General features: G+C 43.5%; 50 protein-coding genes, 3 pseudogenes and 1 other annotated feature (1 of these 54 running past the window's edge). Of the genes and pseudogenes, 39 read left to right on the forward strand and 14 right to left on the reverse strand.

Annotated elements, in window-relative coordinates:
• Positions 1-194: 194 nt before the first annotated feature.
• Positions 195-1,562, reverse strand: a complete 1,368-nt coding sequence (locus LJE09_RS07875) for a tRNA(Met) cytidine acetate ligase (protein ID WP_227311129.1) — start codon at positions 1,560-1,562, stop codon at positions 195-197.
• Between the two features lie 251 nt (positions 1,563-1,813).
• Between LJE09_RS07875 and pta the strand changes: the two genes are divergently transcribed.
• From pta to LJE09_RS07910, 7 genes are all read left to right on the forward strand, one after another.
• Positions 1,814-2,824, forward strand: a complete 1,011-nt coding sequence (pta, locus tag LJE09_RS07880; protein ID WP_019161337.1) for a phosphate acetyltransferase — start codon at positions 1,814-1,816, stop codon at positions 2,822-2,824.
• A gap of 231 nt (positions 2,825-3,055) precedes the next feature.
• Positions 3,056-4,246, forward strand: coding sequence for an acetate/propionate family kinase (locus LJE09_RS07885; RefSeq protein WP_227311130.1), 1,191 nt, complete (start codon positions 3,056-3,058; stop codon positions 4,244-4,246).
• 274 nt (positions 4,247-4,520) lie between these two features.
• Entirely contained in the window at positions 4,521-5,048 is a 528-nt protein-coding gene (locus LJE09_RS07890) for a YceD family protein (RefSeq protein ID WP_195284768.1), read from the forward strand.
• 4 nt (positions 5,049-5,052) lie between these two features.
• Positions 5,053-5,235, forward strand: a complete 183-nt coding sequence (gene rpmF / locus LJE09_RS07895; RefSeq protein WP_008704709.1) for a 50S ribosomal protein L32 — start codon at positions 5,053-5,055, stop codon at positions 5,233-5,235.
• Positions 5,236-5,383: 148 nt separating this feature from the next.
• On the forward strand, positions 5,384-6,736 hold the full coding sequence (locus LJE09_RS07900) for an MATE family efflux transporter (RefSeq protein WP_227311131.1): 1,353 nt from the start codon (positions 5,384-5,386) through the stop codon (positions 6,734-6,736).
• 152 nt (positions 6,737-6,888) lie between these two features.
• Positions 6,889-9,105, forward strand: a complete 2,217-nt coding sequence (locus LJE09_RS07905; protein WP_227311132.1) for a hypothetical protein — start codon at positions 6,889-6,891, stop codon at positions 9,103-9,105.
• Positions 9,106-9,157: 52 nt separating this feature from the next.
• Positions 9,158-11,062, forward strand: coding sequence for a sensor histidine kinase (locus LJE09_RS07910; protein WP_227311134.1), 1,905 nt, complete (start codon positions 9,158-9,160; stop codon positions 11,060-11,062).
• A 44-nt stretch (positions 11,063-11,106) separates the two neighbouring features.
• Here the strand turns inward: LJE09_RS07910 and LJE09_RS07915 are convergent, their stop codons facing one another.
• A complete protein-coding gene (locus LJE09_RS07915; protein WP_008704705.1) occupies positions 11,107-11,829 on the reverse strand; it encodes a LytR/AlgR family response regulator transcription factor in 723 nt (240 codons plus the stop codon).
• Positions 11,830-12,077: 248 nt separating this feature from the next.
• Between LJE09_RS07915 and LJE09_RS07920 the strand changes: the two genes are divergently transcribed.
• The 15 genes from LJE09_RS07920 to queA all read left to right on the forward strand — a co-directional run bounded on the left by LJE09_RS07920 (position 12,078) and on the right by queA (position 27,986).
• Entirely contained in the window at positions 12,078-12,890 is an 813-nt protein-coding gene (locus LJE09_RS07920; RefSeq protein WP_008704704.1) for a hypothetical protein, read from the forward strand.
• Positions 12,891-13,100: 210 nt separating this feature from the next.
• The gene (locus tag LJE09_RS07925; protein WP_227311136.1) at positions 13,101-14,918 is read left to right on the forward strand and encodes an ABC-F family ATP-binding cassette domain-containing protein; all 1,818 of its coding nucleotides are present in this window, start codon (positions 13,101-13,103) and stop codon (positions 14,916-14,918) included.
• 175 nt (positions 14,919-15,093) lie between these two features.
• Complete coding sequence (gene plsX / locus LJE09_RS07930; protein ID WP_118330281.1) at positions 15,094-16,131, forward strand: phosphate acyltransferase PlsX; 1,038 nt, start codon at positions 15,094-15,096, stop codon at positions 16,129-16,131.
• 37 nt (positions 16,132-16,168) lie between these two features.
• Complete coding sequence (acpP, locus tag LJE09_RS07935) at positions 16,169-16,396, forward strand: acyl carrier protein (protein WP_020993747.1); 228 nt, start codon at positions 16,169-16,171, stop codon at positions 16,394-16,396.
• Between the two features lie 125 nt (positions 16,397-16,521).
• Complete coding sequence (gene rnc, locus LJE09_RS07940) at positions 16,522-17,205, forward strand: ribonuclease III (RefSeq protein WP_008704699.1); 684 nt, start codon at positions 16,522-16,524, stop codon at positions 17,203-17,205.
• An 11-nt stretch (positions 17,206-17,216) separates the two neighbouring features.
• Positions 17,217-20,777, forward strand: a complete 3,561-nt coding sequence (gene smc, locus LJE09_RS07945; RefSeq protein ID WP_055057847.1) for a chromosome segregation protein SMC — start codon at positions 17,217-17,219, stop codon at positions 20,775-20,777.
• Positions 20,778-20,792: 15 nt separating this feature from the next.
• Positions 20,793-21,743, forward strand: coding sequence for a signal recognition particle-docking protein FtsY (ftsY, locus tag LJE09_RS07950; protein WP_055057848.1), 951 nt, complete (start codon positions 20,793-20,795; stop codon positions 21,741-21,743).
• Positions 21,744-21,823: 80 nt separating this feature from the next.
• Positions 21,824-23,035, forward strand: a complete 1,212-nt coding sequence (gene ilvA / locus LJE09_RS07955) for a threonine ammonia-lyase (protein ID WP_008704690.1) — start codon at positions 21,824-21,826, stop codon at positions 23,033-23,035.
• A gap of 185 nt (positions 23,036-23,220) precedes the next feature.
• Entirely contained in the window at positions 23,221-23,544 is a 324-nt protein-coding gene (gene ylxM / locus LJE09_RS07960) for a YlxM family DNA-binding protein (protein ID WP_008704687.1), read from the forward strand.
• A gap of 3 nt (positions 23,545-23,547) precedes the next feature.
• Positions 23,548-24,903, forward strand: coding sequence for a signal recognition particle protein (gene ffh / locus LJE09_RS07965; RefSeq protein WP_008704686.1), 1,356 nt, complete (start codon positions 23,548-23,550; stop codon positions 24,901-24,903).
• A 113-nt stretch (positions 24,904-25,016) separates the two neighbouring features.
• A complete protein-coding gene (gene rpsP / locus LJE09_RS07970) occupies positions 25,017-25,262 on the forward strand; it encodes a 30S ribosomal protein S16 (RefSeq protein ID WP_008704685.1) in 246 nt (81 codons plus the stop codon).
• A gap of 64 nt (positions 25,263-25,326) precedes the next feature.
• Positions 25,327-25,557, forward strand: a complete 231-nt coding sequence (locus LJE09_RS07975; RefSeq protein ID WP_008704683.1) for a KH domain-containing protein — start codon at positions 25,327-25,329, stop codon at positions 25,555-25,557.
• A 144-nt stretch (positions 25,558-25,701) separates the two neighbouring features.
• Positions 25,702-26,205 carry a ribosome maturation factor RimM gene (gene rimM, locus LJE09_RS07980; protein WP_008704681.1) on the forward strand — a complete coding sequence of 168 codons (504 nt, stop codon included), beginning with the start codon at positions 25,702-25,704 and terminating at the stop codon, positions 26,203-26,205.
• Positions 26,206-26,964 carry a tRNA (guanosine(37)-N1)-methyltransferase TrmD gene (trmD, locus tag LJE09_RS07985; RefSeq protein WP_008704678.1) on the forward strand — a complete coding sequence of 253 codons (759 nt, stop codon included), beginning with the start codon at positions 26,206-26,208 and terminating at the stop codon, positions 26,962-26,964.
• Positions 26,961-27,986 carry a tRNA preQ1(34) S-adenosylmethionine ribosyltransferase-isomerase QueA gene (gene queA / locus LJE09_RS07990; protein WP_118330284.1) on the forward strand — a complete coding sequence of 342 codons (1,026 nt, stop codon included), beginning with the start codon at positions 26,961-26,963 and terminating at the stop codon, positions 27,984-27,986. The genes trmD and queA overlap by 4 nt, the downstream gene beginning before the upstream one ends.
• Before the next feature lie 177 nt (positions 27,987-28,163).
• Here the strand turns inward: queA and LJE09_RS07995 are convergent, their stop codons facing one another.
• The gene (locus LJE09_RS07995; RefSeq protein ID WP_055059426.1) at positions 28,164-29,558 is read right to left on the reverse strand and encodes a CapA family protein; all 1,395 of its coding nucleotides are present in this window, start codon (positions 29,556-29,558) and stop codon (positions 28,164-28,166) included.
• Between the two features lie 234 nt (positions 29,559-29,792).
• A pseudogene (locus tag LJE09_RS18760) lies at positions 29,793-29,954 on the reverse strand (DUF6783 domain-containing protein).
• Between LJE09_RS18760 and LJE09_RS18765 the strand changes: the two are divergent.
• The 3 genes and pseudogenes from LJE09_RS18765 to LJE09_RS08005 all read left to right on the forward strand — a co-directional run.
• A pseudogene (locus LJE09_RS18765) lies at positions 29,892-30,023 on the forward strand (DUF6783 domain-containing protein); the annotation flags it as partial. The pseudogenes LJE09_RS18760 and LJE09_RS18765 overlap by 63 nt on opposite strands.
• Positions 30,024-30,080: 57 nt before the next feature.
• Positions 30,081-30,632 (forward strand): flavodoxin family protein, encoded by a 552-nt coding sequence (locus LJE09_RS08000; protein ID WP_022380902.1) that lies wholly within the window; start codon positions 30,081-30,083, stop codon positions 30,630-30,632.
• A 60-nt stretch (positions 30,633-30,692) separates the two neighbouring features.
• A complete protein-coding gene (locus LJE09_RS08005) occupies positions 30,693-31,070 on the forward strand; it encodes a hypothetical protein (RefSeq protein ID WP_020993787.1) in 378 nt (125 codons plus the stop codon).
• A 63-nt stretch (positions 31,071-31,133) separates the two neighbouring features.
• Here LJE09_RS08005 and LJE09_RS08010 read toward each other — a convergent pair whose 3' ends face one another.
• The 3 genes from LJE09_RS08010 to LJE09_RS08020 all read right to left on the reverse strand — a co-directional run bounded on the left by LJE09_RS08010 (position 31,134) and on the right by LJE09_RS08020 (position 35,052).
• The gene (locus LJE09_RS08010) at positions 31,134-32,123 is read right to left on the reverse strand and encodes a 2-hydroxyacid dehydrogenase (RefSeq protein ID WP_008704545.1); all 990 of its coding nucleotides are present in this window, start codon (positions 32,121-32,123) and stop codon (positions 31,134-31,136) included.
• Between the two features lie 454 nt (positions 32,124-32,577).
• Positions 32,578-33,852, reverse strand: coding sequence for a 3-phosphoshikimate 1-carboxyvinyltransferase (gene aroA, locus LJE09_RS08015; RefSeq protein WP_227311137.1), 1,275 nt, complete (start codon positions 33,850-33,852; stop codon positions 32,578-32,580).
• 108 nt (positions 33,853-33,960) lie between these two features.
• Positions 33,961-35,052 (reverse strand): prephenate dehydrogenase, encoded by a 1,092-nt coding sequence (locus tag LJE09_RS08020; RefSeq protein WP_008704542.1) that lies wholly within the window; start codon positions 35,050-35,052, stop codon positions 33,961-33,963.
• A gap of 439 nt (positions 35,053-35,491) precedes the next feature.
• Between LJE09_RS08020 and LJE09_RS08025 the strand changes: the two genes are divergently transcribed.
• Positions 35,492-37,582, forward strand: coding sequence for an elongation factor G (locus LJE09_RS08025; protein WP_025576899.1), 2,091 nt, complete (start codon positions 35,492-35,494; stop codon positions 37,580-37,582).
• Between the two features lie 110 nt (positions 37,583-37,692).
• On the opposite strand, the gene LJE09_RS19145 is transcribed toward LJE09_RS08025, so the two are convergent.
• Positions 37,693-37,770: a DUF6783 domain-containing protein gene (locus tag LJE09_RS19145; protein ID WP_368217164.1), complete on the reverse strand. Its 78-nt coding sequence runs from the start codon at positions 37,768-37,770 to the stop codon at positions 37,693-37,695.
• Between LJE09_RS19145 and LJE09_RS19150 the strand changes: the two are divergent.
• Positions 37,739-37,816: pseudogene (locus LJE09_RS19150) on the forward strand (DUF6783 domain-containing protein); the annotation flags it as partial. The gene LJE09_RS19145 and the pseudogene LJE09_RS19150 overlap by 32 nt on opposite strands.
• Positions 37,817-38,090: 274 nt before the next feature.
• Complete coding sequence (gene leuS / locus LJE09_RS08030) at positions 38,091-40,493, forward strand: leucine--tRNA ligase (protein WP_022381115.1); 2,403 nt, start codon at positions 38,091-38,093, stop codon at positions 40,491-40,493.
• A gap of 79 nt (positions 40,494-40,572) precedes the next feature.
• On the opposite strand, the gene LJE09_RS08035 is transcribed toward leuS, so the two are convergent.
• The 3 genes from LJE09_RS08035 to LJE09_RS08045 form a co-directional block, all read right to left on the reverse strand.
• On the reverse strand, positions 40,573-41,937 hold the full coding sequence (locus tag LJE09_RS08035; protein ID WP_227311139.1) for an MATE family efflux transporter: 1,365 nt from the start codon (positions 41,935-41,937) through the stop codon (positions 40,573-40,575).
• A 27-nt stretch (positions 41,938-41,964) separates the two neighbouring features.
• Positions 41,965-43,521 carry an ABC-F family ATP-binding cassette domain-containing protein gene (locus tag LJE09_RS08040; protein WP_008704538.1) on the reverse strand — a complete coding sequence of 519 codons (1,557 nt, stop codon included), beginning with the start codon at positions 43,519-43,521 and terminating at the stop codon, positions 41,965-41,967.
• 144 nt (positions 43,522-43,665) lie between these two features.
• The gene (locus tag LJE09_RS08045) at positions 43,666-45,411 is read right to left on the reverse strand and encodes an Rqc2 family fibronectin-binding protein (RefSeq protein ID WP_227194594.1); all 1,746 of its coding nucleotides are present in this window, start codon (positions 45,409-45,411) and stop codon (positions 43,666-43,668) included.
• 571 nt (positions 45,412-45,982) lie between these two features.
• On the opposite strand from LJE09_RS08045, the gene LJE09_RS08050 reads away from it, so the two are divergent.
• The 7 genes from LJE09_RS08050 to LJE09_RS08080 all read left to right on the forward strand — a co-directional run bounded on the left by LJE09_RS08050 (position 45,983) and on the right by LJE09_RS08080 (position 50,619).
• A complete protein-coding gene (locus tag LJE09_RS08050) occupies positions 45,983-46,864 on the forward strand; it encodes a YicC/YloC family endoribonuclease (RefSeq protein WP_008704536.1) in 882 nt (293 codons plus the stop codon).
• Positions 46,865-46,875: 11 nt separating this feature from the next.
• Positions 46,876-47,148: a DUF370 domain-containing protein gene (locus LJE09_RS08055; RefSeq protein ID WP_008704535.1), complete on the forward strand. Its 273-nt coding sequence runs from the start codon at positions 46,876-46,878 to the stop codon at positions 47,146-47,148.
• A complete protein-coding gene (gmk, locus tag LJE09_RS08060; protein ID WP_008704533.1) occupies positions 47,141-47,764 on the forward strand; it encodes a guanylate kinase in 624 nt (207 codons plus the stop codon). The genes LJE09_RS08055 and gmk overlap by 8 nt, the downstream gene beginning before the upstream one ends.
• Positions 47,765-47,806: 42 nt before the next feature.
• Complete coding sequence (gene rpoZ, locus LJE09_RS08065) at positions 47,807-48,154, forward strand: DNA-directed RNA polymerase subunit omega (protein ID WP_055053448.1); 348 nt, start codon at positions 47,807-47,809, stop codon at positions 48,152-48,154.
• An 88-nt stretch (positions 48,155-48,242) separates the two neighbouring features.
• The gene (gene rimO / locus LJE09_RS08070) at positions 48,243-49,580 is read left to right on the forward strand and encodes a 30S ribosomal protein S12 methylthiotransferase RimO (protein WP_008704530.1); all 1,338 of its coding nucleotides are present in this window, start codon (positions 48,243-48,245) and stop codon (positions 49,578-49,580) included.
• Positions 49,564-50,103: a CDP-diacylglycerol--glycerol-3-phosphate 3-phosphatidyltransferase gene (pgsA, locus tag LJE09_RS08075; protein WP_008704529.1), complete on the forward strand. Its 540-nt coding sequence runs from the start codon at positions 49,564-49,566 to the stop codon at positions 50,101-50,103. The genes rimO and pgsA overlap by 17 nt, the downstream gene beginning before the upstream one ends.
• Before the next feature lie 15 nt (positions 50,104-50,118).
• Positions 50,119-50,619, forward strand: coding sequence for a CinA family protein (locus LJE09_RS08080; protein ID WP_227311141.1), 501 nt, complete (start codon positions 50,119-50,121; stop codon positions 50,617-50,619).
• 155 nt (positions 50,620-50,774) lie between these two features.
• On the opposite strand, the gene LJE09_RS08085 is transcribed toward LJE09_RS08080, so the two are convergent.
• Positions 50,775-51,047 carry a hypothetical protein gene (locus tag LJE09_RS08085; RefSeq protein ID WP_008704527.1) on the reverse strand — a complete coding sequence of 91 codons (273 nt, stop codon included), beginning with the start codon at positions 51,045-51,047 and terminating at the stop codon, positions 50,775-50,777.
• Entirely contained in the window at positions 51,040-51,405 is a 366-nt protein-coding gene (locus tag LJE09_RS08090) for a hypothetical protein (protein WP_022381123.1), read from the reverse strand. Before LJE09_RS08090 ends, LJE09_RS08085 begins: the two co-directional genes overlap by 8 nt.
• Before the next feature lie 178 nt (positions 51,406-51,583).
• Here LJE09_RS08090 and LJE09_RS08095 point away from each other — a divergent pair, with 178 nt between their 5' ends.
• Positions 51,584-51,769, forward strand: a complete 186-nt coding sequence (locus LJE09_RS08095) for a hypothetical protein (RefSeq protein WP_118568681.1) — start codon at positions 51,584-51,586, stop codon at positions 51,767-51,769.
• Between the two features lie 74 nt (positions 51,770-51,843).
• Here the strand turns inward: LJE09_RS08095 and LJE09_RS08100 are convergent, their stop codons facing one another.
• Positions 51,844-52,164: a hypothetical protein gene (locus LJE09_RS08100; RefSeq protein WP_022381125.1), complete on the reverse strand. Its 321-nt coding sequence runs from the start codon at positions 52,162-52,164 to the stop codon at positions 51,844-51,846.
• Positions 52,165-52,438: 274 nt separating this feature from the next.
• On the opposite strand from LJE09_RS08100, the gene LJE09_RS08105 reads away from it, so the two are divergent.
• The 3 genes from LJE09_RS08105 to alaS form a co-directional block, all read left to right on the forward strand.
• On the forward strand, positions 52,439-53,812 hold the full coding sequence (locus tag LJE09_RS08105; RefSeq protein WP_226852804.1) for a cell wall hydrolase: 1,374 nt from the start codon (positions 52,439-52,441) through the stop codon (positions 53,810-53,812).
• 97 nt (positions 53,813-53,909) lie between these two features.
• Positions 53,910-54,201, forward strand: a binding site (T-box leader).
• A 47-nt stretch (positions 54,202-54,248) separates the two neighbouring features.
• Positions 54,249-55,478, forward strand: coding sequence for a tyrosine--tRNA ligase (tyrS, locus tag LJE09_RS08110; protein ID WP_227311142.1), 1,230 nt, complete (start codon positions 54,249-54,251; stop codon positions 55,476-55,478).
• 68 nt (positions 55,479-55,546) lie between these two features.
• On the forward strand, positions 55,547-57,671 hold the 5' portion of the coding sequence (gene alaS / locus LJE09_RS08115; RefSeq protein ID WP_227311143.1) for an alanine--tRNA ligase. 515 nt of this gene lie beyond the right edge of the window; the window shows 2,125 of its 2,640 coding nt (coding positions 1-2,125); its start codon is at positions 55,547-55,549; its stop codon lies beyond the right edge, outside the window.

Below are 57,671 nucleotides of genomic sequence, written 5' to 3' on the forward strand. Positions count from 1 at the left end.
CAATATTAATTTGGTTAAAATAAACAATTTAAAATGTTTTTCAGACACGCTCTAGGGCGCTAAGCACCATCTGAATCTTTGTTCTATTCTTTTTCAAACCTGAATTAGCTTTCATTTTTCTTTTCCTCCTTCCTTATTTTATATCCTTATCCTCACTGTTTTATTCTAACATAAGCGGATTTAAACAACAAGAATTATATGATAATAAGCTGTTTCTGGGACTGGTGGCAGAATTTTCTGCCGGTTTTCAGACACAGAAGTTTTTCATATAAATTGGAAGAAAAAACAGTTTCAGATAAAATCTGATTTCCTTCACTGTCCAAAAGATTTTGGGCGTCCGCAAGCTTGGTGATAAGAGGAATTCGGCTGTGCTGCTTGATCCGGCTTAGCAGTTCACTGCTTTCCCTGCGGAAACCAAGAACCCTGGCAAAGGGAATCTGAGTGGGTGCAGTGTGGATATTTAATATAATATGAAGCAATGCCCTCTGTATCCTTGTCTGAGTCAGTTCTCTGGTTTTTAAAACAGATACAGATTGGGAAAAGGACAACAGAAGATTCTGTTGATTTATGATCCGCCGGGCGAGATCCTCGGAAACATCCATATAGGAAGAAAGGCTTTCTACATTCTCCTTCATAAGGCAGTAGGAGAGGATAGAGTCCAGAGAATTTTCTGTGAGAAATTCACCGGAGTCCAGCGCCTTTTTGAAAACGTAAAAAGCATCTGGTGGAATCTGGGATGATAATATATTGGCAGTTTTGGTATCCGGATTCCTGACTGGATTATTTATGTCTGAGATTGCCTCTGAATGGCCACCTCCCGGATTCTGAATAAGACTGCGTATAGCAGTTGCAGATGCAAAGAAATCAGTAGATGACTGTAAATCAGGGGAGGAGCTTGCTGAATCTCCTTCAGGGACAGTGGTTTCATGATAGCCCATTCCCTCCCTGCGGATCGTGACAGGGCAGATCCGGCTGTTCAGACGGAGAAGTGCCTTGCAGTATTCGATCCCCAGAATATTATTCGGTGTATTCAGGATCTGTGTAACTTCATTTAACAGAGGAGTAAGTACCCCGTCAAAATCGTCACCACTGAAGTTGCGCGGATTTTTAAAATATTCTGTCAATGCCTGGCTTCTGGCAGCGGGAAAAGTCAGACCTTCGCTTAAAAAGCTTTTCAACAGTTTCTTATATTCTTCAGGTTCTTCTACAAGGATCTCAGCCAGTTCTTTCAGTGCACTGATTTCCCCTGACTCACTTCCAAAGCAGAGTATATCAACAATATCAAGGCTGTCTAACAGGGAAACGCCCCCCATTGCAAAGGCTTCTGCACCTGCTGTAGAGATGGATACCGGCATTTCAAGTACAAGGTCAGCGCCGCACCGCAGAGCCATTTCTGCACGTGTATGTTTGGAGATGAGAGCAGGGGTGCCGCGCTGCACATAATCTCCGCTCATGGCAACAATAACGTAGTCTGCTTTTAACCTTTCCTTTGTATACCTGATTTGATATTCATGTCCTTTGTGAAAAGGATTATATTCTGCAATAATTCCTGCTGTTTTCATAAATTTACACAGATGCTCCTTCCTGAAATTTTGTAGAGTTCTCTTTTTTAACCATATTGCATCTTAAAAAATACTTTTTTATGTCATATTCTACCATTCAGATGCTTGAAATACAAGGCTTCAGGAGGTATAATGAAGACAGCGCAGAAAACAGATTACTGTTCACTGTATATATTCGGTGAATGGTAATGACATCTGGTATACAGATATTGTGATATCAGAACTGCTATATGAAAGGAGCCATTTTAATCATGGGATTTATTGACACACTCAAAGAGAGAGCAAAAGCAAACGTAAAAACAATCGTACTTCCGGAGACAGAAGATAAGAGAACTCTGGCAGCTACAGAGAAAATTTTAAAAGAAGGAATTGCAAAGGTTATCCTTGTTGGTAACGAAGAAGCTGTTAAAAAGAGTGCAGCTGAAGACGGATATGATATTTCCGGCGCACAGATCGTAGATCCTGCTACATCAGAGAAAACACAGGGATATATTGACAAGTTAGTAGAATTAAGACAGAAAAAAGGCATGACACCGGATCAGGCTAAAGAGATTCTTCTTAACCAGTATCTGTACTATGGTGTAATGATGGTAAAAATGGGCGATGCAGACGGTATGGTATCCGGTGCATGTCACTCTACAGCTGATACATTAAGACCATGTCTTCAGATCCTGAAAACAAAACCAGGTACAAAACTTGTATCTGCATTCTTCTTAATGGTAGTTCCGAACTGCGAATATGGCGCAAACGGCGCATTTGTATTTGCTGATTCCGGTCTGAACCAGAACCCGACTTCAGAAGAGCTTGCAGCAATCGCAGCATCTTCTGCAGAATCCTTCGAACTTCTTGTTCAGGAGAAACCAATCGTTGCAATGCTTTCACACTCCACTAAAGGCAGTGCAAAACATGCTGACGTAGATAAAGTAGTAGAAGCTACAAAGATCGCAAAAGAGCAGAATCCGGAACTTGCACTTGACGGAGAATTCCAGCTTGATGCAGCTATCGTTCCAAGCGTAGGCGCTTCTAAAGCTCCTGGAAGCGAAGTTGCAGGTAAAGCTAACGTACTTGTATTCCCAGACCTTGATGCAGGTAACATCGGATACAAACTTGTACAGCGTCTTGCAAAAGCAGAAGCTTACGGACCTGTAACCCAGGGTATCGCTAAACCTGTAAATGACCTGTCCCGTGGATGCTCTGCAGACGATATCGTTGGTGTGGTAGCTATCACAGCAGTACAGTGCCAGGCTGACGACAATAAATAAGATTTCAGTCAGACCGTAAAACGGACTGAGAATTATTTCATTGACTACATAATGTTAAAGGCATCGGAGGAGATATTTCTGATTCTGATGCCTTTGATATCATTACTCATATTTCCCTGGAAATGATGAGAATAATATTATAATATGAAAGGAAAAGCTGACAGAAATATTCGAAGACTTGTGTCAGGATTATGGACAGTATTCGAAATTTGCTGCCGGCAGAATATGAAAATGAACGTATTAGTAATCAACTGTGGAAGTTCATCCCTGAAATATCAGCTGATCAACTCTGATTCAGAAGCAGTTCTTGCAAAAGGTCTCTGCGAGAGAATCGGTATCGATGGAAGATTAGTATATCAGAAAACAGGCTGTGACAAAGAGATCACAGAAGCTGCAATGCCTACACATAAAGAAGCAATCCAGATGGTTCTGGATGCCCTTACAAATGATAAAACAGGCGCTATCGGAAGCCTGAAAGAAGTAAACGCTGTTGGACATCGTGTTGTACATGGTGGTGAGAAATTTGCCAAATCTGTAGTGATCACAGATGAAGTAATCTCAGCAGTAGAAGAATGCAATGACCTTGCACCACTTCATAACCCTGCAAACCTGATCGGTATCCGTGTATGCTCCGAGCTTATGCCGGGTGTACCTCAGGTAGCAGTATTCGATACAGCTTTCCATCAGACAATGCCTGCAAAAGCATATCTCTATGGTCTTCCGATCGAATATTACAAGAACTACAAAGTAAGAAGATATGGTTTCCACGGAACATCCCACAGCTTTGTTTCCAAACGTGCTGTTGAATTCCTTGGTCTTGACAAAGATAACTCCAAAGTTATCGTCTGCCACCTTGGAAACGGTTCTTCCATCAGTGCTGTTGTAAACGGTGAGTGTGTTGATACAACAATGGGTCTTACTCCACTTGAAGGTGTTGTTATGGGAACACGTTCCGGTAACATTGATCCTGCTATCATGGAATTCATTGCTAAGAAAGAGAACCTTGACATCGCAGGTATGATGAATGTTCTCAATAAGAAATCCGGTCTTCTTGGATTATCCGGCGGATTATCCAGTGACTTCCGTGACCTGAACGATGCAGCTCAGAGCGGAAACGAAGATGCAGCTAATGCAATCGACGTTCTCTGCTATGGTATCGCTAAATTCATTGGCGGATATGTTGCAGCTATGAACGGTGTAGATGCCATCGTATTTACAGCAGGTATCGGCGAGAATGCTATTCCTGTACGTGAGAAAGTTGTAAGCTATCTTGGATACCTTGGAGTTACACTTGACAAAGAAGCTAACGGAGTTCGCGGAGAAGAGATCGTTATCTCTACACCGGATTCCAAAGTTAAAGTTGCTGTAATTCCTACAAACGAAGAACTTGCAATCTGCAGAGAGACAGTAGCTCTGGTTTAATTTTCACAGATAATAAAGTGTCTGTTTTGTGTCCAAACGAGAGAAATATAACTGGATAAAAGTTATATTTATATAGAAGGGAAGGGTGCATCTGTCAGGAGCACCCTTCTTTGTGCCCGTAAGGCATGTGGAAATTACCTGATAATAATGCCGCCGGATGATAAAATACTTCGTAAAGGAATATTACTTGACAAAATGTGAAATTTTTCTAATTTATCGTTGACAAAAGCAGAGGCGGTATGTATAATAAAACAAGTGTGGATAGGAGAAAAGTATGCAGATACATTTATCAGATATTTCATCCAGTGAAGGAATGCGTATTCAGAAGACTGTAGAGTTTGGAATGGATACGATCACCTTTCAGTCAGGAAGCTTTCCGGTACTTGCAAAAGAACCCATAGAGCTTACGATCACGAATACAGGTGACAGAAATCTTGAAATCAGAGGAACGGGTAAGATTACCGTAGGTATTCCCTGTGACAGATGTCTGGAAGAGGTTTCAACAGAGATTCCTTTGGAGATTGAGCGAAAACTTGATATGAAGCTTACGGATGAAGACCGTGTGAATGATCTGGACGAGAGTTCTTATCTCACAGGTATGGACCTGGATGTGGACCAGCTGGTCTATCTTGAGGTACTGATGAGCTGGCCTTTGAAGGTTTTATGTAGAGAAGACTGCAAAGGAATCTGTAGCCAGTGCGGGAAAAACCTCAATGACGGTCCCTGTGGATGCGTCGAGGAACCTAAGGATCCCCGTATGGCAGCTATCAGTGATATATTTAGTAAATTTAAGGAGGTGTAACATAATGTCCATCTGTCCGAAGAATAAATCTTCCAAAGCAAGACGCGATAAGAGAAGAGCAAACTGGAAAATGAGCGCTCCGAACCTTGTAAAATGCAGCAAATGTGGCGAACTGATGATGCCGCACAGAGTATGCAAAGCTTGCGGAAGCTACAACAAAAAGGAAATCATTAAAGTTGAAGACTAATTTTTAATGATTGCAAAGTATGGCAGGTTCTCACATTTTGTGGGATGCCTGCTTTTTTGTATGTTAAAATATAATGCCATGGAACCCATGGTGCTCAGACTGCGGTAAAATGCAGAAATATTTTTAAAATGTGGATGAGGGAAAAGAAATGGAGAAAAAGGAAAAGGTAAATCAGATTACAGAAGGGGTGATCTGGAAACAATTGCTGTTATTTTTCTTTCCTATTGTATTTGGAACGTTTTTTCAGCAGATTTATAACACTGCAGATACGATCGTTGTTGGCCGTTTTGTGGGAAAACAGGCACTTGCTGCAGTCGGAGGTTCTGCCAGTCAGATCGCCAATCTGATCGTAGGCTTTTTTGTAGGTCTTTCTTCGGGAGCAGCGGTTGTGATCTCGCAGTTTTATGGTGCAAAAGATAAGAAGAATCTGAGTAAGGCACTGCATACAGCATTTGCATTCTCCATTGCAGCGGGAATTGTTCTTACTGTAGTGGGGATTTTTCTGACCAGACCTGCATTGCTGCTTATGAAGACACCTGCAGATGTAGTAGAGGACTCTGCTGTGTATCTTCATATTTATTTTGGCGGAATGGTTTTTAACCTGGTTTATAATATGGGAGCAGCCATCCTGCGTGCAGTAGGAGACTCCAAAAGACCACTGTATGTTCTGATCATTACCTGTGTGCTGAACATTATTCTTGATCTGCTGTTTGTGGTTGCGTTTGGCATGGGTGTGACAGGAGTAGCTGTTGCTACAGTTACTTCTCAGGTGATCAGTGCACTGATCGTAACAGTAATGCTTCTGAAAACCAGAGAGATATATGTGCTGAAGATCAATCAGATCCGTTTGGACAGAAGAATGCTGTTTTCAGTTCTGAGAATCGGTATTCCGGCAGGTCTGGAATCTGTAATGTATAATATTTCCAATATTGTGATACAGGTATTTGTAAATAATCTGGGAACTGACACAGTGGCGGCATGGGGAACTCTTGGGAAAATCGATGCTATTTTCTGGATGGTGATCAATGCGTTCGCAATTTCCATTACTACCTTTGTGGGACAGAATTTCGGAGCCGGCAAATATCACCGTATGCGAAAGAGTGTGAGTGTCTGCATGGTCATGAGTATGGTCAGTTCTGCGGTGATGATCATTTTGATGTATTCATTTGCTCCCTGGATTTATCGTCTGTTTACCACAGACAGCGCAGTGATCGTCCATGGTGTTCATATGAGTCGTTTTTTACTGCCGTCCTATTTCATTTATGTGATCATAGGGATTCTGTCCGGGGCACTGAGGGGTACCGGGAAGGTTCTGGTGCCTATGCTCCTTACCTGCGGCGGTGTGTGTTCCCTGAGAATCCTGTGGCTTTTTACAGCCGGACAGATGTACCCGGGAATTAATACGATCATGCTCAGTTATCCGGTTTCATGGAGCATTACGGCAGTATTGTTTATTGTATATTATTTTATGAAATTTCCAGGAAAGAAAAAGGAGAATTAATCATTTTTCGGTACACCATTTTTCATGAAATAATGCAGTTTATCCTATGTCTGTTGCCGAAATTCACCAGATAAGGTAAGCTAAGAACAAAGGAAATTGAGAATAAAGATAACGGATCGAGTAGTAATGTAAAATGAAAGTATGAAAAAAGCATGAGAAAACAGAAAATAACAGTTCTGATTTTAATGATAACTCTGTGCCTGACTGGCATATGGGGAATGAAAAAAAATACCACAGTATGGGGCGCGGTGATCCGGGTAAATGATGTGATCGTACCGAAGGATATTCCTGCAGTAGCTGTAGAAATAAATAAAAGCAGCGAATTGATTACTGAGAAACTGTCTCGGGTTTTCTATACAGTTTATACAGACACAGATACACTGCATATTCCGGTGTTCTGGGATGTTTCGTCTGTAAATATGAAACTGGCAGGCGTTTACACAATGAAAGGTGTACTGAAGCTTCCGCCTGAGTATGCTTTTGATGAGAGTAAAAGTCTGCAGGTACAGACAACTGTTTCTGTGCAGTACCCGGACAAACCGGATATTAATATATATTACAGGCTGACTGCGGCAGGAATCTATATATTTCCCTGGTTGAAGCAGGAAAATTTTGACTCCATGGAAGCTTATCTGAAGAAAGAAAGCGGACAGTGGATCAACCTCACTGAGGAGGGCTTTGCTCTCTGTGAAGAGGAGGGGCTGTATGTATCTAACCAGAGTATGGTTGTGGGTAATACCTATTCCCTGCTGGTAACCTATGATAATGGAAAGAAGCAGACCAATACTCTGCGGTTTCAATACCAAAAAGACGGCAGTCTTAAAATTTACGGTTATCAGCACAATCTGCTTGGAAATACACAGAAGCCTGGAAAAATCATCTGTTCTTATGATACCGGAGATGAGAAATATCTCAGCAGATGTGCTGCCTATGCAGTAAAAACGGGGGGAAGCCTGAAGCAGATTGAGAAAGAATTGAAGGAGAATGTCAGACTGAGGGTCAGTACTGCTGAAACATTTGAAAATACAGCCGAGAATCCGGAACTGATTCTGGAATCTTCCTGGGATCTGAGCCGGGTGAATAGGGAAAAACAAGGCGTGTACAAGGTAACCGGATCATTTGTGATCCCAGAGGGATATGAAGTATCTGACAACCTGACGCTGCCAGAGGCATATGCATATCTTTCTGTACAGAAAAAAGGAGAACCACAGATTAATACCTACAGCATGCCGATGGTAGACCTGCTGGAATTTCCTATGCTGCTGGATGGATTTTCTGCAGAGGAACGCCGGAACATACAGGTTTACCTCTCTGAGAATGGGGGAAATTACCGGAAAATTGATGATGACCTGGTGGAAGTGACTTCTGATGGAATTCAGATTTATTACAGAGAGATATTAAAGAAAGGACAGAACTACCAGATCTGTGCTGTCTATGAGAAAGGGAGCACGGGAATTTATTCTTTTTCCTATAATGATGCGTTTATTGTCAATGAATACTGGCATGAGCGAAATTTTTCGGACAGAGAGGAAAAAGATCTTCCTGACATTGTGCAGAAAGCACCTGCTTCGTCAGAAGTAGTACAGGAAGAAAAGAAAGAGAATCTGAATACGGGAAGTGCCGGATATCATTATGGTGACTCTTACGGAACAGACAATAATACAGACGGACAGAATAGCAGCAGTAACAAAGCTTCTGATGCAAAATCTGCTGAAATATCGGATACAGAGAATTCCGTGACAGAGTTAAGCACCGACACCATTACTGCAGTCAGTGGAAAGAGAATGCTTCTTATGATCCAACAGAATGGAAGTGCAAGGTTTGAGAAACAGGGAATCTCTGTAACATTTTCTCCGGATACAGTGAACGGATGGAAGATCAATGCAGAGGATGAAATCCAGATAAGAATCGAGAAAACGTCAGAAACTGCATTTTCTCTGCGGATTTTTGTCAGAGGTGAGGAGGTAACAGAAGTTCCGGGAACAGTGGTGGAATTTCAGACATCTGTGTTTGACGGAATCCAGTTACCTGAAACAGTAAAAGCGGAGGATGTGCAGGGAAATCAATATGCAGTGAATTATCAGGAAAAACAAAATGTTCTCCGTATGGAGATCAACCAGACAGGGGATTATTTTTTGACAGATGGAAAGTCAGAAAGTATAGGAAATCAGACGGATGAAGAAAGCGTGGAAGCTGTTTCAGATGGAGAAGACACAGGATTTACAGAAGAAGAGTCGGTGTCGGAAGAGAAAACAGAACAGAAAGCAGAAGCTTCCACCAAACAGTTTCTGATGATAATACTTACATTACCGGCAGTATGTATCCTGGTGGCTGCCATTATTTTTGCAATTCGTAAAAAACGCAGATAAGCGACAGTGGAAAGGCAAACAAAGCACCTGAAAACAGAAGGAGGTGTCAGCAATGAAGAAGAACTGGAAATATTCATTACTACTTATAGTAGCTGTATTTGCATTGACTATGGGCATATTCTTTCTGTTTTACCGCTTTGATAACAAATATACGGCCAGGGGGGACCAGGCCATTCAGGGAATCCTCTATGTGCCTGATGATGATTCTGTGCATTATCTTGCCAGGGAATGGGAATATTATCCGGATGTATTGCTGACACCGCAGGAAATAAAGGAACAGAAGGAGGACTACTACAGCCGTTATGTTTCCATTGGCGAGTACGGTGGAATGGACCTGGGCGACAAAAATAAATCTCCTTTTGGAAGTGGTACCTATCGGATGACCTTGGTGCTTCCTGAAAAAGAAAAACAATATGCTATTGGCCTGACAGAGATTTTTTCTGCTTACAAGCTGTATATTAATGGGGAATTGATGGGGCAGATGGGAAATCCGGATCCGGACAATTACCAGGAGCAGATTCAGAACAGGGTATTTACCTTTGAGGGAAAAGGAACTGCAGAGATTGTGATCGCAGTGACAGACAAACATTCGGTGTCATCGGGAATTCAGTATGTGCCGGTTTTGGCTTCTCCTTTTAAAGTGAATATTATCCGCGGGTTGTCACTTATGATTGCTGTGGTATTTATGGCTTTTACATTTTTTGTCCTGATTTTTTCAGTGTATATGTATATGCGAACTAAAAAAGTGGAGTTTGGACTTTTTGCCCTGCTTTGTATCTGTGTGCTGGGATATGGTTCTTATCCGATCCTGCATTCCTTTGTTGCAGTAAAAGTACAGCCTTGTTATGGAATGGAGGCATTGTTCTATTATCTGATGTTTGCCGGTGTTATGCTGGTACAACAGAAGATCCTGGGAGGTGAGGAAAGGATTCCGGAAATTCTTGCAGGTGTGGCCACAGCAGCCGGAGTGATGGTTTTTGTGGCAGAAATGCTGTGCAGCAGAGCCCAGTCTGCAACAGGGCTGTATCTGATCTCTAAGCTTACAGAGATTTTGAAGTGGGCAGCAGCCGGTTATCTGCTTTTCAGAAGTGTAAAGGAGATAAAACAGAAGTACAGTAATGTACTTTTAGTGGGAATTGTTGTTTATGCAGCGTCTCTGGCAGCAGACCGGATATGGAGATTATATGAGCCGATCATTGGCGGGTGGTTTATGGAAATTGGTGCAGCAGTGCTTGTAGCCAGTGTGGGACTGACTCTGTGGATGGAGCTTGCCAATGCTTACAGATTTCAGCTTACCTATGGAGAATACAGCCGTCAGATGGAACAGAAACTGCAGATACAGAAACAGAATTATGAGGAACTTACAGAAAAGATGGATGAGATCAGCAGGATGCGCCATGATATGAGACACCATCTGCGCACCATCATGTCTTACACCCAGCAGGGAAAATATCAGGAGATGATGGAATATCTGCAGGAGTATGCATCCGTTATAACAGAAGAGGAAAAGCTAATCTGTTATTGCAGAAACATGGCCGTAGATGCAGTGATCCATTTTTATGCAGGAGAACTGAGGAAGAAAGGGATTCCTTTTGAATGTGATATGATGCTGCCGCAGAATATTGGCATTTCAGATACAGATCTGTGCAAAATATATGGAAATCTTCTGGAAAATGCCGTAGATGCAGTAAAAGATCTGCTGCCGGAAAATAAGCCTTATGTAAAGATGCTTACAAAGGTTAAGAACAGGAAGCTTCTGATAGAGATTTCAAATCCATATTCCAATGGAATCCAGCGAAGGGAAAAAGTTTTTTATTCAACAAAGCATGAAGGCTTTGGAATCGGAACAGCGTCTGTGGCAGAAGTGGTACAACGAATGGGCGGATATGTAGTTTTTAATACAGAAGAGGGTATTTTTAAAGTAAATATCTTTCTGCCGGTGAAAACAGTACAGTAAATAAATAGTTACTGCCCGGAGGGGAAGAGGCATATCGGAAATACTTATTTATCAGAGTCTGAAGAAAATAAGTATTCCAGATATGCTTTTTTTATCGCGTTGGAGCCACGCTTGCGTACAGTAACAAGCTCCTGATTGTCCATAACAAAGCCTTCATCTGTGGATTTCTCGATGTGATCCATATTTACGATACAGCCTCTGTAACAGGAGAGAAAACATTTCATTCCCTCCAGAAGCTCTTCGAATTTCTGGAAGGTTATGTAGGAGCGTATAATGCCTGCATCTGTGGTATGTACCTGAACTGCATTGCGGTAGGTATCCACGTACAGAATGCTCCTGACAGGGATCTTTACAGGGGTACGGTCGGAGATCAGCTCTATATATCTGGAATTCTGCGACTGCCTGAACTGGATTGTTGAGAGGATTCGGCAAAGCTTCTCCGGGTCAAAGGGCTTCAGCAGATAGTAGGATGCCTGTACATCATAGCTTTCCACAGCAAAGGAATCACTGCTTGAAATAAAAATCAGAGCAGCTGTATCCCTGGCTTCGCGGAGCTTTCTGGCTGCATCCATACCGGTCATACTGCCCATATAAATATCCATAATGATCAGGTCGTAAAATCCGGGTATGTATTTAGTAAAAAAAGCTTCTGCGCTGGAATACAAATGGATGTCTGCGGATGTATTCTGGGATTCATAATAAGAAGAAATGACAGATTTTACCTGACGCAGATCTTCCTTTGAATCGTCAAGGATTGCAATATTCAAAAGGAGTACCTCCTAAATTAACTTAAACATAATTTGTATTTTAGCGTATTTTCATGAGTTATTCAAGTACGGATTCCTTACTGAAAGCAAGTAATACCATAAGTATTTATTCATTTTTCCATATTTCATGAAAAATGTCATTTAATCCCATGTATCTTGAAAATAAGACTGAAATTTTTTATAGTAAGAACATAGAAATTCAGTTTAGAAATATGTACACACATTTTAAGAAAGGATGGTAAAAAAATATGAAAAACTGGAAAAAAATAATGGCAGGTCTTTGTGCTGCTGCAATGGTAAGCTCTATGGTTGTTCCGGTATGGGCAGCAGAGGAGACTACAGAAGAAGCAGCAGATGACGGAGATGTCGCGGATGTATCAGAGGCAATGTTAGGACTCTGGAAGGACAGCGCAGGAGATATCTACGGATTCTACAAAGATAATTCGTTTTTTGGTCAGTGGAAGGATGAAGAGCAGGATGTTCTTGGTGTATATGCCCTGAGTTCAGACGGAGAATATACAGCTCTGGTAATGCAGTTCGCAAATGACGACGGCACGTATGATGATGAAAATATGGTAACTTATCTGGTGCAGGCAAATGAGGAAGAGAATCTTCTGGAACTTTATGATCCGGACAGTCTGGACCTGACTGCAACCCTGGAGCCTTATGAGGCAGACGGTGATGAGTCGGATTACAATCAGACTTATCAGGATATGGGTGATATCCTGACAGAGTGTTATTCCGGTGAGACAGAAGCAGGTGAGACTTTTATTTATGCAGCTAATGAGGATGGAACTTTCTGCTCAGTACTTGTGATCGATCAGGATGATAACTATGTAAGCTTTGTTGGCGAAGGTACTTTTGATGAAGAGAACGGTACTGTGACGATTACTGATGAAGTTTCTGAGATGGCACTTACTTTTGGTGTGGCAGTGAATGATGATGATACACTGACACTGGATATGGGTGATCTTGGAAGCGCTACTGTAGAGGAAGCTACGCTGGCGGTTGCTGTGCAGGGACTGAAGTATGCAGTTGAGAATGGAACTGAGATGAACTAAGCAATTCTTTTTCAGGAACAAAAATATGTGATTTTGAGGATACTCCTCTTCGGATAGATTTATTCGGAGGGGAGTGTTTTTTCTGTGCCGGGGGTTTAAGAATGGCTGGGAAGATGGTATAATGAGGAGCGAATTCTATAGTTTTTGTGGAAGTGTTACAGATGAGCAGAAACAGACAGGAAGCGAAAATTACGAGAGAGGTTTGAATTTATGAATATTCTGAATATAGAGCATGTTTCCAAGGTGTTTGGTGAGAAGGTGGTGCTGGATGATGTTTCCTACGGGGTGCATCAGGGAGATAAGATTGGGATCATCGGGATTAATGGGACCGGGAAGTCTACGATTCTGAAGATCATCGGCGGTCTGGAGGAGCCGGATGAGGGGCAGGTGATCACTCAAAATGGCCTGAGAATCACGTATCTTCCGCAGATGCCGGAGTTTCCGCAGGGAGCTTCTGTCCTGGATTATGTGGCAGAAGGAAAGTGGCAGAAGGACTGGAGTACTGAGAGCGAGGCAAGGAATGTTCTGAATAAGCTGGGAATTACAGACCATGAGGAGAAGATCGATCATTTATCTGGGGGACAGAAGAAAAGGGTGGCACTGGCAAGGACTCTTGTGAATCCCTGTGATGTGCTGCTTCTGGACGAGCCTACCAACCATCTGGATAATGAGATGGTGACCTGGCTGGAGGACTTTCTGAGAAGTTTTAAGGGCGTTGTGATTATGGTTACTCATGACAGATATTTTCTCGACAGGGTTACTAATAAGATTCTGGAGATTTCCCATGGCGGCCTTTATGCTTATGAGGCTAATTACTCGAAGTTTCTGGAACTGAAGGCAGAGCGTGAGGAGATGGAGCTTGCCAGTGAGAGGAAGAGACAGAGCGTACTCCGCATGGAACTGGAGTGGGCAAAGCGTGGATGCAGAGCCAGAAGTACCAAGCAGCGGGCACGTCTGGAACGCCTGGAGGCACTGAAGAATGGAAAGGCTCCGGTGCGTGATGCGAATGTGGAGCTGGATTCTGTTGAGACACGTATGGGAAAGAAGACGATCGAACTTCACCATATCAGCAAGAGTTTTGGTGAGAAGAAGATCCTGGATGATTTTAATTATATTGTGCTGCGCAATCAGCGTCTTGGGATTATTGGTACTAATGGATGCGGAAAGTCAACACTCATCAAGATTATTGATGGGATGATACAGCCGGATGCAGGAGAAGTGGAAATTGGAGAAACCATCCGCATAGGGTATTTTGCACAGGAAGTGCCGGATATGGATACCGATCAGCGTGTGATCGATTATATCCGTGACGTGGCAGAGTATATTCCGACCAGAGACGGGAAGATTTCCGCAACAATGATGCTGGAGAGGTTTCTCTTTGATTCTGCCATGCAGTATGCACCCATTGCCAAATTGTCAGGTGGTGAGAAGAGGCGTCTGTATCTGCTGAAGGTTCTGATGGAGGCGCCGAATGTGCTTCTTCTGGATGAGCCAAGTAATGATCTGGATATTCCTACACTGACCATTCTGGAGGATTATCTGGATTCTTTTGCAGGGATTGTGATCGCAGTGTCTCATGACAGGTATTTTCTGGATAATATTGTGGACAGGATTTTTGCTTTTGAGGGGAATGGACATCTGACCCAGTATGAGGGCGGATATACGGATTATACAGAGGCGCTGGCGAGAAAAGGCGGGGCAGTATCTGAAGGACAGAGCACTGCAGTTGGTGCGGAAAAGAAGAAGTCAGCTCAGGCAGACTGGAAGCAGAATCGTCCCCAGAAGCTGAAATTTACCTATAAAGAGCAGAGGGAATTTGAAACCATCGATGATGATATTGCAGCGCTGGAGGAACTGCTGGAGAAGCTGGATAAGGATATGGAGGCCAATGCCACCAATTCTGTGAAGCTTCGTGAGATCATGGAGCAGAAGGAGAAGGCACAGGCAGATCTGGATGAGAAGATGGACAGGTGGGTTTATCTGAATGATCTGGCGGAGCGAATCGAAGCACAAAAAAGTGAAAAGTGATTTTTTTCAGATGCTATTGACTTTGCAGAGGGTTCTTTAGTATGATACAGATTATGGAAGATTGCAGGAGCTGCTTTGCAGCGGGGCAATTTGCGGATGCCGGGTCAGTAACAGAAAATATCTTTTGATTCTGACATCTGTAAGTGAACAGTAAGTGAACAGGAGATATAAAAATATGGCAGAACAGGTCAGAGTTGTAGTGGACGCAATGGGCGGGGATAATGCCCCGGCAGAACCTGTCAGAGCTGCAGTGGAAGCTGTAACAGAGAGACAGGACATAAAAGTAATTCTTACAGGAAAACAGGAAGTGATAGATAAGGAACTGGCGAAATATTCCGGATATCCGAAGAACCAGATCCAGGTTGTCAATGCATCCCAGGTGATCGAGACAGCAGAACCCCCTGTTTTTGCAATCCGTAAGAAAAAAGATTCATCAATCGTAGTAGGTTTGAATATGGTTAAGAAACAGGAGGCAGATGCCTTTGTTTCATCAGGAAGTACAGGAGCTGTTCTTGTTGGCGGACAGGTACTGGTAGGCAGAAGTAAAGGTGTGGAGAGGCCGCCTCTTGCACCGTTGATCCCTACCACGAAGGGTGTTTCCCTTCTGATCGACTGTGGTGCCAATGTGGATGCACGTCCATCGCATCTGGTGCAGTTTGCGAAGATGGGCTCTATTTATATGGAGAACGTAGTCGGTATTAAAAATCCAAAAGTTGCCATTGTAAATAACGGGGCAGAAGAGGAGAAGGGAAATGCACTTGTAAAAGAAACTTTCCCCCTTCTGAAAGAATGCAAAAGCATTAATTTCATCGGAAGTATAGAAGCCAGAGATATCCCGGCAGGATATGCGGATGTGGTCGTATGCGAAGCATTTGTGGGAAATGTGATCCTTAAATTATATGAGGGAGTTGGTTCTGCCCTGATCCAGAAGATCAAAGAAGGAATGATGACCAGCACAAGAAGTAAGATCGGTGCACTTCTGGTAAAGCCTGCACTGAAAGAAACTCTGAAATCCTTTGATGCAACGGAATATGGCGGAGCACCGCTTCTGGGGCTTAAAGGACTTGTGGTAAAGACGCATGGAAGTGCCAAAGCCATTGAGATCAAACATGGTATTTTCCAGTGTGTACAGTTTAAACAGGAGAAGATCAACGAGAAGATCGCAGAGCGTATCCTGGAGGATCAGGAAGTACTGAAGTCCGGAGCAGAATAGAGCAGGACAGGAACAGAAACAGGAAGGAGGGTTGAAGATGGAACTGGAGAAAATAAAAGCTATCATAGCAGAGGTTCTGAATATTGATGCAGATTCGATCACAGAAGACACTACATTTGTAGATGATCTTGGTGCAGACTCTCTTGATATTTTTCAGATTATTATGGGGATTGAAGAGGAGTATGACATTGAGCTGGATAATGAATCTGTCGAACAGATTCAGACAGTCGGTGATGCTGTTGAAGCAATTCGGACAATTAAATAAAAATGTAACTGTCCGGCAGTCTGAAATTTGACAGGAGCATAATACAGGCGCACTGAGCAGTTGCAAAAAATGATGTCGCAGGGTTGTCAGATGACAGCCCTGCGCATATGGAGAGGGTTAGAGGAATGAATAGAAAGACAGAAGAATTAGAAGAAATCATAGGATATCATTTTAAAAATAAACATTATCTTACACAGGCACTGACTCACAGTTCCTATGCAAATGAGAAGAAGCTGGGGAAGCTGGGCAGCAATGAGAGACTGGAGTTTCTGGGAGATGCTGTGCTGGAGCTGATCAGCAGTGATTATCTGTATGCAAGATTTACCCAGATACCGGAGGGAGAGCTGACAAAGAAGAGAGCCAGCCTGGTGTGTGAGCCAAGCCTTGCCTATTGTGCAAGAGAATTCGGACTGCCGCAGTTTTTGTTGCTTGGAAAGGGCGAGGATATGACAGGCGGAAGAAACAGGGATTCTATCGTCTCTGATGCAACAGAGGCTTTACTGGGAGCTATCTATCTGGATGGTGGTTTTGCTAATGCAAAGGAGTTTGTGCTGAATTTTATCCTGAATGATATTGAACACAAACAGCTCTTTTATGATAGCAAGACCATCCTGCAGGAAATCGTGCAGGAAAACGGAACACAGCCGGTGGAATATATTCTGACAAAAGAAGAAGGCCCGGATCATAACAAAAACTTTACTGTGGAGGCAAGAGTAAACGGAAAAGTGATGGGACAGGGAAGCGGTCATACAAAGAAAGCAGCAGAACAGGCCGCAGCATACCAGGCGATTCGTGTACTCAGAAAATAAACAGGAGAATTATGTATTTAAAGAATATAGAGGTACAGGGATTTAAGTCTTTCGCCCAGAAGATCAATTTTGAATTTCATAACGGGATCACCGGTATTGTAGGTCCGAACGGAAGTGGAAAGAGCAATGTCGGTGATGCGGTGAGATGGGTGCTGGGTGAACAGAGTGCCAGGTCTCTGCGAGGAGGAAATATGCAGGATGTCATTTTCTCCGGTACAGAGACAAGAAAACCCCTGGGTTATGCATCGGTGGCGATCACACTGGATAATTCAGACCATAAGCTTCCGGTTGATTTTAACGAGGTTACGGTTACCAGAAGGCTTTACCGTTCAGGAGAGAGTGAATATAAGATCAACGGAAGTGCCTGCAGACTGAAAGATATCAATGAGATGTTTTATGATACAGGTATCGGTAAAGAAGGATATTCCATTATCGGACAGGGACAGATCGACAGGATCCTAAGCGGTAAACCGGAAGAGAGAAGAGAGCTTTTTGATGAGGCAGCAGGTATTGTTAAATTTAAGAGAAGAAAGAATACCACTATCAAAAAACTGGAGGAAGAACGCCAGAACCTGGTCAGAGTGACAGATATCCTTTCGGAGCTTACCAGACAGCTGGAACCACTGGAGAAACAGTCAGAGACAGCAAGAGTTTATCTTTCCAAAAGAGAGACTCTTAAGGAACTGGATGTGAATATGTTCCTGATGGAGTATGCTGCTGCAGCCAAAGAACTCAAGGAACTGGAAGAGAAGAACATAATTGCGCAGAATCAGCTGAAGGATACCCAGAGTTCCTATGACCGGACCAAGGTGGAATATGAACGTCTGGAACAGGAGCTGGAAGATTTAAATTCCAAAATGGATGCACTTCGCATTTCCGGTCAGGAGCAGGCAATCCGTAAACAACAGCTGGAAGGCCAGATCAATGTATTAAATGAGCAGATACTGGCAGGGGCACAGAATGAAGAGCATTATAAGGGACGTATCCAGACTATTGAGGCTGAACTTTCAGTAAGAACAGATTCAAAGAAGAAACTTGAAGAAGAAAAAACGGATATTTATGCACAGTTAAAGGCTGTCCGTAAGAAACTTTCTGAGGAAGAAGAGAAATTAAGGACAGCGCAGGAGAATATGGAAGCCTGTACTCTCGAAGTGGAGAATGGCAAAAATGAGATCATTGAAATTCTGAACAGCCGCGCCAATGTCAAGGGTAAAGCCCAGAGATTTGATGCAATGATGGAACAGGCAGAAATCCGTAAGGCAGAGATCAGCCAGCGTATTCTCAGACTGAAGAGTGAAGAGGAAGAGCAGCAGACCATTCTGACTACAGCCCGGAAACAGTATGATGAGATTACATCCCAGATTGAAAATGCCAATGAGGAATGTGAACATCTGAATCTGAGTGTGATGAAGATTCAGGAAAAGCTGAAGGAACAGAACACAAAGCTGGAAGCAGAACAGACAGCCTATCACAGAGAGGCATCCCGGCTGGATTCTCTCAGAAATATCGCGGAGCGCTATGATGGATACGGAAACAGTATCCGGAGAGTTATGGAACAAAAAGAACGTGTTCCGGGAATCCAGGGTGTTGTCGCAGATCTGATCCAGGTAAACAAAGATTATGAGATCGCTATCGAGACAGCTCTTGGTGGGAGCATTCAGAATATTGTTACAGATAATGAGCAGACTGCCAAAACCATGATCGAATTTCTGAAAAAGAATCGTTATGGACGTGCGACCTTTCTTCCCATGAGCAGCATAAGTCCCAGAGGTGAGTTTACACCGAAAGAAGCACTGAAAGAGCCGGGCGTTGTGGGGATTGCCAGCGAACTGGTGTCCGTAGCTTCTCAGTATCAGCAGATCACGAAATTCCTTCTTGGAAGAGTGCTGGTAGTTGATAACATTGATCATGCCATTGCAATAGGAAAAAAATACAGACACAGTCTGAGAATGGTCACAACAGAGGGTGAATCCTTAAGCCCGGGAGGTTCTATGACCGGCGGTGCCTTCAGAAACAACAGCAATCTGCTTGGAAGACGGCGTGAAATAGAGGAACTGGAAACAAAAGTAAATCAGCTGAAGCAGAATCTGACCGAAATGCAGAATGCTGTTGAGGAAAATAAAAATCAGAGAAACAGGCTTCGTGATGCCATTGCAGGATTTCAGGAAAAACTCCGTCAGAAATATATAGAACAGAATACTGCCAGAATGAATATCAAACAGCAGGAAAAGAAAGCTGAGGAGATCCGAAGCGGATATGCGCAGATCAACAGAGATCAGGCAGAGATCAAACGCCAGGTCATGGAAATCCGGCAGGATCATGACCGGATTGCCAGGGAACTGGAGAATTCAAAGCAGGATGAGAAAGAACTGGAGAGTTTTATTGAGGCAAAGCAGTCAGAACTGGATGAATGGAAAGAAGAAGAGAAGAAAATCACCCGGGAGTTAGAAGAAATCCGTCTTCAGTCATCCGCTCTTGAACAGAAAGAGAAATTCGACCAGGAAAACCTGAGCCGTCTGAAAGCAGAAATCACAGCTTTTATGACTGAGAAAGAGGATATTTATCAGTCTCTTGCTCACAGCAGTGAAGAGATGGAAAAGAAGCAGGAGATGATCACCCAGCTGAAAAAAGAGTCGGAAGAGTCTGTCCTTCATGAAGAACAGGCACAGATGCAGCTGAAAAATCTGCAGAAGGAGAAAGAGAGCAGAACTTCTCAGCATAAAGATTTTTTTGAGAAAAGAGATTATCTGTCCGGTCAGATCGGACTTCTGGATAAGGAATGTTACCGTCTGCAGGGACAGATGGACAAGCTGGAGGAGAACAGGGAAGAGCGGATTGCCTATATGTGGTCCGAGTATGAGATTACTCCCAATAATGCTGTTTCCTACAGAAAAGAGGAACTTACTGATCTTTCGCAGATGAAGCGACAGGCAGCTCAGATTAAAGATGATATCAGAAAGCTGGGACCTGTAAATGTAAATGCTATTGAGGATTATAAGGAACTTCTGGAAAGACACACCTTTCTGTCCGGCCAGTATGAGGATCTGGTCACAGCGGAGAAAACTCTGGAACAGATCATTCAGGAGCTGGATGAGGGAATGCGGAAACAGTTTTCTGAGAAATTCGGCGAGATCCAGAAGGAATTTGACAAGGCATTTAAGGAATTGTTCGGAGGCGGAAAAGGAACTCTGGAGCTGGATGAAGAGGCAGATATCCTGGAGGCAGGAATTAAGATTATTTCCCAGCCGCCGGGAAAGAAACTGCAGAATATGATGCAGCTTTCCGGCGGGGAAAAAGCTCTGACAGCTATCGCACTTCTTTTCGCGATCCAGAATCTGAAGCCGTCACCGTTCTGTCTGCTGGATGAGATCGAGGCAGCGCTGGACGATTCCAATGTTGGGCGATTTGCCGGATATTTACAGAAGTTGACGAAAAACACACAATTTATTATAATAACCCATAGACGTGGAACTATGAACGCCGCAGACCGGCTTTATGGTATTACCATGCAGGAAAAAGGGGTATCCACACTGGTTTCCGTCGATCTGGTGGAGAATCAGCTTACCCAGTAACAGGAGGAGTTTCACATGGCAGAAGAAAAGAAAGGTTTTTTTAAACGATTAGTCAGTGGACTGGCAAAGACCAGAGACAATATCGTAGCCGGATTTGACAATATTTTCAGTGGTTTTTCCAGTATTGATGAAGATTTTTATGAAGAGCTGGAAGAGATTCTGATCATGGGTGATATCGGGATCAATGCGACCACTTCTATTATTGAGAATTTAAAGAAAGAGGTTTCCGAACGTCATATTAAGGAACCGATGGAATGTAAACAGCTTCTGATCAATGAGATCAAGGATCAGATGCGTGTGGACAGCACAGAGTATGAATTTGAGAACCGCAGATCCGTAGTTTTGGTGATCGGTGTCAATGGTGTCGGAAAAACCACTTCAGTAGGAAAGCTTGCAGGAAAATTAAAAGACCAGGGCAAGAAGGTTATCCTTGCAGCAGCCGATACTTTCCGCGCAGCAGCAGGAGAGCAGCTTACTGAGTGGGCGAACCGTGCAGGTGTGGAGATCATCGGCGGACAGGCGGGAGCAGATCCTGCATCTGTTATCTATGATGCGGTGGCTGCAGCCAAAGCAAGAAATGCAGACGTACTTCTCTGCGATACAGCAGGACGTCTTCATAATAAAAAGAACCTTATGGAAGAACTCCGCAAGATTTACAGGATCCTGGAGAGGGAGTATCCGGATGCATATCTGGAGACACTGGTAGTGCTGGATGGTACCACCGGACAGAATGCCCTTGCACAGGCGAGACAATTTGCGGAGGTCGCAAATGTCAGCGGTATTATCCTTACCAAGCTGGACGGAACTGCCAAGGGAGGTATTGCAGTTGCCATCCAGTCTGAACTGGATATTCCGGTGAAGTACATTGGCGTAGGAGAAAGTATTGACGATCTTCAGAAATTCGATGCAGATGCATTTGTAAATGCGTTGTTTGATGTAGACCATAAAGAAAACCCGGACGCTTAAGATTAGGATGTACTTTCGGAGTCAAATCAAGTACAAAAAGATTCAGGGAGTACATTTATGACAAAATGGAGGAAAAAACAATGCTTACTTTAGAGAGTTTTGAACAGGCATCAGAGATCGTAAAACAGGTCACACAGGAAACAAAGCTGATCAAGAGCAGCTATTTCAGTGAACTTACAGGAAATAAGGTTTATTTAAAACCGGAGAATATGCAGCGTACAGGTGCATACAAGGTTCGTGGTGCTTATTATAAGATCAGCACTCTTTCCGATGAAGAGAGAAATAAAGGTCTGATCACAGCATCCGCCGGAAATCATGCACAGGGTGTTGCCTATGCTGCGCATAAATATGGTGTGAAGGCAGTAATCGTTATGCCTACCACAACTCCGCTGATCAAGGTTGAGAGAACAAAGAGTTACGGTGCAGAGGTTATCCTGCATGGTGATGTATATGATGAGGCATGTGCACATGCACTGGAACTTGCTGAGAAAGAGGGATATACCTTTATCCATCCTTTCGATGATCCGGCAGTTGCCACAGGACAGGGTACCATTGCAATGGAGATCGTTCAGGAGCTTCCGCTTGTTGATTATATTCTGGTTCCGATCGGTGGAGGCGGACTTGCAACAGGTGTTTCCACACTTGCGAAGCTGTTAAATCCACATATCAAAGTCATTGGTGTGGAACCGGCAGGGGCTGCTTGCATGAAGGCTTCTCTGAAGAAGGGGGAGGTTGTGACTCTTCCGCACGTAAATACGATTGCTGACGGTACTGCCGTACAGACACCCGGAAAGAAAATCTTCCCGTATATCCAGAAGAATCTGGACGATATCATCACTATCGAGGATGATGAACTGATCGTTGCTTTCCTTGACATGGTTGAGAACCATAAGATGATCGTAGAGAATTCCGGTCTTCTGACAGTGGCAGCGCTTCGTCATCTGGATGTGAAGGGAAAGAAGATTGTTTCTATCTTAAGCGGTGGAAACATGGATGTTATTACCATGTCTTCTGTTGTTCAGCATGGTCTGATCCAGAGAGACAGAATCTTCACAGTATCTGTGCTCATTCCGGATAAGCCGGGTGAACTGGTACGTGTGGCAAGCGTGATTGCCAGGGCGCAGGGCAATGTTATCAAGCTGGACCATAACCAGTTTGTAAGCACGAACAGAAATGCGGCAGTGGAACTTAAGATCACATTGGAGGCTTTTGGCACAGATCATAAGAATGAGATTGTTAAAGCTCTCGAAGATGCAGGATGCAGACCAAAGGTGATCCGCCCAAGTCTGTGATTGTCTCAGAGTAGCATCTGCCATGTAAATAAATGAAATGGGAGCCCTGGTGTTCAGTATATGGATGCCGGGGCTTTTTTGATGAGATTTTTAAGAAGTGTATCGGAAAAAATAAATTTGTGCTGTCAAGAGAAAATGCTTGACAGCACATTGGAAATAGGTTAATATAGTCAAGGTGATTACAGATGGAGAAGTTTGTAGAGCAAGGTTATTTATATGATTTTTATGGAGAACTTCTGACAGAGAGACAGCAGCAGGTTTATGAGAGTGTGGTGCTGGAGGATTACTCGCTGAGTGAAGTCGCAGAGGATCTGGGCATCAGCAGACAGGGTGTGCATGATATGATCAAGAGATGCAACAAGACCCTTGAAGAGTATGAACAGAAGCTTCATCTTGTAGAGAAATTCCTGAATATACGGGCGCAGGTAAAGCAGATCCGTGTACTTGCCCGGGAATATCATTCCGATGAAATTGTAAATATTTCCAATGAGATTTTAGAGGAGTTATAACATATGGCATTTGAAAGCTTGACAGATAAACTGCAGAATGTATTTAAGAAGTTGCGAAGCAAGGGCCGCCTGACAGAGGAGGACGTTAAGCTTGCCCTTAAGGAAGTAAAGATGGCTCTGTTAGAGGCAGACGTAAACTTTAAGGTTGTGAAGCAGTTTACTAAATCTGTACAGGAGCAGGCAATCGGACAGGACGTTATGAGCGGTCTGAATCCGGGTCAGATGGTGATCAAGATTGTTAATGATGAACTTGTGAAATTAATGGGAAGTGAGACAACAGATCTGCCTCTTCGCCCGGGAAATGAGATCACAGTGTTCATGATGGCAGGTCTGCAGGGTGCAGGTAAGACCACCACAGTTGCGAAGCTTGCAGGTAAGCTGAAATCCAAAGGTAAGAAACCTCTTTTAGTAGCCTGCGATGTTTACCGTCCGGCGGCTATCACACAGCTGCAGGTCAACGGCGAGAAACAGGGCGTGGAAGTATTTTCCATGGGAGATAAGCAGAAGCCTGTGGATATTGCGAAAGCAGCCATAGAGCATGCGAAGGCAAATCAGCAGAATGTCGTACTTATCGATACAGCTGGTCGTCTTCATGTTGATGAAGATATGATGCAGGAACTTGCAGATATCAAGGCGAACATTCAGGTAGATGCAACCATCCTCATTGTAGATGCGATGACCGGACAGGATGCGGTAAATGTGGCAAGCACATTTGCTGATAAAGTAGGAATCGACGGTGTCATTCTTACCAAGATGGATGGTGATACCCGAGGCGGTGCAGCCCTTTCTATCAAGGCAGTAACCGGTAAGCCTATTCTGTATGTAGGTATGGGCGAGAAACTTTCTGATCTGGAGCAGTTCTATCCGGAACGTATGGCTTCCAGAATTCTTGGTATGGGTGATGTCATGAGCCTGATTGAGAAAGCAGAAGCTTCCATCGATAAAGAACAGGCGCAGGACATGCAGAAGAAGTTAAAGAAAATGGACTTTGACTTCAACGATTACCTTACCAGTATGGAACAGATGAACAAGATGGGCGGTATCGGCAGTATCCTGAATATGCTTCCAGGTATGGGCGGTAAGATGAAGGATATTGAGGGAATGATCGATGAGAAAGCCATGGACAGAACCAAGTCAATTATTCTTTCCATGACACCTCAGGAGAGAAGCAATCCGTCAATCCTGAACATTTCCAGAAAGAACCGTATTGCCAGAGGTGCAGGAGTAGATGTCTCTGAAGTAAACCGTCTGGTGAAACAGTTTGAGCAGAGCAAGAAGATGATGAAACAGATGCCTGGTCTTATGGGCGGAAAAGCCGGTAAGCGTGGCGGTGGATTTAAACTTCCGTTCGGACTGTAATTGAGAAGTTAGCGAAGCGGATAACGCTTTGACATAAAAGTTACTGTTTCATAGCTGAACAGTAATATAACATAAGAAAACAATATATTTTATTTAATGGAGGAAAAGAAACAATGGCAGTTAAAATCAGATTAAGAAGAATGGGACAGAAGAAAGCACCTTTTTATAGAATCGTAGTTGCAGATTCCCGTTGCAAACGTGATGGAAGATGTATCGAAGAAATCGGAACATACGATCCAAACCTTGAGCCAAGCGCTGTAACAGTTGATGAAGAAGCAGCTAAAAAATGGCTTGCAGCAGGAGCTCAGCCTACAGATGTTGTAGCAAAAATCCTCAAAGATGCCGGAATTGAAAAATAATTCAGATATACCAGGATAAGGTATTTCTGCAGCGTCCGTAGGGGACGGGTCAGGGAGGTATGTAATGAAAGAATTAGTGGAAGTAATTGCAAAATCTCTTGTTGAAAATCCGGATGAAGTAGTTGTTACTGAGACAGAAAAGGAAGACGCAATCATCGTTGAACTGAAAGTCGGACCTGCTGACATGGGCAAGGTTATTGGACGGCAGGGAAGAATTGCGAAAGCGATCCGAACTGTGGTAAAAGCAGCTTCTTCAAAAAGCAGCAAAAAAGTGATTGTAGATATTCTGCAATGAAAATAAGGGTCAGGAGCTGTGGAACATCCCATGGCTCCTGATTTGGGTTTAAGCGGATTTGGAATATGGATCAGCATTCGCTGTGAGCAGGCATAAAAGCAGAATGCAAATGACGTATGATATGAAAATTATAGGAGTCAGCAGATGGAAGATTTATTAAAAGTTGGTGTGATCACTACGACACACGGAATACGCGGGGAAGTAAAAGTATATCCTACCACAGATGCAGACAGATTTCTGGATCTGGAATATGTTCTGCTTGACACAGGCAGAGAGAAAAGAAAGCTTGAAATAGAGAATGTTAAGTATTTCAAGAACCTTGTAATCCTGAAATTCAGGGGAATTGATAATATTAATGATATAGAGATGTATAAAAAAAGAGAACTCTGGATCCCGAGAGAAGAAGCGCAGGAGCTGGAAGAAGATGAATATTACATTGCAGACCTGATCGGTATGGATGTAGTTCTCGAAGACGGAAGCAAATTTGGAACTCTGAAAGATGTAATGGAAACAGGCGCTAATGATGTCTATGTAGTAGAGGATGCCAAAGGCGAAGAAATTCTGCTCCCTGCTATCAGGGAATGTATCCTTGATGTGGATGTGGAGAAGAATGTAATGACCATTCATCTGATGAAAGGATTAATATAAATGAATTTTCATGTTTTAACCCTGTTTCCGGAGATGATTGAAAATGGCATGAATACCAGCATTACCGGACGTGCGATCACAAAAGGTCTCCTCACACTGGAGGCAGTGAACATTCGTGATTATGCATTCAATAAGCACCAGAAAGTGGATGATTATACCTATGGTGGCGGTGCCGGAATGCTGATGCAGGCAGAACCGGTTTACCTTGCTTATGAGGCGATTGCAAACCGTACGGCAAAAAAGCCAAGAGTTGTATATCTGACTCCTCAGGGGCAGGTATTTAACCAGGCTATGGCCAGAGAAATGGCGCAGGAAGAGGATCTGGTATTCCTTTGTGGACACTATGAGGGAATTGATGAGCGTGTTCTGGAGGAAATCGTCACAGATTACGTATCTATCGGAGATTACGTGCTTACAGGCGGCGAACTTCCTGCAATGGTCATGATGGATTCCATTTCAAGAATGGTTCCGGGTGTACTGAACAATCAGGAGTCCGGTGAGACAGAATCCTTTGCAGGAAACCTTCTGGAGTATCCGCAGTACAGCCGTCCGGAAGAGTGGCATGGCAAAAAGGTACCGGAGGTTCTTATGTCCGGTCATCACGCAAACATAGAAAAGTGGCGCAGAGAGCAGTCAATTTACCGCACGGCAAAAAGACGCCCGGATCTTCTTAAGAAAGCTGATCTGACAAACAAAGAATGGAACTATGTGCGCCAGTTAAGGAAACAGTGGAAGGAAGAAGAGGAGCAGATAAAATGAAAACATCAGATTTTTATTATGACCTTCCTCAGGAACTGATCGCTCAGGATCCTCTGGAGGACAGAAGTTCATCCAGACTGATGCATCTGTCTTTAAAAGATGGCAGCATTGAGCATCGCCATTTCACAGATGTTCTGGATTATCTGGAAGAGGGAGACTGCCTGGTTATCAACGATACAAAGGTAATCCCTGCCCGGTTATACGGACATAAAGAAGAGACAGGAGCACTGATCGAGATCCTGCTTCTGAAGCGAAGAGAGAATGATATCTGGGAGTGTCTGGTAAAACCCGGAAAGAAGGCGCGCCCGGGTGCTAAGATCACATTTGGAAATGGTATTTTAAAAGGTGAGATCATTGATGTGGTGGACGAGGGAAACCGTCTGATCCAGTTCCATTATGAAGGAATCTTTGAAGAAATCCTGGATCAGCTTGGCGAAATGCCTCTGCCGCCTTATATTACACATAAACTGAAAGATAAGAACCGTTATCAGACAGTTTATGCAAAGAACGAAGGCTCCGCAGCAGCACCGACAGCAGGATTGCACTTTACTAAAGAGCTTCTTGAAAAAGTAAAGGAAAAAGGTGTCAATATCGCTCATGTGACTCTTCATGTAGGTCTCGGAACTTTCCGCCCTGTCAAAGTAGATGACGTGGAAAGCCACCATATGCATTCCGAATTCTACATAGTAGAGGAGGATCAGGCAAAGCTGATCAATGACACAAAGAAGGCAGGTAAACGTGTAATAGCAGTAGGAACCACAAGCTGCAGAACACTGGAATCTGCAACAGGAGAAGATGGAATTCTGAAATCCGGAAGCGGATGGACAGAAATCTTTATCTATCCGGGCTATCATTTCAAAATGATCGATGCCCTGATCACAAACTTCCACTTGCCGGAATCCACACTTGTGATGTTGGTGTCTGCGCTGGCAGGCAAGGAGAATATCATGCATGCCTATGAGACTGCAGTGCAGGAAAAGTACAGATTTTTCTCTTTTGGAGATGCTATGATTATCATATAATGTCACCCAAATAATTATATCAATCAATTATCTGGTTATGAGCAAGTAGCGAAGAGGATGCTTTTATCTGCTTGATAAAAGCATAGTAAAAATATAAAAAAGAGCTGAGAAGTCCTTAACTGGATTTTTCAGCTCTTTTGAAGTATGGATGTGATTTTGGATGAATGAAGGCTCTATTTATTCGGCGTCCGAATTATCAGTATCATAGGATTCGTCGTATGTCTCTGCGTCTGTGTCATCTGAAGCTGAACTGTTCATATCAACGATATCGCTATCTGAAGCAGCTGTATCTGCAGAACTGCTCTGGGAGTCATTATTACTGTTATATTTTGCAGTAAAAGTACTGCCTTCTGCAGTAGAAATCCAGGAACTCCGCTCATTGATTTTTCCAAGGATTCTTGTTGCCTCATCACCTTCTGCCGGAGTTGGCTGATAATTATTATATCCATCATAGGCAGCAGAAGAAATGGAGCAGGGAATGATATTGGTCACGTTGTCTTTTTTTACCCCATCGGCATCAATAGTAAAGGTCTGCTGGTAGATCATGGTGTCCATATCACTTGGAGAACTGTTGCCGCCGAAGCAGAAGTTTCCGAGGCTGTATACAATATTCCTGCCTTTATAAGTTTCAATGCCCTGAAGTACATGCGGATGATGTCCGCATACAAGATCAGCGCCTTCATCGATCGCGATGCGTCCAAGTGTTGTCTGGTTGCTGTCCGGAACGGTTTCCGTTTCATTACCCCAGTGGAAGATCGCTACGATCAGCTGTGCCCCGTCTGCCTTTACTTTTGCAATATTGTCTTTTAACTGCTGCTCGCGTTCAAGATGGTCGTACAGTTCATAGATACCGACTAATCCTACTTTGATTCCCTTTACATCCATAACAGCAGTTTCATCATATCCGAAATGAACGATTCCTGCATCATCCAGTGCTGCCAGAGTATCATCGAAACTCTGATCACCGTAATCATGACTGTGATTATTAGCGGTGTTTACAGCTTCTACAGACCCGCCTGTCAGAATAGAAGCATAGGATGCAGGTGCTTTAAACGCAAATGTTTTGTCCTCCCGTTCATCAGAATCGGTGAGTGTTCCCTCAAAATTCGCAATAGTCAGATCATCTGCGGAAAAAATATCTTTTACATTCTGCAGGAAATAATCTGCACCGTAATTTTCATAATAAGCATTTAAGCTGGTATCATAATCAAAAGTTTCATCTGTGCCAAGAGTGCAGTCACCGACAACGCTGAGTGTCAGAGAAACAGGAGAAGATACTGTAGCATTGGAGGAATCCGTGTTCTGAGAATCTGAGTATGCTTTCTGGCTGTTGTCCTTAGAAGCGTTCATGGAAACAGTTTTTTTGGCTGCTGCCTGTCTGGAGCTCATATAGTTGCTGCATCCGCGGATACCTGCCAGAATAAGTATAAAAACCAGAACAAAGATACCGATACCTGTTGCAATCAGCAATTTTTGCCTTTTTTCCTGATAGTATTTTGATTTTTTGTAGATGTCTTTTCTGCGTGCAGAAGAAGATTTCGTCTGGCTTCGCTTGTTGGATTGTAGGCTCATATGTATAGTTCTCGCTTTCGTTTATAATAGATTAGAGATATAGTATTAAAAAAATATTAAAGAGACCGGGCAGTTAAAATATCTGAACAGATGATCAGAATTAACAAAAAATAAATCGTAATTGCTATAGGACATATTCAAAGTATATAGAGGATTCACAGAATCGTCAAGAAATAAGTCTTTTCATAAAACCGTATTTTTGTTATAATACCATGACAAAAGGTTACATAAATATTACAGACAAAGAATGAGATGTGTTATCCTAGAGCGTGTCTGAAAAATCATTCCCGCAATCTGCACGCCCCACTTTGCGGGATATTTCACCCGAATTCAGTTGCCGTAGCCCGCTACGGCGCCCTCATCCGGGCAAAATATTCCACAAATTGTGACGCACATCTTGCAGAAAGCCTTTTTCAGACACGCTCTAAAGCGTATGAAACATGCTCTGAAAGCATTCAAAGATAATGAGAGATGGGTACGTGAGATAGCACTTCTCAGGAAAGAATATGAGGAAAAATAAAGATGAAAACATTGATATTCAACGGTTCACCGCGAAAGAACGGTGAAACTGCATATATGATCCGGACTCTGCAGGAAAATCTTGGAGGGGATTTTAAGGTGGTTAATGCCTACAGGGCAGATATCCGACCGTGTATGGACTGCAGATGGTGTTTTGACCATGCAGGATGCGCAGTCAAAGATGAATGGCAGGAGGTTCTTTCGTACATTGAAGAATGTGACCATATTATTATGGCATCTCCTGTATATTTTGAGGAGGTTACGGGAATGCTTCTTGCTGTGATGAGCAGACTGCAGACCTATTTCAGTGCAAGATATATCCGTAAAGAAGAACCTGTTCCTAAGAAGAAAACAGGAGCAGTTCTGCTGACAGCAGGAAGTATCGGACCCAGAGAAAAAGCGGAAAGTACGGCAGAGATGCTGCTTCGTCAGATGAGCTGTGACAGTCTGGGGACTGTATATGTGAACCGTACAGACAAAGTGCCGGTCAGAGACAGAGAAGATATCATACAGGAAATAAAAGATCTGGCAGGCAGATTGAGAACAGCAGAATAAATATTATCTGAAAATGAAACACCATTTGTGTTATGTGGAACAGACGAAAGGATGATTAAAATGAAAAAAATAAAATACTTTATGATTACAGGAATGCTTCTGGCATCCATCGGTCTTGCCGGATGTGGGAAGAAGTCAGAAGATGATATTACAAATAAGGAAATTTATCAGGATGATCTTGAACCGCTGACAGAAGAAGAGCTGAATGAAATGGATGCAGATACTTCTGACGAGGATATGAAACAGATTGATGAGCCTGAGGAAGAAACCGCTGACATTACAGATACTACAGATGCAACAGAAACTACAGATAAAACGGAAAATACAGATAAAGCAGAAACTTCAGATTCTTCTGCAAAAAAATCTGCGGATAAAACTGAAACATCAGATTCTGCAGATACAACGAAATCAGAAACTAAAACGAAAACTGAAAAATAATCACAAGGGGGCTGTCGCTGGAATTATTATTGCGACAGCCCCCTGATCATATTTCTGTAATTATCAGGAAAGAACCTCGTTCTTCAGTTCGTTCCCATCCATAAATGCTTTCGCATTTTCGAGAGTAGTCTCAGCAATGTTAGTCAGTGCTTCTTTTGTAAAGAATCCCTGATGAGAAGTCATCACTACATTCGGGAAGGAGAGCAGGCGCTGGGTAATGGAGCTCTGCAGAATACGCTCGGACATATCCTCGAATACGAAATCAGTTTCTTCTTCATAAACATCCAGTCCTACTGCAAAGAACTTATGATCACGGATTCCGGAGATCAGGTCCTCTGTCTTGATCAGGCCGCCGCGGGAAGTGTTTACAAGAATTACACCATCTTTCATTTTGGCGATAGTTTCTTCATTGATGATGTGTTTGGTTTCTTCTGTAAGCGGGCAGTGAAGACTGATGAGATCACTGGTTGCCAGAAGCTCATCCAGAGATACATATTCCAGATAATCCAGGCTCTTATTCGGGAAAAGATCGTAAGCGATAACTCTCATACCAAAACCTTTGCAGATTTTTGCCATTGCCTGGCCGATTTTTCCGGTACCAATGATTCCGGCAGTTTTCTGATAGAAATTAAGTCCCATCAGACCACTTAAAGAGAAGTTGTTTTCGCGGCATTTGATGTATGCTTTATGTGTGTGGCGGTTTGCTGTCAGCGCAAGTGCCATTGCATGCTCAGCCACAGCTTCCGGAGAATATCCCGGAACACGCAGAACCTTCATTCCGAATTTGTGAGCAGTTTCCAGATCTACATTGTTATATCCTGCGCAGCGCATAAGGATCAGTTTTACACCCTGAGCATTCAGTTCTTCGATAACAGGAGTGCTCAGATCAGCGTTTACAAAAGCGCAGATTGCTTCATATCCTTTTGCAAGGGAAGCAGTTTCTTCGTGAATATTTGCTTCGGTAAATTTAATTGTAATTCCCGGATAGGAAGGAAGAAGCTTCTCGAAAAATTCTTCGTCGTAGTTTTTTGTGCCGTAAAATAAGATTTTCATAAATGTTAGCTCCTCTCTGGCTGTATACCTGTATGGTATACTCACCGTGAAAATTATAATATCAGTGTGTATAGCAATCCTCATAAATAATGCATCTTAATCCAGACCATCAGAGTGTGAAATCCTGCTATAGTAAAATAAATCGAATAATGTTAAAATAATAACAATCTTCTGACGATTCACATTATAACCGATTTATCGGAAAAAGAAAAGGCTATTTTGGATAAAATTTCTCAAGTATCTATAAAAATACAATCTGAGAGAGTATGAAGATACTGTAAATAGGAATTGCAAATTATGCTTTGTTATGAAAAGTATGTACAGAAAGATAAAAGATATGCAGGATAAAAAAACATCTTGCGGGATATTACAGGTGAACAGTAAAAATTATGCTGCTGTCAACAAACATAAAAAAATGATATGTTGACAGCAGCATAATTATAAATGACAGTTGCTATTTTCCGAGAGAGTACAGATCTTCATAGAATTCCGGATAGGAAATTTTAACGCAGTCCCCATCTTTGATAGTAAGTGTACCGTCACAAATTGTACCTGCAACAGCAAAGGACATGGCAATACGGTGATCAAGATAAGAATTGATCTCGGCACCATGAAGTGGCTTTCCTCCATGGATGATCATTCCGTCATCAGTCGGCTGAATATCAGCTCCCATGCGTTTCAGCCCTTCTGTTACCACTGCGATACGGTCAGATTCTTTTACCTTCAGCTCCTGTGCATCCCTGATAACAGTAGTCCCCTCTGCAAAAGCTGCCATCACAGCGATCATCGGGATTTCATCGATCAGTGTGGGGATGATCTCACCCTCAACAGTGGTTCCGTGAAGACTGCTTGTGCGGATCAGCAGGTCAGCGGTAGGCTCACCCTCTGTACTTGCATTCAGCAGAGTAATATCAGCCCCCATAGCCTTGCATACACGAAGCATTCCGTCTCTGGTTGGATTAATGCCTACATTTTTAAGAATAATCTCACTTCCGGGAGTAAGAAGCCCTGCTGCGATAAAGTAAGCAGCAGAAGAAATATCTCCGGGAACTTTAATCTCGCGTCCGTTCAGTACAGGTTCCGGTTCAATAGAAGCAGTTGTTCCCTGGGAAGTCACATTTGCGCCGAAATAATTCAGCATGATCTCTGTATGATTTCTGGAAAGTACCGGCTCAGTAACGCTGGTGATCCCATCTGCATACATACCAGCCAGAAGCACGCAGGATTTTACCTGTGCGGAAGCAACCGGTGACTGATAATGAGCGGCATGTAAAGGCTTTCCTGTAATACGCAAAGGTGCGCATCCATTGCCCCTCAGACTTACGATATCAGCGCCCATAGACAGAAGAGGAGTCATAATCCTTTTCATTGGACGGGACTGAATGGAAGCGTCGCCGTTTAATTCGCTGATAAAAGACTGTCCTGCCAGAATTCCGGAGATCAGTCTTGTGGTAGTCCCGCTGTTTCCCACATCCAGAGTTTCAGACGGAGCACTGAGTCCGTGAAGTCCCTTTCCATGAACGAGGATTTCGGAAGCATTTCTTTCAATATCGATTCCCATTTTCCGGAAACAGGAGATAGTAGAGAGACAGTCAGCTCCCTCAAGAAAATGTGTGATCTTTGTAGTACCCTGTGCAAGAGAACCGAACATGACTGCACGATGGGAAATGGATTTATCTCCGGGTACAGTGAGTTCTCCTCTGAGGTTTGTCTGTTTTTTTATTTCCATGTTTGATTCCTGCCTGTTTTTATAATATTTCTGTATTTCCCTGCAGCTATTTATAGCAATCTGCTTTTGACAAAATATTTTTAAAATGAATGTCAAAGGGTGATCTGTTTAGCGCTCGTAGATAATATAATTTCTTTTCTTAAGGAGTGCGGCACCCTTTTCCATAGAGATTCCGTCGTAGAATTCAATTTTGAGGACACCTTCCTCGAATTCACGGTTGTGAATGATACCGATATTTTTAATGCTGATCTTCTCCATCGCAAGGATAGTGGCAATCGTAGCAATACCGCCGGCCTCATCCGCGATATCAAGATACAGGACATAAGCCTTTTTCAGCAGACCATTGTCTACCACATCAATAGAATCACGGTAATCCCTGGAACTTGCAAACATCTGATACAGACTCCTGGAGTCCTTGTTATCCACAAAACATTTGATCTGAACCAGCAGGCGGATGTAGTCATCCAGAACATTGGAGATATTCTGATTATTTTCCACACAGATCTGCTCCCACATAATTGGAGAAGAAGAAGCAATACGTGTGATATCACGGAAACCTCCGGCTGCAATCGTTTTCATATATTCCTGCTCACTGTCCAGCATATTGACAAGATTTACCAGTGCAGAAGCGATAATATGAGGCAGATGGCTGACTCCGGCAGTGATGAAATCGTGTTCTTCACTTGTAAGGACCATCGGGATCGCACCAAGGGAAGAAATCATCTCTGTGAAATCTGTCAGGCGTTCCAGTGCAACTTCACCGCCCGGAGTAATAATATAGTAAGCATTCTCAATCAGACGGTCACTGGAAGCTTCGAATCCGGTCTTCTCAGAACCGGCCATTGGATGACCTCCGATAAAACGGGATTCCATTCCAAGACGTTCTACTTCTTTATGGATAATGCCCTTGACACTTCCAACATCTGTGAGGATCGTGTCAGGACCGATATTGTCTTTGAAATATTCAAGATATTTTACATTAAATTCTACAGGAGCACACAGGAAAATATAATCGCAGCTCCTGAAACGTTCATCATGTTCTTCGCATACAGCATCGATCATATTGCTGCTTACTGCTGCAGCAAGTGTTTCCCGATCCTGATCATAAGCAAGAAGTCGGTAGTCTTCATGGTATTTTCGGATGGCCTTGGCAATTGATCCGCCAATCAGTCCGAGACCGATAAAACCGATAGTTTTCATAGTGGTTTTTGCATCCTTTCAGGTAACATTATTCGTAACTGTGAAAATACGGAACAGTTACATGATTTCATAATTTACTATTTTAAAGGATATGATTTGAAAAGTCAATTCATACGGTACTTTTATACATAAATAATTTAAAGCGACAAAGCGAACGCCGTATCATATGAAGGTATCTTCTCTGTCTATCACACGCTGGTTACGAGGATTGCTATAGTCAGTAGCTGTACACTTAAGATAAAGTTCACAGTCGAGATCCGTGAAAATTACTGAAAATATATAAAATGCTCATCAATTTACAAGAAGTTCACAAAAAAAGATGTTAAAATTTCATAAAATACTTGAAAAATATAAAAAAATTTAGTAATATATAGCCATATCGTTGCTGCGGACGTTACAGGCGGCAATAACATAACAGACAAACAGGGAGGTACGCAACATGGATGTATTTAGAACTGACCGAATTAGAAATGTAGTCCTTTTAGGTCATGGGGGCGCTGGCAAAACTACACTGGCAGAAGCAATGGCTTACTTAGCAGGAATGACTAACCGTCTCGGAAGAGTAGAAGACGGAAATACTGTCAGCGATTATGACAAAGAAGAGATTAAGAGACATTTTTCCATTTCTACCACATTGATCCCGGTACCGTGGGATAAGGTAAAGATCAATGTGCTGGATACTCCCGGATATTTCGATTTCGTAGGCGAAGTAGAAGAAGCAGTAAGCGCAGCAGATGCAGCGATCATTGTAGTTTCCGGTAAAGCAGGCGTTCAGGTTGGAACACAGAAGGCATGGAACTTATGCGAGAAATATAAACTTCCGAGAATGATCTTTGTCACAGATATGGACGTAGATGATGTCAGCTACCGTAAAGTAGTAGAACAGCTCACTGAACTCTACGGCAAGAAGATCGCACCGCTTCACTTCCCGATTCGTGAAGACGGCAAATTTGTAGGATATGTAAATGTTGTAAAACAGGCAGGACGTAAGTACATAGATAAAGGTAAGAAAGAGGAATGCCCGATTCCTGAATACCTGGATGAATATCTGGAGAAATATCACGATATCCTTATGGAATCTGTTGCAGAGACCAGCGAGGAATTCATGGACCGTTATTTTGAAGGTGATACATTCTCAGTAACAGAGGTTTCCGCAGCACTTGCAATGAACGTACAGGAAGCATCTATCGTACCTGTATGCATGGGCTCACCGATCAATCTTCGCGGTGTATCCAACTTACTGGATGATATCTGCGGATATTTCCCAAGCCCGGACAAACGCTCCTGCAACGGAATCGCTCAGAAGACAAATGAGATCTTTGAAGCAAACTACGACTTCACGAAAGTGAAATCCGCATATGTGTGGAAAACAATTGCAGACCCGTTCCTTGGCAAATATTCTCTTATTAAAGTATGCTCCGGTGTTATCAAATCCGATGACACTTTATTAAACGTAGAGAAAGGCGAAGAAGAACGTCTGAATAAATTATATGTACTTGAAGGATCCAAACCGATCGAGGTTCCGGAACTTCATGCCGGTGATATTGGTGCAATTGCCAAATTAAACAGCGTACAGACTGGTGACAGCCTTGCGACAAAAGCAAATCCGATTCTTTATCCGAAGGCACTCCTTTCCACACCATATACCTGTAAGAGATTTAAAGCAGTGAAGAAGGGTGATGAGGATAAGATTTCCCAGGCACTTGCGAAGATGATGAGTGAAGACAAGACACTTCGTGTAGTAAATGACAGTGCAAACCGTCAGAGCCTTATCTATGGTATCGGTGATCAGCATCTCGATATCGTTATGAATAAATTAAAAGAACGATACAAAGTAGATGTTGAGCTGAGCAAACCGAAGGTTCCGTTCCGCGAGACGATCCGTAAGAATGCAGATGTAGAGGGTAAACATAAGAAACAGTCCGGTGGACATGGACAGTATGGACATGTTAAGATGCGTTTCGAGCCATCAGGCGATCTGGAGACACCTTATGAATTTGAACAGGTTGTAGTTGGTGGTGCAGTTCCGAAGAACTACTTCCCGGCAGTTGAGAAAGGTCTTCAGGAATGCGTATTAAAAGGACCTCTGGCTGCATATCCTGTAGTTGGTGTGAAAGCTACCTTATATGATGGATCTTATCATCCGGTAGACTCCTCAGAAATGGCATTCAAGATGGCAACGATTCTTGCATTTAAGAAAGGCTTTATGGATGCATCACCTGTACTCTTAGAGCCAATCGTATCTATGAAAGTAACTGTTCCGGATAAATTTACCGGTGATGTTATGGGCGACCTGAACAAACGTCGTGGCCGTGTTCTTGGTATGACTCCTGATCATCAGGGCAATACCATTATTGAGGCAGATGTTCCACAGCTTGAGATTTATGGATATTCCACAGATCTGCGCTCCATGACAGGCGGAAGCGGAGAATTCTCCTATGAATTCGCACGCTACGAGCAGGCTCCGAACGATATTCAGGCAAAAGAAATCGAAGCAAGAGCAAGCAAAGTGGATAAAGCTGAAGAATAAAAAAGGGTAATTACTGACAGAGCAGTAATTTGTGTTAGCGCAGTAATTAAAATATAGCTAAGAAATAAAAATGGCAGGACATTTTGCAGAGATGCGGAATGTCCTGTTTTTTACGTTTTGTTGACAGAACTAGAGTGTGTCTGAAAAAGGCTTTCTGCAAGATGTGCGTCACAATTTGCGGGAATGATTTTTCAGACACACTCTAGTGGTGTATTACTCGAAAATGCGAAATAAGTGCCATTTGTAAAGCAAAAACACTCGATACAGCGAAACGTTACATTGACAAACAGCCTTTATTGAATTAAAATAAATTTTTAGGATAAGATGTCCATAATCGGACTGAAACCGCCGGAAATAATAAAAGCAGCTGTGTAGCTCAGTGGAGCAAACAGTAGTGGTGTCATGGACGCACCCCTGAAAAAGACGGTATCTCGCCTTAAGTCAGATGCCCTGGTAACTCTGTTGCCGGGTAGTTCACATACAGCAAAATGTTGGAGGAAGTATAGAGATGAAATACTTGTTTAAAAAGATCGAGCCTAAGTGGCAGGCAAAATGGGAAGAAGCCAAAGTCTTCGAAGCCAAAGATAACAGTGACAAACCTAAATTCTATGGTCTGGTAGAGTTCCCATATCCAAGCGGTGCCGGTATGCACGTAGGACATATCAAAGCATATTCCAGTCTGGAGGTTATTTCCAGAAAACGTCGTATGGAAGGCTATAATGTACTTTTCCCGATCGGATTTGATGCATTTGGTCTCCCGACAGAGAACTACGCGGTAAAGACCGGAACACATCCACGTATTATCACAGATGAGAACATCAAGAGATTTTCAAACCAGTTAAAGAAAGTTGGATTTTCCTTTGACTGGAACCGTGTGATCGATACAACAGATGAAGACTACTACAAATGGACACAGTGGATTTTCCTGAAAATGTTCGAAAAAGGTCTTGTATTCAGAGACAGAACACTGGTTAACTACTGCCCGCACTGTAAAGTAGTCCTTTCCAATGAGGACAGTCAGGGTGGTAAATGTGATATCTGCCACAGTGATGTTGTTCAGAAATCCAAGGATGTATGGTATTTAAGAATCACCCAGTATGCAGATAAGCTTCTGGAAGGTCTGAAAGATGTAGACTATCCGGATAATGTAAAACAGCAGCAGATCCACTGGATCGGCAAATCAAAAGGTGCTTTCGTTAACTTCGATGTTGACGGAATCGATGAGAAACTTGAAATCTATACAACCAGACCGGATACTCTGTTTGGTGTAACATTCATGGTAATCGCACCGGAACATCCGATCATTGACAAATATGCAGATAAAATCACAAACATGGATGAGATCACTGCATATCGTAATGAGTGTGCAAAGAAAACAGAGTTTGAGAGAACTCAGCTTGTAAAAGATAAAACAGGTGTGAGAATCCAGGGACTTGAGGGAATCAACCCGGTTAACGGTAAGAAAATCCCGATCTACATTGCTGACTATGTAATGATGGGATATGGTACAGGTGCTATCATGGCAGTACCTGCTCACGACCAGCGTGACTATGATTTCGCGAAGAAATTCGGCATCGACATTATCGAAGTTATCAAAGGCGGAGATATTTCAAAAGAAGCCTATACAGGCGACGGCGAAATGGTAAACTCCGATTTCCTGAACGGATATGCAAAGAAGAAAGATTCTATTGAGCGTATGTTGGAAGAACTGGAGAAAAAAGGAATCGGTAAAGCCGGTGTTCAGTATAAGATGAAAGACTGGGCATTCAACCGCCAGAGATACTGGGGTGAGCCAATCCCGCTTATTCACTGCCCGAACTGCGGTGTTGTGGCAGTTCCGGAGAACGAACTTCCGCTGCGCCTGCCGGATGTAAAGGACTTCGAGCCGGGTGAAGACGGACAGTCCCCACTTGCAAAGATTGATTCTTTTGTAAACTGCACATGCCCGAAATGCGGTGCTGCAGCGAAACGTGAGACAGATACCATGCCTCAGTGGGCAGGATCTTCCTGGTATTTCTTAAGATACACAGATCCGCACAATGCAAATGCACTGGCTGATATGGACAAACTGAAATACTGGATGCCTGTTGACTGGTACAATGGTGGTATGGAACACGTTACCAGACATATGATCTACTCCAGATTCTGGCATCATTTCCTGTATGATCTTGGCGTAGTAAATACACCGGAACCATATGCAAAACGTTCCATCCAGGGACTGATCCTCGGACCGGACGGAGATAAAATGAGTAAATCCAAGGGCAACGTAGTTGATCCGCTGGATATTGTAGAAGAATACGGTGCAGATACTCTTCGTACCTATGTACTGTTTATGGGTGACTATGGCGCAGCTACACCGTGGAGCGAGAACTCTGTAAAGGGCTGTAAGAAGTTCCTGGATCGTGTTGCAGGGCTGACAGATATCCTTTCTGAAGAATCCGTATCTGATGAACTGGAGATGAAACTCCACCGTACCATCAAAAAAGTTTCTTCTGATATCGAGAACCTGAAATTCAATACAGCGATCGCCAGCCTGATGACACTCATTAATGAGATCACAGCAGAAGGACACTTAAGCAAAGATGACCTTACCATCTTTATCAAACTGCTTAGCCCGTTCGCACCGCATATCTGCGAAGAAATCTGGGAATTCATCGGAGGAGAAGGCTTACTGGCAGTTTCCGAATGGCCGAAATACGATGAAGGCAAAACAATTGCCAAGACCGTTGAGATCGGTGTACAGGTAAACGGTAAAGTAAGAGGAACAATCGTAATCCCTAACGGATGTGAAAAAGAAAAAGCATTCGAGATCGCCAAAGCAGACGAGAGAATTGCTTCCTTCCTGGAAGGTAAGAACCTTATCAAAGAGATTTATGTACCGAACAAGATCGTAAACTTTGTTGCGAAATAATAGAAACAGTAAAAAGAGGACTGACAGAAATTTTTCTGAACAGTCCTCTTTTGAGTTTGCCAGCTATATTAAGAGACCTTTAGACCTTTTCAGGCAACCGCCTGCTGATATGCCGGAATGTCAGTGTAAACACGATTCCCTTCACGATAGAAGAGATTGTAAGCGCCCACCATACACCATTTAATCCCATTCCCGCATGTGTCAGGATCAATGCCAGCGGGATTCGTGAGCCTGTCAGGATCACACTGATCGTACTGGATAATCTGGTGCGTCCAAGTCCTGATAATGCGCCCACTGTCATCAGCTCAATGGACATAAAGACTTCACTGAATCCGATAATGACCAGATAATTGACAGCAGTATCCAGAGCTTCTTTTTCGTGGAAAAATAACCTGGCAATTGGTTCCGGAAGAAAGACAAAAGCTGCAGTGACAAACAGGCCCCAAATTGTGAGAACGCGAAATGACAGACTGTAACCTTTACGGATACGGTCTTTTTTTCGTGCACCGTAGTTTTGGGCAATAAAAGCATTCAGTGCTGAAGCAAAACCATCAGCAGTATTCCAGGATACGGATTCAATCTGTCCGCCAACACGCTGCGTTGCAATAGCGGCAGCACCATAACCGGAAACCATACGGGTCAGAACCATGGAGATGAAACAGTAAATGCTTCCCTGTATAGCTGTGGGAAACCCGATCCTGAAAATGTGCTTATAATATTCTTTTGGAAAAACAGACAGCAGATTCAGATGCTGTAAAACATTGGGCTCCAGTCTGGAATGCCGGATACGCATAACCATCACCACAAAAACCAGAATCTGTGAACTTACTGTCGCAATAGCGGCTCCGGCAACCTCCAGCCTCGGGAAAGGTCCGATGCCAAGGATCAGCAGCGGATCCAGGATCATATTTCCTGCAAGCCCGATAAAGTTTGCAAGCAGGGGAGTGCGGGAATCTCCCTGCGCAGTAGAGAGTCCTGTCAGCGTCAGATTCAGATAAGAAAAAAGAATCAGTCCACAGGTGATCAATGTATAAGATCTGGCAGCAGTATAAGTTTCTGCGTCGGTCAGATTAAAAAATCCCAGCAGAGGCTGTATGAAAATAACACAGACAGCAGCAAACAAAATGCCGGACAGTGCAGTGAGCTGCAGAGAACCGGCAGCATAGGAACGTGCCTGGTCATAATCTTTGCGCCCGCATGCCTGAGCTGTATTTACCTGTCCGCCCATTCTTGACAGGGATGCAAGCCCCTGGGAGAGCCAGACATACATTCCGCCTACTCCCACGCCTGCAACTGCCTTTGCACCAAGCAGTCCGATCCATGCCATATCCATAATACTGTATGCTGTTCCCAGCATGGAAGAAATCATGATAGGCAGAGCCAGCTCTGCCAGAGTTTTCAGGATCGGACCGGAAGTCAGATCCACAGTTTTTGATTTACTCATTTGTAATAACCCTTCATGTACCAATTATTATAATACTTTTGTAGTCCATTTACTGCAGTCCCATACCTGAGAAACCACATCGCGGTAAAACTCCGGTTCATGGCAGATCAGAAGAATGCTTCCTTTATATTCGATCAATGCCTGCTTCAAAGCTTCTTTTGCATCCACATCCAGATGATTGGTAGGCTCGTCCAGAAGCAGAATGTTCGTTTCTTTATTCACCAGCTTACACAGACGCACCTTCGCCTGCTCCCCGCCACTCAGTACACGTACCTGACTTTCAATATGCTTGGTAGTCAGACCGCATTTGGCGAGAGCAGACCGCACCTCATACTGAGTATAAGACGGGAACTCCGCCCAGATCTCATCAATACAGGTAGTCTTGTTATCACCCTTTACTTCCTGCTCAAAATATCCAATCTGAAGATTCTCCCCAAGTTCGCAGGAACCCTTCAGAGACGGGATCAACCCCAGAATACTCTTCAGTAAAGTTGTCTTACCGATACCGTTTGCACCAACCAGCGCAATCTTATTTCCTCTTTCCATAGAGAGAGTAACAGGTCTGGAAAGAGGTTCATTATAACCAATAACCAGATCCTTCGTTTCGAAAATATATTTCCCCGGAGTGCGTCCGTATTTAAAATGAAACTCAGGCTTCGGCTTCTCGGCAGCAAGCTCGATCACATCCATCTTATCCAGCTTCTTCTGTCTGGACATTGCCATATTTCTTGTAGAAACCCTGGCCTTATTTCTTGCGACGAAATCCTTCAGTTCACTGATTTCCTGCTGCTGGCGTCTGTAAGCAGCCTCAAGCTGAGCCTTCTTCACCTCATACACTTCCTGGAAATGGTCATAATCCCCGACATAACGGTTCAGTTCCTGATTCTCCATATGATAAACCAGATTGATAACAGAATTCAGAAACGGAATATCGTGGGAGATAAGGATAAATGCATTCTCATAATCCTGCAGATAACGCTTCAGCCATTCGATATGTTCCTCATCCAGATAGTTGGTAGGCTCGTCCAGAAGCAGGATATCCGGCTTCTCCAGAAGTAGCTTGCCAAGCAGAACCTTGGTTCTCTGACCACCACTCAGGTCTGTAACATCACGTTCCAGTCCGATATCCAGAAGTCCCAGGGCTCTGGCAACTTCCTCCACCTTCGCATCGATCACATAGAAATCATGCATGGTAAGGGTATCCTGAATAGTTCCCAGCTCCTCCATCAGAGTATCCATCTCCTCAGGAGAAGCAGTGCCAAGAGAGTCACAGATCCCATTCATTCTTTCCTCCATCTCAAAGAGATAAGAGAACGCAGACTTCAGCACGTCACGGATGGACATACCCTGAGAAAGGACAGAATGCTGGTCCAGATAGCCGACACGTACATTCTTTGCCCATTCAATCTTACCCTCATCCGGCATCAGCTTTCCGGTTACAATATTAAAGAAAGTAGATTTACCTTCCCCGTTGGCACCAACTAGTCCAATATGCTCGCCCTTTAACAGGCGGAAAGACACATCATTAAAAATCGCCCTGTCTCCGAAACCATGTGTCAGATGTTCAACATTCAAAATACTCATAAAAAGAAATTCTCCTTAATTATTGTTATATAATGTCAGGGTCAAAAGGTATTTCACCCCTGACCTGACATCCACGAATTACTTACTCCGCTGCAAAGCAGCTCCCGCAATTCTTTTAATATTTGTAACTATACAACAGTATGATCAGACTTCCCTGACTCCTTTTAATGACGGCTCAGCCATCAGCGAATAATTTGTATAATAAACCACAAATCCGGGCTTCGCCCCTGCAGGCTTTTTCACCTGCTTCTTCTGGATATAATCAATCTCCACCTTAGGAGCAGTACGTCCTTTGGAATAATAAGCGGCAAGCTGTCCCGCAATCTCAAAGATATGATCCGGCAGTTCTCCGTCCTTAGACTTCACGACCACATGCGAACCGGCCATCTTCTTGGCATGAAACCACCAGTCATTCCCTGTGGCAAACTTAAAGGTAAGCTCATCATTCTGGAAATTATTTTTTCCCACATAAATATCATACCCATCCTCAGTCACATAATGGAACGGCTTAGACTTACTCTGCGCCTTCTGCCCCTTCCTGCGGTCATAATGCTTCTTAATATACCCATACTCCATCAGCTCTTCCTTGATCTGTGCCAGATCACTCTCAGCCAGAGCAATATCCAGAGCATTGGAAACAGACTCCAGATGCTCAATCTCACTTCTCGTATCTGCAATCTGCTCAGTCAGAGCCTCCTCCGTACGCTTCAGCTTTCCATACTTGTCAAAATACTTCTTGGAATTCTCCGCCGGAGTCATAGTAGGATCAAGAGGAATGGTAATCTCCTCATTGGTATAATAATTCAGAGCCTTAAACGACTTACATCCATCCTCCAGCCCATACCCGTAAGTATTGATCAGCTCCCCGTAAACCTTATACTTCTCCTTCTTCGCAGTATCCTTCATCTGCTTCTCCTGCAGACTCAGCTTCTTACGGTTACGCTCCAGCGCAGTCTGCACGATCCTCCTCAGATCCGAAGACTTCTGATGGATACGCGTCAGAGTATTCTTCGTCGCATAATAAGTCTCCAGCATCTGTGAAACACTGTCAAACTCCACAGAATGATACTCCGGTCCATACTGCTGGAACGCAAACACACCATACTCCACAGGTTCTTCCCCCCGGTAAACAATATTCGGAGAAAAATCCCCCTCCACAACCTGATCCATCAGCCTGCGGAACGTATGATACAAATGCACCCTCGCCGCCTCATCCAGAGACTGCGCTGCATCACTCCCGTCGATCGAAGCCCTGAAACAGATCTCCTCCGCAACAACCGGACTGATTCCAGTAAGAGAAGAGTAAACAGCCCTGGAAACATTACATGGCTTCCTGCACACAACATCACAGAACTCCTCCTCACTCACAGTCAGCGGATCCAGCTTATCCTGCGTCTTCGGAATAAAATACTCCCTTCCCGGAAGCACCTCACGCACAGAACTCATATGAGAAGAAACATGCTTGATACTATCCAGGATCATCCCCTTATCATCACAGAAAATAATATTACTGTGCTTGCCCATCAGCTCCATGATAAGAACCTTCTTACAGGGATCCCCCAGCTCATTCAGATGCTCCAGCTCAAACATCACCACACGCTCCATCCCCGGCTGCCTGATATCCGAAACCCTCGCACTTCCAATATGCTTACGCAGCAGCATACAGAAATTAGGCGCGGTCATAGGGCTGGGCTTATTCTTGGAAGTAAAATAAATCAGCGGAAGAGAAGCACTGGCCGAAAGCAGCAGCCTGCACTGCCCATTCGCCCCCTTCCCCGTAATCAAAAGCTCATCCGCCTCCGGCTGAGCGATCTTATTAAACCGTCCTCCATCCAAATTCAAATGCAGCTCCCTCACCATAGCCGCAATCGTAATCCCATCAAAAGCCATATAAAAACACTCCTTTTTAAATAATACTCACAATAATCAAAATCTCAGTCCCCAATATGACTGATAACAATTTTATAATTGACAGGTAATACATAAAATCTAAACATCACCTACGTCAGAAAGGCGAAGCCCTTTCTGACAAACAAACTCTAATATAACAGGCCTTTCTGAAAGCCTTCCAATTAAATATACCATATACCTCCCACAGCCAGCTACCAGCAGGATAAAATAAATGGTCTGGGGCGCATTTGCAGGGAGCGTAGTAACTCTTAGGCTTTGGGAATTTGCGTTATGAAAAAAACAGCAACCTGTCTGAGCGAAGCGAGTTTTGCTGTTTTTTTTATGCTTTTAGCAAATTTCCGAAGCCTTAGAGTTGACTAGCTTCCGAAACCGCGCCCCAGACCATTTATTTTATCCTGCGTCCCTCTTGTAAGTATACCACACATTTCCTATCGCCATCAACGAAAAAATGTTTGACTCCCATTCTATAATGAACTATAATAAATCTGTATGTAAACCAGAACAGGCACACATACCCCGACACTAATAGACAGACAAAGAGAGAAAAACTATGATAAAAAGCATGACAGGTTTCGGCCGGGCAGAAGTCGTGACCAAAGAAAGAAAAATAACAATCGAACTAAAATCTGTCAACCACAGATACCTGGACCTCAGCATCAAAATGCCCAGAAAACTCAACTTCCTGGAAGGCGCAGTCAGAAACCTGATGAAAACCTACATCCAGAGAGGCAAAGTTGATGTATACATCACATACGAAGACTACACCCTGGACAACGGAGCTCTCAAATACAACAGAGAACTCGCATCCGAATACATCACCTGTCTTAAACAGATGCAGCAGGACTTTGACCTTGACTACGATATCAAAGTCAGCACCCTGTCACGCTATCCGGAGGTACTTGTCATGGAAGAACAGTCTGTTGATGAGGAAGCACTCTGGGAATCTCTGGAACCGCCCCTTCGCGAGGCATGTGAGAAATTTGTCCAGACAAGGATACTGGAAGGCAGAAATCTTGAGAAAGACCTTATCGGAAAACTGGACAGCCTTGAAGAAAAAGTATTACGTGTAGAAGCCCGCTCTCCGGAAGTAGTCAATGCCTACAGGACCAAACTGGAAGCAAAAGTTTCCGAGCTGCTGGAAGACACACAGATCGACGACAACCGCATCGCAGCAGAAGTCATCCTGTTTTCAGACAAAATCTGCAATGATGAGGAAACCGTCCGCCTTCACAGCCACATCAGGAACATGAAAAAGATGCTCACAACAGAGAAAGAAGGCATCGGACGCAAACTGGACTTCATGGCACAGGAAATGAACAGAGAAGCAAACACGATTTTATCAAAATCAAGTGATCTGGAGATCTCCAACATTGCCATTGATCTGAAAACAGAGATCGAGAAAGTCAGAGAACAGATCCAGAACGTAGAATAGAGGAAGAAAACGTGGCAAGACTTATTAATATCGGTTTTGGAAATGTAGTCAATTCACAGAAAATCGTGGCAGTGGTAAGCCCGGATGCGGCACCTGTAAAAAGAATGGTGCAGAGCATAAAGGGAACCCGGTCACTGATTGATGCAACTCAGGGGCGAAAGACAAAAGCAGTGATCGTCACAAGCGACGATTATCTGGTGCTCAGCGCACTTCAGCCTGAGACCATTGCCCGGAGATTTGCAGAAATATATGAAAACGAGGATAAGGGAGAGACCCATGAATAAAGGAATTTTAGTAGTGGTTTCCGGATTTTCCGGTGCAGGAAAAGGCACAGTAATGAAACGCCTCATGGAGAAATATGATGGTTATGCATTATCTGTCTCCGCAACAACCAGAAAACCCCGTCCCGGTGAAGAGGACGGCAGAGAATATTTCTTCCGTACAAGGGATGAATTTGAGAAGCTGATCGAAGAGGATGCATTGCTTGAATATGCCCAGTATGTGGAAAATTATTACGGTACTCCACGCTCTTATGTCGAAGAGCAGCTTCAGGCAGGCAGAAATGTAATCCTTGAGATCGAAATCCAGGGCGCAATGAAGATCAAAGAGAAAATACCGGAAGCACTTCTGGTGTTTGTAACTCCGCCGACTGTGGAGGAACTGGAACGCCGTCTCACAGGCAGAGGAACAGAAACCGCACAGGTGATCGCAGACAGACTTGCAAGAGCCGGTGAAGAGGCAGAAGGTATGGGACAATATGACTATATTCTTGTCAACGATACTGTAGAGGAATGCGTAGACCATCTTCATCAGATTATTGTGAGTGAACATTCTAGAGTATCCAGAAATGCAGAATTTATCGCAGATATCCAGAAACAGACAAAAGCATTTCAGAAATGATAAACATGCGGCCCAGACCGCTTAAAAGAAAGGAGAAAATACATGATACATCCGTCTTATACAGAATTAATCGAAGCAATCAATACAAACAGTGAGGACGACGATACAACAATGTCCCTTAACAGCCGTTATTCCCTTGTACTTGCTGCAAGTAAACGTGCACGCCAGATCATTGCAGGTTCCAAACCAATGGTAGAGGGTGCGGAAGGCAAGAAACCTCTCTCAGTTGCGATCGACGAGCTCTACAAAGGAAAAGTAAAGATCCTTGCTCCGGAAGAAGAGGATGAAGAAGGAACAGAACAGACAGCTGAGGCACAGACAGAAGAATCAGCACAGGCTTCTGAAATCACAGAGACTGCTGAAACAGCAGAAGAAACAACTGAAGAGTAAGAACTGATGGTAACACAATAGATAAACAAAAGGATGTGTCTGAGAATTACAGAGGTATATTTTCAGGCACATTCTTATAGGAGAATTTATGAAATTATTATTCGTATCATTAGGCTGTGACAAGAACCTTGTAGATTCCGAAGAAATGCTTGGACTTCTTACAGGTAACGGGTTCGAGATCGTAGATGATGAAACTGAAGCAGAGGCCATTGTGGTGAACACCTGCTGCTTTATCAATGACGCAAAGGAAGAGAGCGTCAACACCATCCTTGAGATGGCAGAATACAAGAAAACCGGGAGCTGTAAAGTCCTGGTTGTCACAGGATGTATGGCACAGCGTTATAAGAATGAGATCATTGAGGAAGTACCGGAAGTAGATGCAGTACTTGGAACAACTTCCTACGGAGACATCCTTAAGGCAATCCGTGAAGCAATGGAAGGAAAACATTTCCAGGAATTTAAAGATATTGATTATCTTCCGGAAAAGCTTGGCAAACGTGTTCTCACAACAGGCGGACATTTCGGATACCTCAAGATAGCAGAAGGCTGTGATAAACACTGCACCTACTGTATCATCCCGAAACTTCGCGGTAAATTCCGAAGCGTTCCGATGGAACGTCTGGTAACACAGGCAAAGGAGATGGCAGAGGAAGGCGTAAAAGAGCTGATCCTTGTCGCACAGGAGACAACCGTATATGGAACTGATATATATGGAAAGAAATCTCTTCATATCCTCCTGAAAGAGTTATGCAAGATCAAAGGAATCCGCTGGATCCGTGTGCTTTACTGCTATCCGGAGGAAATTTACGATGAACTGATCCAGACCATGAAAGAGGAGAAGAAGATCTGCCATTATCTGGATCTTCCGATCCAGCATGCAAGTGACCGTATTTTAAAGAGAATGGGAAGAAGGACAACACAGGCAGAGCTGGTGGAGATTGTAAATAAGCTTCGCCGGGAGATTCCTGACATCGTGCTCCGTACCACTCTGATCTCCGGATTCCCCGGGGAAACACAGGAAGACCACGAAGAGCTGATGAGCTTTGTGGATGAGATGGAATTTGACCGTCTGGGAGTATTTACTTACTCACCGGAAGAAGATACACCTGCAGCAACGATGCCTGATCAGGTTGCGGAAGAAGTCAAAGAGGCCAGACGTGACGAGATCATGGAGCTTCAGCAGGAGATTTCCTATGATAAGGGAACTGACCGTATCGGACAGGAACTTCTCGTGATGATCGAGGGAAAAGTTGCAGATGAGAGCGCATACATTGGCAGAACTTACGGAGATGCACCAAAGGTCGACGGTTATATTTTTGTGCAGACAGGAGAACTCCTGATGACAGGAGATTTTGCAAAGGTACGTGTGACCGGCGCACTGGAATATGATTTGATAGGAGAGTTGGCAGATGAATACACCGAATAAACTTACAGTAGCCAGAATGATCCTGGTTCCGTTTCTTGTACTGTTTATGCTTACAGACCTGGGCGGTGAGGCAAACCGCTATATAGCACTTGCTATTTTTGTTGTTGCAAGTGTGACCGACTGGTTTGACGGAAAGCTTGCCAGAAAATACAATCTGGTGACAAACTTTGGAAAATTCATGGATCCTCTTGCAGACAAGCTGCTAGTGTGTTCTGCAATGATCTGTTTTATTGAACTGGAGAAACTTCCAGCATGGTTTGTTATCATTATTATAGGAAGAGAATTTATCATCAGCGGATTCCGTCTGATCGCAGCCGAGAACGGTGTTGTGATCGCGGCAAACTACTGGGGCAAATTCAAGACGGTTTCCCAGATGATCATGATCATTTTACTGCTGATCGATCTGGGCGGAGTGTTTGATATTCTGGAACAGATATTTATCTGGCTTTCTCTGGCACTTACCGTTATTTCCCTGATCACATATATCTGGCAGAACAGGAGTGTTCTGTCCATGCAGGATTAGAAAGAAGGCTTTAATATGGCTTCAGAAAAGGAAGCATCAGCATTAGAGGAAACAGTTGTAGGACTCCTGAAAAAAAAGAAAATGACACTGTCTCTTGCCGAGTCCTGTACAGGCGGTGCGGTAGCAGCGGACATCGTAAATGTACCGGGAGCTTCGGAGGTATTTATGTGTGGTTATGTCACATATACAAACCGCGCCAAAAGAAAATGTCTTGGAGTAAAGAAGAGTACACTGAAGAAAGAAGGTGCTGTCTCAGCCAAATGTGCCGGACAGATGGCAAAAGGCGGTGCGAAAGCAGCCAAAACCGATGTCTGTCTCTCTGTGACAGGACTTGCAGGACCGGGCGGTGGAACAGAGGAAACACCGGTGGGAACCGTATTTATGGGATGTTACTGTGCAGGAAAGACAACTGTGAGGGAATTTCACTTTGAGGGCGACAGAAAAAGTATCAGAGACCAGGCAGTTGAACAGGCACTGACATTTATCTGCGACAGGCTGCGCAAATATGACAGATAATAATTGGTGACAAGTTACATTACTGAACATAAGAGTACATTTCGGAAAGTTGATGAAATGTACTCTTTTTGTTATCATAGCAATTCATATTAACCGAATCAGGTAAGTTTTCTGCGGAGTCTGCGAAAAGCAATAAGCAGTGAGGGGGGACTTGGTCACCGCATCATTTTCATAAGGTTCACCACCTTATCAAGTTTTTGTGCCTCTGCGGGAGATTTTCCCATCTTCAGCACTTCAATGATCGCAGAAATCTCATCAGCATTAAATTTCAGACCACCTTTTTTTCCCTGAGCAGCTGCGCTCATCAGGAAAGGCAGCATCTCATTTGCACCCTTTGAACTTCCCTGGGAAGCCAGATTCTGAAGCATATCAAGCTTGGAACGATCCATACCTGCAAGCTTCGGGTTGTTGCGCCAGTCATCATTCATGGGAATCCTCCTTCTCACCATCTGCAGGCTGGTTCATGAGCTGCAGCATCTGAACCATAGCCATCATATTTACCATCTGATCTAATTTATCCCTGCTGGGACCATAACAGAAGCTGCGGATATCATTGATGATATCCACCGGATTCTGGGGCGGCATGCTCATGGCACACAGATCGCTGCCGGAACTTCTTTTGCTGAAAACAGAAACCGTATTGATAAATTCAACCGCTTTTTCATAGACTGAGAAAATCTGCTGTCCTTTTGGCGGAAGATAAGGAATGGCGGCTTTTATCATCTGTCCGCGGTCAGAACTGACCATCTGATCCAGTAAAGTCTGTGAAATCTGCTCTTCATTCATAATATCTGCTTCCATTTTATGTTTTTTATTAACAGAATATGACGGGGAGAAGGATTCTGACATATAATAAAGTAGAATTTAAGTAACTGTGAGACTGCTTTACTGCACATTGCCTCAAATTTTATGGAATTGCTGCAGGTATCATGCGTTTGCAGTTGCAAAAAATGGAGAATCAGATATGGGACCAGAGTCAGAAGAAAAGAAAGAAATGCTTATTATAGATGGAAATGCTTTTTATGAGATAGATTTGGAGTGTGTGAAAAAGAAAAAACAATGTGCTCAGACAGTGCACCCGGAAAAGAAAACAGACAGGATCAATTCCCGGAATATGAAAGATAAGGATAATATCAGGCAGCATGAATAATAAGGACGAAGTTATAATCCTGTAAAATATAAAGAGGCAGAGGGAAAGCTCCCCCTGCCAACAGAAAATGATTGTCAGCAGCCACATCCACAGCCATTGTTTCCGCATAACAGAAGCAGCACGATAATAATCCAGCAGTTGTCACCGTTGCCACATCCGCCGCAGCCATTGCTGCATCCGCAGTTATTGTTTCCGCACAGGCACAGAAGGATGATGATCCAGAGGATATTACAGCAGGAATTATTTCCGCCTGAAAGTCCCCATCCACTGTTACATCCACATCCGTTATTACATCCGCAGCCATTGTCGCATCCGCATCCGCTGTTATTAGCGCAGCCACATCCGCATCCTCCTCTGTCCTCACATCCGCAATTTGTAGCAGCTAAGTCGCTCATATTAAATCCTCCGTTTTTTTTCTTTACAATCCTATCATATGTGGAACCGCAAAAAGTGTTACAGTTTCATCATTGTTCATTATGTTCACAGTAACCAATAACCAATAACCTTAAGTTCGATGCGAATTGTTGCTTTTCACAAGTTGACAATAATATATGAATCCGATATAATATACCACGTAACAAATCTGTAATGATTGAGAAAGAAATGCAACAATAACCCAATTAAAACGTAAAACAATACGTATAAAAAGAGAGGAAACGGAGAATAAGAATGAAGAAACATGGGAAACTATTGTTAAAGTATCTGCTCCTTTTTGTGATGACCGTTTTTGTAATGGGCTGTTTTAGTGTATCCGCGGCAACAAAAACAGGATTTGTCACTCAGAAAGGGAAAACCTATTACATAAACAAAGACGGTTCCAAACAGAAAGGCTGGCTGGAACTTAAGGGTAAGAAATATTACTTTGATAAGAAAACAGGAGTTCAGGTAAAAGGCTGGGTAAAAGACTCCAGCGGACAGGCGATCCGATACTTTACCAGAGGAGCCGGATATATGGTGACAGGATTTATCACTGATTCCAATGGAAATACCCGTCATTTTGATGAGACAACAGGCCTGATGACAAGAGGCTGGCTCACAGATACAGATGAATATAAATATTATTTTTACAGCGGTTCCGGCGTTATGGCCAAAGGCTGGGTGGAGAACAAAAAAGAACAGAAACGCTATTTCAGTCAGGCCAATGGACGTATGTGTACAGGCTGGGTGAAGAGCAGTGCCGGAAATTACAGATACTTTAAGCCGTCAAATGGAATAATGTATACAGGTCTGGAGAAAATTGACTCAGACTATTACTATTTTTCAAAATCAACCGGTGTCCGTTATCAGAAAGGTTTCGGAACCGTAGGAAGTAAGAAATATTATTTCAACCCTTCAGATGGTAAGGCGAAGACAGGCTGGCTTGAGCTTGATGGAAAGAAATATTATTTTGATACATCAGGAGTGATGCTGGCAAATACCATCGCTTCCATTGACGGAACTACATACAGGTTTGATTCTGACGGTGCTGCAACAAAGACTTCCGATAATGATTACACAGTAGAGGGCAAATATGTCAAGGTCTTTGATGCGAAGAATAATAAATACTACTATATGGAAGAAGAGTTCCTGGAACATCCGGGAATTGCAGACGGAAAGGTGTCAGATCTGGATCTTCTGGCAGCAGTGTGTGATGCAGAAGCAGGAGATCAGGGAGTCGTGGGAATGGAGGCAGTTGCGCTTTGCGTATTAAACTGTACCATTGACCAGTATAAAGAATTTCCGTCACAGATCCGTTATGTGGTATATCAGGGAAAACCTACCCAGTATGCGGTTGTCACAGACGGAGCACTTCTTAAAAGACTGAAAGGCCAGTTTGAGGACAGGACCAATGCCTATGCGGCAGCAAAGGCAGCCATGGAAGTGTTCAGTAACTATGTGAATCATGGCACAAAGAGAACACTCCCGGGATTTAAGACAAAGGATTTCAATTACAAATTCTTTATGACTCCGGCAGCATTTAAGGCACAGAACCTTAATTTCAGCAAGCTGGAATATGAACAGTACAAAGGACATGTATTCTTTGTGGACTGGATTTCAGGGTGAGTACATTAATGCTTTAAGTTGGTGAAATATGAAGAGGATTGCTATAAATTCCTTGACAAATAAATTTTGTATTTGTATACTTGCAGATATATGATATAAAAAAGCACAGATGGGAAAGAGTAACATAGGGAAAACAGACAGAGAGCTGCCGGCAGGTGAGAGGCGCGTGGGGAACTTATGTGAATACCTCCCGGAGCTCTGCACCGAACACCTCAGAGATATTGTAAGGTAAGTAGGCTGCAGCGGAGTGGCATCCGTTAACATGCTTAAGTAACAGAGAGAACCGTTGTTTATCATAACAATGGCATGGTTTGTTACTTATTGAGGCAGAGAATGCGAGTTTTCTGCGAATTTAGGTGGTATCGCGGGACCCGGTTCTCGTCCTAAAGGGACAGGAACCGGGTTGCTTTATTTTATTACGAGGAGGAAACAAACAATGACAGTTTGGGACGAGCTGAAAGCCCGTGGTCTGATTGCTCAGGTAACAGACGAAGAAGAGATCAAAGAAATGGTAAATAATGGAAAAGCCACATTTTACATTGGCTTTGACCCTACCGCAGACAGCCTTCATGTGGGACATTTCATGGCGCTCTGCCTGATGAAACGTCTGCAGATGGCGGGAAATAAACCAATCGCATTATTAGGCGGCGGAACCGGTATGATCGGTGACCCGTCCGGAAGATCTGATATGCGTCAGATGATGACAGTGGAGACCATTCAGCACAACATCGACTGCTTCAAGAAACAGATGGAGCGTTTTATCGACTTCTCAGACGGTAAGGCATTAATGGTAAACAATGCAGACTGGCTGATGAACTTAAATTATGTAGAAGTACTTCGTGATGTTGGACCACATTTCTCTGTAAACCGTATGCTCTCTCACGAGTGCTACAAACAGCGTATGGAACGTGGACTTACATTCCTTGAGTTCAACTATATGATCATGCAGAGCTACGACTTCTACATGCTGTATCAGAAATACGGCTGCACCATGCAGTTCGGCGGTGATGACCAGTGGGCAAATATGCTTGGCGGTACAGAGCTGATCCGTCGTAAACTTGGAAAAGACGCTTACGCCATGACAATCACACTTCTTCTGAACTCCGAAGGTAAGAAGATGGGTAAAACACAGTCCGGTGCTGTATGGCTTGACCCGGAGAAGACTTCTCCTTTCGATTTCTATCAGTACTGGAGAAACGTGGATGATGCAGATGTTATCAAATGTATGCGTCTCCTTACCTTCCTTCCGTTAGAAGAAATCGATGAGATGGCGAAATGGGAAGGAAGCCAGTTGAATAAAGCAAAAGAAATCCTTGCATACGAGCTGACAAATCTGGTTCATGGCGAAGAGGAAGCAAAGAAAGCGCAGGAAGGCGCAAGAGCACTTTTTGCAGGCGGCGCTGATACAGCACACATGCCGACAACTGAGCTTGCAGACGAAGACTTCTCAGAAGAAGGAACAATCGACCTGATCTCCATGCTTGTAAAAGCAGGAATGGTTCCAACACGTTCCGAGGGACGTCGTGCCATTGAACAGGGCGGTGTTTCCATTGACGGTGAGAAGATCACAGATGTGAAATACACAGTTGCCAAAGATTCACTTACAGGTGAAGGTGTAGTGCTGAAAAAAGGCAAAAAGAAATTCAATAAAGTTCTGGCAAAATAAAAAATTCATTATAGAAATATCGGCGGATACTGCTGAACCGGTGCCGCCGATTTCAGGAGGAAAAGATTATGAAGAAATACGGAGTAAACGAACTTCGTCAGATGTTCCTGGACTTCATGGAAAGCAAAGGACATCTGGTAATGAAAAGCTTTTCCCTGGTACCACAGGGAGATAAGAGTCTTCTGCTGATCAACGCAGGTATGGCTCCGCTGAAACCATATTTTACAGGTGCTGAAATCCCGCCGAGAACAAGAGTAAGTACCTGCCAGAAATGTATCCGTACAGGTGATATCGAGAATGTAGGTAAAACTGCACGCCACGGTACATTCTTTGAGATGCTTGGTAACTTCTCCTTTGGTGACTACTTTAAGAAAGAAGCCATCCACTGGTCCTGGGAATTCCTCACAGAGGTAGTAGGACTGGATGCAAACCGTCTTTATCCTTCCGTATATCTGGAAGATGATGAAGCATTTGACATCTGGAACAAAGAAATCGGAATCCCGGCTGACAGAATTTTCCGTTTTGGAAAAGAAGATAACTTCTGGGAGCATGGCGCAGGTCCCTGTGGTCCATGTTCAGAGATCTATTATGACCGTGGAGAGAAGTATGGCTGCGGAAAACCTGGCTGTACAGTAGGATGTGACTGTGACCGTTACATGGAAGTATGGAACAACGTATTTACCCAGTTTGAGAACGATGGAAACGGAAATTATACAACACTGAAACAGAAGAACATTGATACAGGTATGGGTCTGGAACGTCTGGCAGTTGTTGTACAGGACGTAGATTCCATTTTCGATGTAGATACCATCTGCGCACTGCGTAACCTGGTATGTGAGATTTCCGGAAAAGAATACGAGAAGAATTATAACGATGACGTATCCATCCGTCTGATCACAGATCATATCCGTTCTGCAACATTTATGATCTCCGACGGTATCATGCCTACAAACGAAGGCCGCGGTTATGTACTCCGCCGTCTGATCCGTCGTGCAGCACGTCACGGACGTCTTCTTGGAATCGAAGGCCCCTTCCTTGCAAAATTAAGTGAAGAAGTGATCAATGGTTCCAAAGCAGGATATCCGGAGCTGGAAGAGAAGAAAGAATTTATCTTTAAAGTTCTCACAAATGAAGAAAACCAGTTCAACAAGACCATTGACCAGGGTCTTCGTATCCTTGGAGAGATGGAAGATGAGATGAAAGCAGCAGGAGAGAAAACACTTTCCGGCGAAAATGCATTCAAATTATATGATACTTACGGATTCCCGATGGATCTTACAAAAGAGATCCTTGAGGAAAAAGGATATGATATTGACGAGGCTGGCTTCCAGAAATGTATGGAAGAGCAGAGAAACAAAGCACGTTCTGCACGTGAAGTGACAAACTATATGGGTGCTGACGCAACTGTATATGATGATATTGATGTAAATGTTACAACAGAATTCGTAGGATACGATCATCTTACCTTTGATTCCAAAGTAACAGTCCTTACAACAGAGACAGAGATCGTAAACTCCCTGATGGAAGGACAGAAAGGAACTGTCTTTACAGAGCAGACTCCATTCTACGCAACTATGGGTGGACAGGTCGGAGATACAGGTGTGATCGAAACTGCAAACGGTAAGTTCGTAGTAGAAGACACCATCAAGCTTCGCGGCGGTAAATTCGGACATGTAGGTCATATGGAATCCGGTATGATCTCCACAGGCGAAACTGTTTCCCTGAAAGTGGATGAAGCTGCAAGAAGAGACACTGAGAAGAACCACAGTGCAACACATCTTCTTCAGAAAGCATTAAAGACAGTTCTTGGAAGTCATGTAGAACAGAAGGGTTCTCTGGTAACACCGGACAGACTTCGTTTCGACTTTGCTCATTTCCAGGCTATGACAGCTGATGAGATCGCACAGGTAGAAGCGCTTGTTAATAAAGAAATCCAGGCTGGTCTTGAAGTCCATACAGATGTTATGGATGTGGAAGAGGCCAAGAAATCCGGAGCAATGGCTCTGTTCGGAGAGAAATATGATCAGAAGGTACGTGTGGTATCCATGGGTGACTTCTCCAAAGAACTCTGCGGTGGTACTCATGTGGCAAACACAGGCAACATTATGCTGTTCAAGATCGTTTCCGAATCCGGTATCGCAGCAGGCGTGCGCCGTATCGAAGCTCTGACAGGCAACGGAGTTCTGGAATACT

It is taken from the genome of Blautia sp. DFI.3.45, assembly GCF_020593505.1.
Classification (GTDB): domain Bacteria; phylum Bacillota; class Clostridia; order Lachnospirales; family Lachnospiraceae; genus Blautia_A; species Blautia_A wexlerae.

Coding starts and splice junctions, on each gene's coding strand:
- LJE09_RS08010 (WP_008704545.1), bottom strand. CDS start 32,123: ATGAAAATCTTATTTTACGGCACAAAAAACTACGACGAAGAATTTTTC.
- ftsY (WP_055057848.1), top strand. CDS start 20,793: ATGGCAGAAGAAAAGAAAGGTTTTTTTAAACGATTAGTCAGTGGACTG.
- aroA (WP_227311137.1), bottom strand. CDS start 33,852: ATGGAAATAAAAAAACAGACAAACCTCAGAGGAGAACTCACTGTACCC.
- pgsA (WP_008704529.1), top strand. CDS start 49,564: ATGAATACACCGAATAAACTTACAGTAGCCAGAATGATCCTGGTTCCG.
- LJE09_RS08025 (WP_025576899.1), top strand. CDS start 35,492: ATGGATGTATTTAGAACTGACCGAATTAGAAATGTAGTCCTTTTAGGT.
- LJE09_RS07905 (WP_227311132.1), top strand. CDS start 6,889: ATGAGAAAACAGAAAATAACAGTTCTGATTTTAATGATAACTCTGTGC.
- LJE09_RS08040 (WP_008704538.1), bottom strand. CDS start 43,521: ATGAGTATTTTGAATGTTGAACATCTGACACATGGTTTCGGAGACAGG.
- LJE09_RS07925 (WP_227311136.1), top strand. CDS start 13,101: ATGAATATTCTGAATATAGAGCATGTTTCCAAGGTGTTTGGTGAGAAG.
- trmD (WP_008704678.1), top strand. CDS start 26,206: ATGAATTTTCATGTTTTAACCCTGTTTCCGGAGATGATTGAAAATGGC.
- LJE09_RS08100 (WP_022381125.1), bottom strand. CDS start 52,164: ATGAGCGACTTAGCTGCTACAAATTGCGGATGTGAGGACAGAGGAGGA.
- LJE09_RS07995 (WP_055059426.1), bottom strand. CDS start 29,558: ATGAGCCTACAATCCAACAAGCGAAGCCAGACGAAATCTTCTTCTGCA.
- LJE09_RS07920 (WP_008704704.1), top strand. CDS start 12,078: ATGAAAAACTGGAAAAAAATAATGGCAGGTCTTTGTGCTGCTGCAATG.
- rnc (WP_008704699.1), top strand. CDS start 16,522: ATGAATAGAAAGACAGAAGAATTAGAAGAAATCATAGGATATCATTTT.
- rimO (WP_008704530.1), top strand. CDS start 48,243: ATGAAATTATTATTCGTATCATTAGGCTGTGACAAGAACCTTGTAGAT.
- gmk (WP_008704533.1), top strand. CDS start 47,141: ATGAATAAAGGAATTTTAGTAGTGGTTTCCGGATTTTCCGGTGCAGGA.
- LJE09_RS07975 (WP_008704683.1), top strand. CDS start 25,327: ATGAAAGAATTAGTGGAAGTAATTGCAAAATCTCTTGTTGAAAATCCG.
- smc (WP_055057847.1), top strand. CDS start 17,217: ATGTATTTAAAGAATATAGAGGTACAGGGATTTAAGTCTTTCGCCCAG.
- LJE09_RS08035 (WP_227311139.1), bottom strand. CDS start 41,937: ATGAGTAAATCAAAAACTGTGGATCTGACTTCCGGTCCGATCCTGAAA.
- ylxM (WP_008704687.1), top strand. CDS start 23,221: ATGGAGAAGTTTGTAGAGCAAGGTTATTTATATGATTTTTATGGAGAA.
- LJE09_RS08080 (WP_227311141.1), top strand. CDS start 50,119: ATGGCTTCAGAAAAGGAAGCATCAGCATTAGAGGAAACAGTTGTAGGA.
- rpsP (WP_008704685.1), top strand. CDS start 25,017: ATGGCAGTTAAAATCAGATTAAGAAGAATGGGACAGAAGAAAGCACCT.
- LJE09_RS08105 (WP_226852804.1), top strand. CDS start 52,439: ATGAAGAAACATGGGAAACTATTGTTAAAGTATCTGCTCCTTTTTGTG.
- plsX (WP_118330281.1), top strand. CDS start 15,094: ATGGCAGAACAGGTCAGAGTTGTAGTGGACGCAATGGGCGGGGATAAT.
- LJE09_RS08095 (WP_118568681.1), top strand. CDS start 51,584: ATGGGACCAGAGTCAGAAGAAAAGAAAGAAATGCTTATTATAGATGGA.
- ilvA (WP_008704690.1), top strand. CDS start 21,824: ATGCTTACTTTAGAGAGTTTTGAACAGGCATCAGAGATCGTAAAACAG.
- LJE09_RS07900 (WP_227311131.1), top strand. CDS start 5,384: ATGGAGAAAAAGGAAAAGGTAAATCAGATTACAGAAGGGGTGATCTGG.
- LJE09_RS08000 (WP_022380902.1), top strand. CDS start 30,081: ATGAAAACATTGATATTCAACGGTTCACCGCGAAAGAACGGTGAAACT.
- LJE09_RS08020 (WP_008704542.1), bottom strand. CDS start 35,052: ATGAAAACTATCGGTTTTATCGGTCTCGGACTGATTGGCGGATCAATT.
- rpoZ (WP_055053448.1), top strand. CDS start 47,807: ATGATACATCCGTCTTATACAGAATTAATCGAAGCAATCAATACAAAC.
- LJE09_RS07885 (WP_227311130.1), top strand. CDS start 3,056: ATGAACGTATTAGTAATCAACTGTGGAAGTTCATCCCTGAAATATCAG.
- pta (WP_019161337.1), top strand. CDS start 1,814: ATGGGATTTATTGACACACTCAAAGAGAGAGCAAAAGCAAACGTAAAA.
- LJE09_RS08045 (WP_227194594.1), bottom strand. CDS start 45,411: ATGGCTTTTGATGGGATTACGATTGCGGCTATGGTGAGGGAGCTGCAT.
- LJE09_RS08085 (WP_008704527.1), bottom strand. CDS start 51,047: ATGAATGATGACTGGCGCAACAACCCGAAGCTTGCAGGTATGGATCGT.
- rpmF (WP_008704709.1), top strand. CDS start 5,053: ATGTCCATCTGTCCGAAGAATAAATCTTCCAAAGCAAGACGCGATAAG.
- LJE09_RS07890 (WP_195284768.1), top strand. CDS start 4,521: ATGCAGATACATTTATCAGATATTTCATCCAGTGAAGGAATGCGTATT.
- LJE09_RS08050 (WP_008704536.1), top strand. CDS start 45,983: ATGATAAAAAGCATGACAGGTTTCGGCCGGGCAGAAGTCGTGACCAAA.
- leuS (WP_022381115.1), top strand. CDS start 38,091: ATGAAATACTTGTTTAAAAAGATCGAGCCTAAGTGGCAGGCAAAATGG.
- LJE09_RS07910 (WP_227311134.1), top strand. CDS start 9,158: ATGAAGAAGAACTGGAAATATTCATTACTACTTATAGTAGCTGTATTT.
- acpP (WP_020993747.1), top strand. CDS start 16,169: ATGGAACTGGAGAAAATAAAAGCTATCATAGCAGAGGTTCTGAATATT.
- ffh (WP_008704686.1), top strand. CDS start 23,548: ATGGCATTTGAAAGCTTGACAGATAAACTGCAGAATGTATTTAAGAAG.
- rimM (WP_008704681.1), top strand. CDS start 25,702: ATGGAAGATTTATTAAAAGTTGGTGTGATCACTACGACACACGGAATA.
- queA (WP_118330284.1), top strand. CDS start 26,961: ATGAAAACATCAGATTTTTATTATGACCTTCCTCAGGAACTGATCGCT.
- LJE09_RS08005 (WP_020993787.1), top strand. CDS start 30,693: ATGAAAAAAATAAAATACTTTATGATTACAGGAATGCTTCTGGCATCC.
- LJE09_RS07875 (WP_227311129.1), bottom strand. CDS start 1,562: ATGAAAACAGCAGGAATTATTGCAGAATATAATCCTTTTCACAAAGGA.
- LJE09_RS08090 (WP_022381123.1), bottom strand. CDS start 51,405: ATGAATGAAGAGCAGATTTCACAGACTTTACTGGATCAGATGGTCAGT.
- tyrS (WP_227311142.1), top strand. CDS start 54,249: ATGACAGTTTGGGACGAGCTGAAAGCCCGTGGTCTGATTGCTCAGGTA.